Raw genomic sequence first — 56,906 nt, forward strand, 5'->3', positions numbered from 1 at the left:
CGCCCTGACCCTTTCCGCGACCGGCAGGCTGGATAACACGGGCGCCCTGCTCAGCCAGAACCTGTTCACGCTGACGGCGGCGCAGCTGTTCAGCGACGGCCAGCTGGCCGGGAAGGCGCTGACGGTGAAGGCCGCGCAGCTGACCAACACCGGGATTCTTCAGGGCAACGACACGCTGGCGCTGACCACCCGCGCGCTGAGCAACGGCGCCACCGGGCAGCTGATTAGCGGCAGTTCTCTGGACCTGTCCCTCGACACGCTCGATAACGCCGGCCTGCTGCTGGTGAACGGCGGGTTTACCCTGCGGGGCAGCGACCTGACCAACCGGGGCGATATTCAGGCGCAGGACCTGGATTTGGGCCTGAGCAGTGCCCTGACCAGCACGGGGAACATCGTTGCCACCGGAGATGCCGCGCTTCACGCGACGACGCTGACCAGCAGCGGCACGGTGGCGGGCAAAACGCTGACAGCTGGCGCGACGGAGCTGCGCAACAGCGGCCTGATGCAGGGCAGCAGCGCGGTTAACGCCGCCGCTGACCGCTTTATCAACGAGCAGAACGGCAAATGGCTCTCCGGCGGCGGCTTCACGCTGACGGGCGGAGAGCTGACGAACGCCGGTACGCTGCAGGGCGCGACGCTGGGCACGACCGGCACCACCCTCACCAACAGCGGCACGGTGAACGGGCAGACGGGACTCAGCGGCACGCTCGGCGGGGCGTTAACCAATACCGGGCTGCTGCAGAGCGGCGGCGCGACCGCCTTCACCGCGGATACCCTGGCGAACCCGGGGCGCATCACGGGCGGTACGCTGTCCCTCACCGCCCGCGATATGAACAACGGCGGGCTGATGCAGGGAACGAACGGCCTGGCGCTCACCGGGACCACGCTGACCACGGGCGCGGCCTCGCGCACCCTCTCCGGCGGCATGCTGACGCTGGATGCAGGCCAGCTGACCACGCAGGGCACGCTGCAGGGGAACGGCGCGGACATCCGCGCCAGCGACTGGACGCACGGCGGGTCTCTGCTCAGCCAGGGACCGCTGACGGCCACGACCGGCGGCACGCTGACCTCTGCCGGCTCGCTGATGAGCCAGGGCCGGGCGGATATCACCGCACAAACGCTGGATAACCGCGGGCAGCTCCTCAGCGAGGGCGATGTGACGCTCGGCGGCAGCACGCTTAAAAACAGCGGCACCGTGCAGGGGAACACCCTCGCGCTGCATCAGAACAGCATTAACAACCAGGGCACCTTAACCGGTCTGCAGAGCCTGACCGTTCAGGGGCAGCAGCGGCTGATGGCGCGCATGGCGATGGCCGCGCCGCAGCAGGAGCTGATTAACGGCGCAGGCGGTAAGCTTCTCACCCAGGGTACTCTGACGATTGCGTCCGGCGCGGTGACCAACGCCGGCAGCTGGCAGGCACAGAATATTCTGCTTAACGCCCGGTCGCTCACCAACAGCGGCGCGGTGCAGAGCGCCGACGCGTTGCAGATGACGCTGGCCGATACGCTCACCGGAACCGCAGGCAGCAGGATCACCGCGCTGGGTGCGGCGACGCTGCAGGCCGCGACGCTGGCGAACCAGGGCCAGTGGGCGGCGAAAAACCTGACGCTGACAGGCGGCACGCTCAGCAACAGCGGCGCCATCAGCGGCGTGAATGGCCTGACACTCAGCCAGACCGGCGCGGTCAGCCAGCAGTCTGGCGGCACCCTGCTGTCCGGCGGGGCGCTGAACGTCACGGCGGCCTCCGTCACCAGCGACGGCAAAATGCAGGGGGGCACGCTCGGCATCACCACCGGGGCGCTCACCAACAACGGACGTCTGCAGGGCGATAACGGCGCGACGCTGGCCCTCAGCGGGACGCTGACCAACAACAGCGGAGGCGAAATCGTCAGCCGCGATGCGCTGACGCTGACCACGCCCGCGCTGTTTAACTACGGCCTGATCCAGGGCGGCGGCGAGACGCGCGTGACCGCCTCCTCGCAGGCGCGTAACGACGGCAGGCTGCTCTCCGGCGCGCGCCTGACGCTCGGCACGCCGCAGTTCACCGGCACCGGCTGGCTGCAGGCCACCGACCTGATACTCAATGCGGCAAACGCCACCAACGGCGGTACGTGGGTGGCCGACCGGGCCACGCTGACCGGCACCAGTTTCGCCAGCCAGGGCACCACCCAGGCGGGGCAGCTGACGGTTAACTACGGCCAGCTGAACAACAGCGGCACGCTGCTCGGCAACGCGCAGCTGAACATCAATGCCGACCAGGTGACCCAGAGCGCGGGCGGCAGGCTCCTGAGCGGCGGCAACCTGTGGCTGCAGAGCCGTGGGCTGGACCTGACCGGCCAGCTGGTGTCCCTGGGGGACTTAACGCTGCAGCTGACGAACGCGTTTACCAGCCGGACCGCCGTGGCGGCAGGCCGAACCCTGACCATCAGCAGCGGCGGCGACATCGATAACCGCAGCGTGCTGCAGGGGCAGGCGGTCAACCTGAATGCGGGCGGGCAGCTCAGCAACAACGGACAAATCACCACCGGCGGCGGCACCAGCACGCTCTCCGGCAGCAGCGTGGCGCTGAACGCCGCGGGCACGGTGCAGGGCGGAGGTGACATCACCGTGGCCAGCCGGAGCAACATTACCGTCGACGGCTTCACCGGCACGCGCGGCTCGCTGACCCTGAGCGCGCCGGGGTCCATCGTCAACACCGCGCTGCTGTACGCGGCGAATAACCTGGCGCTGTTTGCCGACAGCATCACTAACCAGCGCGGCGACATCATGGCGGGGAATCACCTGTGGATGCAGCGGGATGCAGCGGGGAATGCGAACAGCCAGGTGGTGAACACGTCGGGGAATATTGAGACGCAGAATGGTGATATTGCGATCAGAACGGGGCATTTGCTGAATGAACGAGATGATATGGAGTCGAGCGGTAATACGCAAACTTTGACCAATCCTGTTTACGTCGGAACGGCATCATATCAGATATCTCTGGATGACATGCCAAAACTCAATTACGACATAGTTTATACCCGTACTGACGTATGGGTTGGCAGTTGCGGGCCTACGGGCGCATGTACTATGGATGAACCTTTTTACAGGAAATCCTACAAACTTACCGACACAGGAAAAACTCAGCGTTTTGCTATCTCCCGTACAACGATGGACATTTCAGGGAATAGTGCGGCAGGTCGTATTGCTTCAGGTAAAAACCTGAACATAAACGCCGCTACGCTAGATAACAATGCAAGTAACATTCTGGCAAATAGTAATGTCTCGTTAAGTGGAAACGTGCTTAATAACAATAGCTATCAGTCTGGTGGTTATACAGACTATCTGGTTTACTCATCCTCTTATGTTGGCGCGGGTGGTGCACTCTACACGTTGACTGGTCAGGAGCGGGTGCAGGATGAAGGAGGCGCTATTATTCGCGCCGTCATCCAGGCAGGCGGTAACGTCACCGCAAACTTTACCAGTAACATCAGCAACACCAATACCACTGCGAACGCGGGCGGCGTTAGTAACGTTATCTCCACGCCGTCGCTGAACACCCTCAGCAACCAGAGCGTCGGCAGCGGCGTGCAAAAACAGGGGCTGAACACGACCGGCACCGTGGCGGTGAACTCGCCGCAGTGGAACGATCGGCTCCAGGGTGCGCTGCAGCAGCTTAACGGCGGCGGCGCGCTGGAAAACGGCGGCGCGTCCGGCACGCCTCTCAGCAACATTGGCACCACGCAGAAAGGCAACGCGAACCTCGGCCAGCTGGGCGCGCTGGCGAACGCCGGGGTCACCACCGCCGATCTCCGAACCGCTCAGGGCGGTGCCGTCGGGCATTATCAGGGCCAGCGCGTCGATACCAGCGCTTACCCGCTGCCGTCGGGCAACAACGGCTATTTTGTCTTCTCCGACAACCCGAAAAGCCCGTACCTGATCGGCATCAACCCGAAACTGAACGGTCTCGGACAGCTTGATCCCGCCCTGTTTGCCGACCTGAACGCAATGCTCGGGGTCAAACCGTCGTCCACTGCGCCGCAGGAGACGCGGCTGGCGTTTACCGACGAGAAGCAGTTCCTCGGCTCGTCTTACATGCTCGGCCGTCTCAACCTGAACCCGGATTACGATTACCGCTTCCTCGGTGATGCGGCGTTCGATACCCGCTACGTTTCCAACGTGGTGCTCAACCAGACCGGTAACCGCTACCTGAACGGCATCGGCTCCGATCTGGATCAGATGCGCTACCTGATGGACAACGCCGCGGCGGCGCAGCAGTCGCTGGGCCTGCAGTTTGGCGTCTCGCTGACCGCCGATCAGATTGCCGCGCTCGACCACAGCCTGCTGTGGTGGGAGAAAGCCACCGTCAACGGCGAAACGGTGATGGTGCCGAAACTCTACCTGTCGCCGAAGGACGTCACCGTCAACAACGGCAGCGTGATCGCGGGCAACAACGTCACCCTGAAGGGCGGCAGCATCACCAACGGCGGCAGCTCGCTGCTGGCGCAAAACAGCCTGACGCTCGACAGCCAGAACAGCATCAGTAACCTCAGTAACGGCCTGATGAAAGCGGGCGGCGACCTGAACCTGAGCGCCATCGGCGATATCAATAACATCAGCTCCACCATCAGCGGCAAAACGGTCGCGCTGGAGAGCCTGAACGGCAGCATCAACAACCTGACCCAGGTTGAGCAGATTGATATCAACGCCGGCGGGAAGTACGGCAACATCGGCCTGAAGGACACCCTGCTGGGCAACACGGCGTCTATTACCGCACAGGATGGCCTGTCGCTTGAGGCGGGGAAAAACATCACCGTTACCGGGGCGAACCTGGCCTCCGGCGGCGATATGCTGCTGAACGCGTGGGGCGATATTGCCGTCAACGCGAATCAGATCAACGACGCATTCAGCTCCAGCCGGGCGAAAACCAGCCGTTCGTCCGTCACGTATCAGGGCAGTAACGTCACCGCGGGCGGCAACCTGCTGGTGAATGCCGGGCACAACCTTGACGTGACCGCCAGCGACCTGAAGGCGGGCGGCAGCGCGGGGCTGAGCGCGGGCAACGACCTGAACCTGAACGCAGAGCAAACCAGCGAAAGCAGCCGGAAAGGGAAAAGCGAGTCCCACAGCACCGGGCTCGACCGCACCACGATTTCCGCAGGCGATAACCTGGTTCTGAAGGCCGGACAGGATATCAACGCCCAGGCCGCCGCGCTGGCGGCGGAGAAAAGCGTCGGGCTGCAGGCGGGTCACGACGTGAATCTGGCTGCGGAAGAGACCACGCAGGGCGACAGCTATAGGTCAGGCAAGAAAACCGTCATCAACGAGTCCGTACGTCAGCAGGGAACCGAGATCGCCAGCGGGGCGAATACCCAAATCCTCGCCGGGCGCGATGTCACCACCGAAGCCGCGCAGGTAACGGCGAAGGGCGATATCGGCGTGGCGGCGGGCCGCGACGTCAATCTCAATACCGCAACCGAAAGCGATTATCACTACAAAGAGCAGACCAAAACCAAAAAAGGGTTCCTGAGCAAGAAAACCACCCACACCATCGAGGAGAACAGCGCGACGCGTGAATCCGGCTCATTGTTGAGCGGCGATAACGTGCAGGTCGTTGCGGGCAATAACCTGCTGGTGAACGGATCCGCCGTGGCGGGCGATGGCGACGTGAAGCTTAAGGCGGGCAACAACGTCGATATCGTGGCGGCCACGAACAGCGATACCTCCTGGCGCTTTAAGGAGGAGAAAAAATCCGGCCTGATGGGCTCGGGCGGGATTGGTTTCACCATCGGCAGCAGCAAAAGCACGCACGATCTCCGTGAGAAAGGCACCACCCAGAGTCAGAGCTTCAGTACGGTGGGCTCGACGGGGGGTAACGTCGCGATTTCTGCAGGAAACCAGGCCCACATCGGCGGCGCGGATCTTATCGCCGGGAAAGATTTAAGCCTCAGCGGCGACAGCGTCATCATCGAGCCGGGGCACGACAAGCGCACCCGGGATGAAACCTTCGAGCAGAAGAAAAGCGGACTCACCGTGGCGCTCTCCGGCACCGTCGGTAGCGCTATTAACAATGCCGTGAGCGCGGCGCAGGAGACCAAAGAGCAAAGTGATGGCCGTCTGAAAGCCCTTCAGGCCACCAAAACGGTGCTGTCCGGCGTGCAGGCCGGGCAGGCAGCGGATATGGCGGCAACCACCGGTGACCCGAACGCAATGGGTGTGAGCCTCTCGCTGACGACCCAGAAGTCGAAATCACAGCAGCATGCTGAGAGTGATGCGGTGGCAGGCAGCACGCTGAACGCAGGCAACAATCTTGCCATCACCGCGAACGGTAAAAACAAAGGCGCGAACAGCGGCGACATCGTGATTGCGGGCAGCCAGCTGAAAGCCGGGGGCGACACCACGCTGGATGCACAGAACGACATTCTGCTGTCCGGCGCGGCGAATACCCAAAAAACCAGCGGCAAGAACAGCAGCAGCGGTGGAGGCATTGGCGTGAGCATCGGTGCCGGCGGCAACGGTGCGGGTATCAGCGTGTTTGCCAACGTCAACGCCGCGCATGGCAAGGATAAAGGCAACGGTACCGACTGGACCGAAACCACCATCGACAGCGGCAAAAACGTCATCCTAAAAAGCGGGCACGACACCGTGCTTGATGGCGCTCAGGTTAACGGCAATAAAATCGTGGCAGATGTTGGTCACGACCTGCTGATGCGCAGCCAGCAGAACAACAGCGACTACGACAGCAAGCAGACCAGCGTTGCTGCGGGGGGCAGCTTCACCTTCGGCACCATGTCCGGTTCAGGCTATATCAACGCCAGCCAGGACAAGATGAAGAGCCGCTTTGATTCCGTGGCCGAACAAACCGGGCTGTATGCCGGGGACGGCGGCTTCGATATCACCGTGGGGCATCACACCCAGCTTGATGGCGCGGTTATCGCCTCTACCGCCACACCGGACAAAAACAGCCTCGATACCGGGACGCTGGGCTTCAGCGATATCCACAACGAAGCGGACTTTAAAACCTCGCACTCCGGTATCAGCCTGAGCGGCGGCGGCAGCTTCGGGGATAAATTCCAGGGCAACCTGCCGGGCGGCATGATCTCCGCTGCGGGTAATAAAGGCCATAAGGAGGGCACCACGCAGGCCGCTGTGGCGGAGGGCTCCCTCACCATCCGCGACAAGGCAAACCAGAAGCAGGACGTGGCCGATCTGAGCCGCGACACCGAGCATGCCAACGACAGCATCAGCCCGATCTTCGACAAGGAGAAAGAGCAGAACCGTCTGAACGCAGTTGGGATGATCAGCGATATTGGCAGTCAGGTGGCGGATATTGCCAGGACGCAGGGTGATCTTAACGGGCTGAAGGCGGCCCAGAAAGAAACCGGCGCAACACTCCCCGCAAATGCGACAGAAAAAGAGCGCCAGAACTATCTTGCGAAACTGCGTGATACCCAGGCATACAAAAACGTGATGGTGACCTACGGAACCGGCAGCGCCATGCAGCGCGGCATCCAGGCGGCCACAGCAGCACTGCAGGGACTGGCGGGCGGCAATATCGGAGGGGCGCTGGCGGGCGCGTCAGCACCGGAGCTGGCGAACATCATCGGCCATCATGCAGGCATTGATGACGATACGGCGGCAAAAGCGATTGCCCATGCCATCCTCGGCGGCGTAACCGCAGCCCTTCAGGGCAACAGTGCCGCAGCGGGCGCTGTGGGAGCCGCATCCGGCGAACTGATTGCGACAGCTATCGCCAGACAGTTCTATCCGGACACAGACCCGTCGAAGCTGACGGAAGAGCAGAAGCAGACCGTGAGTACGCTGGCATCTGTTTCAGCGGGCATAGCTGGCGGGATTGCCGGGGGAAATACGGCTGGTGCGGCGACTGGGGCCAGTGCAGGGAAGAATGCGGTGGAGAATAACTATCTTAGCGTGTCTGAAAAGACAGAGCTTGAGATAGCAAAACAGACGCTTAAAAACAGTAAAGATCCGGCAGAGCGCGAAAAGGCGCAGCAGAAATATGATGCGTTGATTGAAAAAGATATTTCCAGCGATAAAGACGTTATTGATGCCTGCGGTAATGGTAATGCGGGTAGCTCAGCGTGTGCAGGTGCAAGACTAAAAGTCATTGCGACAAAAGAGGGATATGAAGATGGCCCTTATAACTCGAAATATAGCCAACAGTACGCTGATGCGTATGGGCAGATAGTCAATCTCCTTGATATCACTAGTGTTGATGCACAGAATCAGCAGCAGGTGAAAGATGCCATGATTAACTATTTCATGGTCACCAAAGGGGTTGATCGTCAGACCGCAGAAAGCTACACCGAAACGAAGCAGGGTCTGGAGATCATTGCGGCTTCGGTAACACCAATTTTGGGTTCTGCTGCGGCAAAACAATTAAGTAAAGTTGTTGATGCCAATCTAAAAGTCGTAGCCAGGGGAAATGTGGATGGAGTGAAGTTTTCTGACACCAACCAAGGTATAAGACCTTCACAGTTAGCTGATTTCAATAAACCGACGCTTATCAATGATGTTGTGCAGGCCAAGATAGACAAGCGGCCGGATAAAAACCTTCCCAATGGGAATATGGGAACAGCTCATGCAGAGGTAGGTGTAATTCAGCAAGCTTATGAAAAAGGAATGACTAACGGCAAAGATATGCTTATGTCGGTAAGTGGGGAGAAAGTTTGTTCATACTGTCTTAGCGATATAAAAATTATGGCTGAAAGATCAGGGCTTAAGTCGTTAACATTATTTGAAGAAACTACTGGTAGGACCTTATATTGGCAGTCAGGAACAAAGGGCTTCCGCGTAAAAGGAGCTAATGATGAATAGGTTGCTTGTTTCATGGTCGATAACACAAAAAGGTGGTACGAAGAAGCCTGATTGCTGGGAAGATATTGTTAACTTATTAGCCAAAGTTCGTTTTTTTAGTGGTTGTGTAACCGTCGACAGATTAGACTGCGAAGGTTATTTAATCTCAGAAGTACAAGTAAGAATGGAAAAAGGTTTCTATCTGGTTACGTTTTTGAACGAAGATGATGAGGTTATGTCAATTACTGATTTAACACAACCAGATGAAAAAGTGTTAATTTTCGGAGATTACTGGCCAGCAAGTCAGCTTACAAAAAATTATGATCTTGTTGTCAGGATCTTTAGGGAGTTCTTCGATACTGGCAATGTATCAAAGGAACTTCTTAATTGAAATATAAATCCAAGATTTCGGCGTCCGCAGTGATGCTGTAGTTTGCTTATATGATGGTGGCGCGATAGACCTTGTGTCACGGCAGGGCGGTAGCGTCTGTGGCCCCAAAAACGCTTAACAGCGCAAAAATCCTGGGCATAAAATACAACAGGGATAAGAAGCTGTAACTAACTGAAAGAAAAGGGAAAAGTGGTTGCGGTGGCTGAGTTCGCACCGGAAAGAGTTGTTGTTGAGAATAACAACCTTGCCAGCGTTCTGGCAGCTGCAAATGCTGTAAAATCGGGAACGACAGAAAAATGGCAGGCAGAGCAGCAGGCCGCGATTAAAGAAGCCGGCAGCGGAGGCACACCGGTATCCTGCCAGATGGCGATGGCGGCTATGGGAACAGTGTTGTACGGAGGCATTCTTCCTGAAGCAATAGTGATTTCTGGTGTAATCAGCGCCGGAGCTGTGTGTGGTGTTGATTATGTGATGAATGGTTCCGTTGATCCTAAAAACGTTATTGCTGCCTACTGGAGCGGTGCTTTAACCCGTTATACTGGATTTGAATCAACAGTTCTTATCAATGCTGGTAGCAGCGCCATCGTAAGCTACCTGGATGGAAAAAATCCATTCCTTTACGGAACTATCGGTGGTTTGGGTGGAGCAATTGGTTATGGAGTAGGTAATAAATTAATAGAACCGATATTGGGTGAGGTTGTTAATCCCATGTGGAAATCTTTACAGTGGGAGGATATTGGATATGGTATATCTCAGCCTTATCGATTGAGTCCAGTGCCTGGGATTGTTGGAGCTGCAGGCGGCGGCGTTGCAGGTGAAGTATTTAATGTGGTGGTAGACCCATCTACTCCTGCTAATAACAAGAATGGAGCAGCAAAATGAACGAAAAAAGATGGCTAATATCTATTATTTTGATTTTGTTGACGCTGATCTTAACAATGGATATTATTGCTTTGCTAACTTATTTTTTTGCAAAGGCCTATCTCTATTTCATTCGTAATATCCCTGTTGAGATAAGTCTTTTTGAGTTAGTGAGGATTATTAAGGGCGCATCGTTGGGTGGGGTTATTGTTGGTGTAGGTTGCTGGTATATTTCTTTTAAAAAATATTAGTTGTTGCTGAGAGTAAGTTTTTAAGCTGAAATGAGAAAAAACTTTCGATAAAGAAATGGCAGTCTGTCTTGAATCTGGCGAGGGATAGTCGCGGTATCCAGTGCTTATAATCGGCTAAAATTACATATTAATGTTAGCGCGAATCTTCTGAAGAACTCTGTCCGAGAAATATAATTGGAATATTTTCGGTGGGCTCAGCGCGGCGAGTCGATTATGATCCTGTAAAAGGTATCCATATGAATAATAGAGATTATACAAAGGGGCAGGAAATGGTGTTAAGCAAGTAATACTATTTGAGGTAATGGAAAAACCATTAAGGCTTAAATAAATGAACAGGTAGATCTCATGAGTTTATTCGAAGAGTGTAAACAGGCTCTTAGTGCTGATTTCACTATCATTGATAAAGAAGAAGAGCGAGTAACTACTATTCTGGAAGGGTATCCCTTTGTTAGCGGAAACATATCTTGGTCTGAAATAAGCTTTAGAGACTTTGAAACAAGTGATGAGTTACTCTGTCAATCCTGGCTAAAAAATGAAAATGTTTATGTCATTGCAGATGATGCAAATATACCTATATTCAGAACAAATTTGAGATTAGTGCTTGAAAATATTTATGATGTCGCGGCATTGTCACCAAAAATATTCATTTTTAATGAAAGTATGATTTTGCAACCACTATTTCCAACCGATGCACTTCGGCTCGGGACTAGATAGCGGTGTGGTACCGTAAACCAATTACCAGTAATAGCAGGTGTTACAGTAGGTGGCTATCTATCTGAGAGAGCAGGAAAAGCAGGCGAAGATTTTGCCAGGGGAAAACTGAAATGAAAAAAATACTTTTTTCCTTTCTTCTTTTTTTACTTATCGGCTTCTGAGCAAAAACAATCGCTTAATTGATTTTGGTTAGTATAAAATATCGCACTAAGCAGGATTGAAGAAAGTTTTTACAGTATTTGCTGAGTCATTTCTCTCTAAACCTAACGGCTCTAACAGTCCCGACCTCATATCCAGGCCCTTCAAAAAGGACTAATTAAATGATTTATCTGCTATTAGGAGTTGCACTTTTCGCATTTTTCATCGGAACTGTCGTGTTTGTCCGTTTTAGTAAAATGACGGGAAGAAGCGTTCAGTCACCTCTTACCACGATGTTTTTCTTTGATGCGCTTTTTTTTGGTCTGGGTAGTAAGCGAGACATGAACATCGCAGCATCTTCATTTATCGTCTTTCTAGTCAGTATCTGGGGATTAACCTATTTAAAATTAAGCACCCATTTTTGGGGAAGTCGCGAAAGTTATATTGGTTTTGCGATCGCCGGAATTTTATTTCTGATTATGCATTGCCGCTATTGTGCAAAAAATGTCGTTATCAAAAATGATGGCCTGGCCCCCATGAGAGAGTTGATTAATATCCGGCGCTCCGGCCTTACCAGCCCCTTTATATGGTTAAGCAGGGCCGGGTATCTGGGGTTCTTTATTGGCATGCTTCACTGAAGCGAGATGCGAAAAAACAGCCTCCGTGCCCATTGAGACTACCCCAGCCTCTCCACCCGCGTCTCCCCCTCCGTCATCGACAGCTGATACAGCGAAAACGATCGCTGCTTCTCAATCAACGTCGCCAGCTCCGGCGAGTGGCTGGTGAGCCAGATCTGCGAGTAGCGGCTGGCCTCGGCGATTAAGCTCGCCAGGGCTGGCAGCATCTGCGGGTGCAGGCTATTTTCCGGTTCGTTCAACGCGATAAACGCCGGTGGGCGCGGGCTGAGCAGCGCCACAGCCAGGCACAGAAAGCGCAGGGTGCCGTCGGAGAACTCCGCTGGTTCCAGCGGTCTGCTCAGCCCCTCGCGCTGCATCATCATGCGAAAATGCCCGCCGGTGTTGTCGCTGTAAAACACGCAGCCGGGAAAGGCCTGGTCAAGAATGCGCATCAGCAGCAGCTCGTCGCCGATCTCCACGATGGTCTGAAACGCGGCCGCCAGGTTGGCACCGTCGCTGGCCAGCACCGGGGAGCGGAAACCGACCTGCGGGGCGCGCATCGCCGAGCCTATTGATACAGAAAACTCATGATAAAAGCGCCAGTTACGCAGGGACTCGCGCATCTGCGACACTTCCGGGTAAAGATGCGGCTCGCCGAGCTGTCCGAATACCGATTCGTTCTCGTACAGCGTTCCGCTGTGGGTGACTTTCTCGTGATGCACGTTATTCAGAAACACCGCCTGGTTCTTACGCTTCATCAACTGTGACGAAGGACGACGGTGCTGGCCGCTCAGCCAGATGGACTCCTCTTTGATAACCGGGTCGAGCTGAAACTGCGAGGGATAGGGCAGCTTCTCCACAAACCCGACCTGCAGCTCGTATTCGTAGGACTCTGTTTCCACGGCCAGATTCATCCGGCGCAGCTGATCGCTGCGGGTTTTGCCTGCCCAGAATACCTTCAGAATGCCGCCCTCATTCGCAAGCGCCTGGGAAAATTGCCCCTGAGCGGCGCTGTGCATCAGATGTATCGCCTTGTAAATATTGGATTTCCCGGTGCCGTTCGGCCCGAAGACGATATTGAGCTGCTCCAGCTCCAGCGACATCTCGCGGATGGAGCGGTAGTTTTGAATGTGCAGGGTGTGGATCACAGGCAGGCCCCTTTCGCAGAATAAGCCTGTATATAATCACAGTCTTTGAGATGAAATGCAAAAAAGAGACGACAGTGAGGATGTCGTCTAAACGGGGTACTGCTTTGGGCCTCTATGGGTCAATGGGGCCTTCGCATTTTTTTCATCACTTGACTGCCAGACGCAGACCCAAATCATCAGGATAGGGATCAAAGTAGTTTTGCGTCATCAGATACCGGTCGGGGTATTCGGCCAGGTAGTGCTTCAGCAGCGTGATCGGGGCGAGGATTGGCAACTGTCCGTTGCGATAGTGCAGGATCACGTCGCGCAGCTCGCCGCGCTGGCGGGTGTTCAGCTGGTTACGAAAATAGCCCTGAATATGCATCAGCACGTTGGTGTGATTCTTACGCGAAGCGGGTTTTTTCAGGATGGTCATCAGCTTTTCCCGGTACGCCACAAAGAAGGCGTCCAGGTCTTCCCACTCGTGCAGCGAGGCAACGAACGGGCCGATTTCTCTGTAACCCGCCTGATGGTGCGCCAGCAGCTGGAGCTTATAGCGGCTGTGGAAATCCAGCAGCGCGCGGCGCGTGAGGCCATTTTTACGCAGCGTGTTCAGTTCGTGCAGGGCAAAAACACGTTCGACGAAATTTTCCCGCAGCACCGGGTCGTGCAGGCGTCCGTCCTCTTCCACGGGCAGCCACGGCCAGGTTTCAAGGAGGGCGGCGGTGAACAGCCCGACCCCCTCCTTGCGGCCCCGGTTGCCGTTTTCATCGTACAGCCGCACGCGTTCCAGGCCGCAGCTTGGGGATTTTGCACAGACGATAAATCCCGACAGATCGCCGATTTTTGGCAGATAGTCCGCCGTAAAGTCGGCCATTTTCTGCGTGAGGTCATCATGAGGCGGCTTGCTAAAACGGAGCTGCGTTTCGCCGCTTTCCGTCAGCGTCAGGCGTATGGCCGGGCGAGGCGTCGGCAGGCCGATGGCCATCTCCGGGCAGACGGGCCTGAAATTTACCCACTGGGCCAGCTCATCCATGACGAAGCCCATACGCTTGTGTCCGCCGTCAAAGCGGACGGCGGATCCGGTCAAACATCCGCTAATACCCAGCACTGGTTTCGTCGTCATGGTGTAGTCCTCCCGTTCATATAATTAAAACTTACACAACATGACTAATTTGTCCAAGTATTCGCGGAACTATTTTTTTTATTCCTTTAGAATCAATGCGCCTTAGCTGCCTTTATAGGTCGAATAACCGTACTGGCTCAGCAGAAGCGGGATGTGCAGCTTCTCGTTGGTGCGGGTCACGGTAAACAGCACCGGGATCTCCGGGAAGAAGGAGTCCAGTTTTTTGCCGTGGAAGTACTCTGCGGTTTTGAAGGTCACTTTATACACGCCAGGCTGCATGTCCTGGTCCTGCGGATAGAGTGATTTGATGCGGCCGTCGTGGTCGGTTTTGCCGCTGGCGATCGGGGTCCATTTGTCCTGCTGCTGCTTTTCCAGCGTGACGGTGACGCCCGGTGGAGGCGTGCCGGTTTGCTGGTCGAGGATGTGTACGCTCAGGGTGCCGGCCGGGGCGGCGCTAAAGGCGGCAGGGGTAAAGGCCATCGCGGCCAGCATCAGCAGAGGGGCAGTTTTTTTCATGGTATTTTCCTGTGGAGTTATACGTCACAGGAAAACGTTAGCATCTGCGGCGCGGGAAAATATTCAACTTTTCGTGAAGATTCCCGCAGGAGAAAATGATCAGAGGATAATTACTTCAAGCGATACCTGCTGCTGCCACTGCTCCACCTGCTTTTTCCGCGCGGCGGTGAGCTTGCCGCTGGTGACCAGAAGCCATTTACGCTCCGGGAAAATTTCCGGCGCCAGCGCGTCAGGCGGAACCGGCAGGATGTCGATGCGGTGGCCCTGGCCGGTGCGCGTTAGGGCTTCGAGCCAGATCTCGCACGGGTCGTTCAGGTGCCAGCCGCTGAGCAGAATATTATCGCCCGGCGCTTTTTTATCGCCTTCGAGGCAAAACGAGGTGTAGGCCATGATGATGCCGTCGAGGATCGCGCGCAGGGTCATGGCGGCGGCGACGTTGGCCGAGACCTGGCTGCGCAGCGGGCGCAGCACGTTCGCGACCAGCTCTGGCCTTGGGTACTCGCGTCCGGCGTCGTAAATCATCTGGCGCAGAGACTCAACTTTGCCGTCCTGCAGGCGTTGCAGCATGTTCTGCTGCAGGGTTTGCCAGTTGTTGGTCCGCCCGGGCGTCGGGCGTTCCAGCAGCGGTTTGACCTGGCCGATCGGGACGCCTTTTTTTACCCAGTCGAGGATTTTGAGCGCCTGCTGGACGTCCTCATCGCTGTACTGGCGGTGGCCGCCTTCCGTGCGCTGTGGCTTGAGTAAACCGTAGCGACGCTGCCACGCCCGCAGGGTGGTGGCGGTGATGCCGCTGAGTCTGGCGAATTCGCCGATGGAGTAAGCCATGTCCGTGTCCAGAGTGGAGGAATACTCTCAATATACTACGAATTTTCCCGAACGGGATGAAGCGCCGAAACGGTGCACTACACTTAACATCCAACCGTGCAAATGAAAGGAATTCTCATGAAGCTATGGCCTGTTGTGACCGGTGTTGCGATTGCTTTGACGCTGGTCGCCTGTAAATCCCCCACGCCACCGAAAGGCGTGCAGCCTATCACCAACTTCGAAGCCAGCCGCTATCTTGGCAAATGGTACGAAGTCGCCCGTCTGGAAAACCGCTTTGAGCGCGGGCTGGAGCAGGTAACCGCTACCTACGGCAAGCGCAGCGACGGCGGCATTAGCGTGCTCAACCGGGGCTACGATCCGGTGAAGAACAAGTGGAACGAGAGCGAAGGCAAAGCGTACTTCACCGGCGAGCCAACCACGGCCGCGCTGAAGGTGTCGTTCTTCGGCCCGTTCTACGGCGGCTACAACGTGATCAGGCTGGACGATAAGTACCAGTACGCGCTGGTCAGCGGCCCGAACCGCGATTACCTGTGGATCCTGTCGCGCACCCCGACCATCCCGGATGCGGTGAAGCAGGATTACCTGAACACCGCGCGCAGTCTGGGCTTCCGGGTTGACCAGCTGGTGTGGGTGAAGCAATAGCCCCTACTGGTAGGAAAACGTAATGCTGGCCAGCGCGTTGGCCGAGCCGGGGACCAGTTCGCCGGTTCGGATGTACTGCGCCTGGAACGGTAACGTGAGCGTCTGCGCCGCCGTGGTGCTCTGGATAAAGAACTGTCCGGTCGCACCCGCGGCCGAGCTGTCCGGCCCCATCGTCAGCGGCCCGCTGCCGTTGTAGAAAAACTGCACCCCAACGCCGGACGCCGTGGAGTCTCCGGTCAGCGTCACCACCGACGAGGTGTTCGACGGCGTGGTCTGATCGGTCATCACGGCGTGAACCGCCACGTTCGCGTCGCAGGTCAGGCCGACGGTAAACGTTCCCGATGGCGACGTGCTTCCCACCGTGGGCAGAGTGCGAATATCAATGGTGCCCAGCGCCACGCTGGCGTTTTTGCTACCGACCGTACACCCGCTGGCGGTCACCGTGATGGTGGTCGGGCTGATGATGACCTGCGCCGTTTTCGTTTCGTTGTTATAGGCGGTGAGCACCGCGGCGTTGATGGTCGGGATGTTATAGACGCCCGATTTCAGGGCGGCACCGGTTTTAATAAAGGTGACCTTTGCTGACCATCCCAGATCCTGGGCAAACCCACTGGTGCCCTCTGCCGGGTAGCTTTGCGTGATACCGGTTTGCAGGGGAATATATTTTGTACTCTTAAAATCCTTCAGCCCGATGATATACCCCACGCCCGGTACGCCGGTCTCAAAAATGGTGTAGTTTACGCCGTCGACGGTGACCGTCGCACCGCTTGAGATGGCGCTGCTGCTGGGCTGCAGCGTGCCTTTGCTGCAGGTAAAAATAAGCCCGCACCAGAACACCTGCTGCACGCTGGCGGTGGCGCTCCAGGTCGATCCGATAATGCTGCCCGGCACCACGGAATCCGCTGGCCCGCTGTAGGTCATCGGCTGAGGGGAGAGCGTAATGTCCGATTTCCAGTCCAGCGCCTGCACGCTGGCGCAGAAAAGTAATCCGCCGAGAAGAAACGCTAAACGCATCATAGATACTCCGTTGTCCAGGTGGCGAGGGCTGACACATCACCGGCGCTCACCGGCGTAGCGGTGGCAACCAGCTGCGCGTAGAAGGTCATCTGTACGCTGTCATCCCCCGCGGTTCCGTAGGCTGCGGTCTTTGTATTCAGGGGAATGAGTACGCTCTCTTTATCGAGGATCTGCACCGCCACGCCGGTAGCGCCACCGTCGGCAATTTTCAGCAGCTGCGGGTTGGCATCATCCGGCGTACCGCTGAAGCGAATTTTTACGCCAGCAAAGGTTGGCCCGCACGCTTCAAGCCTGAGCGTGAAGGGCGTTTTGATATTGCTCACGGCCCCGGCACGGCTGAACTGTTTAATACCAATGGTGCCCAGCGGCACGTTTTGCTCCCCGGAGTCCTGCGCTACCACGCAGGTGTTGCCGGTCAAATTGCCGGTGACGGAGACCAGCACGTCGTAGCCGCGAACGGGGAGCGTGAAAACCAGCAGCAGCGCAATGCAGCCGATCCTGAGCGTTACTGACATACCACCTCCTGAGAATAAAGACCGGTGCGGGCGCTATAGTGCTGCTTGTTTAAGGCGTAGGTAATGGCGCAGCGCTGGCGGCTGCCGCGGCCCCACACGGCGTTCAGCGTGCCCTTCTCGGGCAAACCGGAGAGATACAGGCTGCCGCCATCGCCGACGATGCCGCTGGTTTTGTCATCATCGAGCGAGACCAGCGTGCCGAAGGGGAGGACGTCGTTGCCTTGACGCACGATAAACATCGCTTTTGCCCCCTGGTGCGTGGTGAAGGTGGCGCGAACCAGGGCACCGTCGGTAGGCGTTTTGTTGGCGATGGCGTTTTCCAGCTCGACGTCGTTGCCGGCGGTCGTCACGTCCAGCGCGACCTGGTTAACGCGATACGGCGTGGCGTACGGGATCACCGCGTAGCCCCGGCCGTCCGTTTTGATGCCCTTATGGTTAAGCACGGCGACGCTGCTGGCTCCCGGCGCTTTCACCAGAATGTTGGTATTTCCGAGCGGCTGGCTCAGCGTCAGGCCATCTTCATGCACTACCGCGCCGCCGCTGATGCCGTAGCTGAGGTTGCGGGAGTCGCTGGCGTAGCTGTAGCCCAGGTTGTAGTCTCCCCACGCGCCTTCGTACTGCAGAGTGGCATCGCCGCCGTAGTGCTGTCGGGAGCTGTAGCGCTGGTTGACGCTATAGAACAGGTTTTCCTGGCCCGGCAGGTAGCCGCTCACGCCCGTGCTGGTGGTGGTGCCGGTGGAGTCCGCATGGGTCGTGGTAAAGCGCGCGCGGGTCGACAGCGTCGGGTTGCCCAGCGGGACCGAAATCGACATCGACAGGATGTTATCTTTCTTGTCGTCATACAGGCTCGAGCTTCGCTGGACGCTGACGCCAAGCGACACGTTGCGAAACGTGGCGTTCCACGCAAACTGCAGGCTTTGCGTGGTATTTGACGTGTTCCAGTAGGTCTGCTGATCCCACGACAGTGACAGTGAGCCGTATTGTCCCATCGGCTGCGACAGCAGCAGCTGGTTTTTTGCCTTGCGCGACATGCGCAGGTTGTACACGGTGTCGTATTGGGTGGTGACGGTGCCATCGTCTTCCACCGTCTGCTTTGGCGATCCGCCCGTCATCCCTTTGTACGTGGTGTCGCTGAGGGTATAAAACCCTTTCGTGGAGTAGCGCAGGGAGAAGAAGTTAACCCGCGTGCCAATGTCGTTCAGCAGCTTGCTGTAGCGCAGGCGCACCGAATCACCGGTATAGTGCCGATCGTCCGCCAGCTGGCTGCGGGCGTGGGTCAGGTCGATGGAGTAGGCGCCAAAGCGGCCGAGGTTTTGCCCAAACCCGAGGGCCAGGCCGTTATAGCGATCGGCAAACTGCGCCCCGCCGTAAAACGTCAGGCCGTATCGCCAGCCGTAGAACAGCTCGCCCTGCGCGAAAGAGGGCGCATCCTGATTGCCCGTCGGGCGGTACTTCCCGGCGCCCAGGGCATATTTCACCTGTCCGTTACGCACCAGGTTCGGCACGCTGGCAAAGGGGAGCGTGTATTGCGTTTTGCTGCCGTCGTTCTCCTGAATGGTGACCGCCAGATCGCCGCCCGAGGAGGTCGGATAGAGATCTTTCAGCACGAACGCCCCCGGCGGAACGGAGGTTTGATAGATGATGTTGCCGTTCTGGCGAACCGTGACCGTGGCGTTGCTGCGCGCAATGCCCCGGACTTCAGGAGCATAGCCGCTGAGGCTGGCGGGCAGCATGTTGTCATCGGTTTTCAGGGCGATACCGCGCAGGCCCACGGAGTCGAAAACCTGCGCCGAGGTGTACGTTTCCCCGGCGTACACCTGCGCGCGCAGGGCGTGAATATCGCGCTGCAGCCAGGTCTGCACGTGGGCAAGTTCATTGCTGTCTTTGGTCCACGTGGTGAAATCACGCAGCCGCCACGCGCCCAGGTTGACGCCGCTGTTGAGGCTTGCAAATAGCTGCTGTTCCCGCGTGCGCGTCTCGCCGCGATATTCATTATTCGAACCATTGACCACGTAATTCAGCCACGCGGCAGGAATGCCCGCCTCCCAGCTTTCCGGGCTGACATATCCGCGCGGCAAATTGCGCATCGCACTTTGCGGTACGGTGAAGCTCAGGGTGAGCGTCTTCTGGTCCAGATCAAACTGCGTATCCGCAAACGCCTTCGTTAAGACGATGCAGCGTTGCGCCAGCGGCAGCACTCCGCCCTTCGCCTGATGGCTATCGATGCCCAGCGCGTCGAATTGCTCGGGCGTGAGGCAGGGCAGTGCTTCACCCGTACTGTCTTCAGCAAGGCGGAACGTGACGTTACCTGTGAACGCGTAGTTGGTATTGATATACACGTTGAGGTTGTAATCACCCGGCGGCAACGCGCTCCCGGCGTTGACCCAGGCGAGATCGGCGCTGTTCGCGCTCTCGCCGTTGAGGAATGCGGGGTTAAATTGCAGCTCGCTTTCAGCAGCCACGGCTTGCCGAATCACCAGGGAGATCACCGTGGCGCACAGGATTTTTATTTTCACGTGGTCACGCCTTACTTTTTTTATTGGGATAACGACGCGCGCGTGGCGGGAGTCCATGCCCCGTAATCGTTAATGGTCTGATAGCTCATGCTGCCCGCATGGCTGAAGGTTTCGGCCAGCGTCACGCTGCCTTTCGGGGGCACCATCACCGGCTGCACCGGCATGCCGTCAATTTTCACGTTGATGGTGGTGAGGTAGTACGGCGTGGGGTTGCTGAGCGTAACCTTTCCGGCACGGTAGACACCGGCCAGTTTTTTCCATGCCTCTGCCGGGCTCTCACTGAGTCCTTCTGGGCGATAAAAGACCTTGATGCGGTTAGCCGACGCAAACTGCAGCGTGTTCCCGGAGCCGCTTTTAGCCTGCTGGGGGATGGCTTTGACGGTCATCCAGTAGAGCGTCTCCCGATCCTCTGGCAGGGCTTTGCCGTTAAACATGATTTTTACCGCGCTTTCGCTGGCCGGTTTCATGACGTACAGCGGTGGCGTGATCACGAAGTCGTTGGTGCGTTCGCCTTTCTCATTCTCCATCCAGGACTTGATGAGGAACGTGGCCTCGGGATGGGTGTTTCTCACCTGCATCATGGCCTGGCTGGTGGCGCTGGAGTAGACCATTCGCGTTGCGCCCAATCCCACGCCACCGGCATAGACGGCGGATGAACATAACGCGCCCGCCAGGCAAATCCATGTATTTACGCGCATAGTGTTTCTCCTGAAAGCTAAGACAGGCCCGGCTCGCAGACCGGGCCTGAAGATTACGAATAGGTCACGGTGTAAGTCGCGACGGCGCTGGCATCGCCCGCGGTGGCGCCGCCCTTCGGCGAGTAATATTTCGCGCTGAAGTTCAGTGTGTTGGCACCCTTACGCAGAGGGATGGCCGATGCCGGTTCACCCAGCTTCACCACGTTGCCTTGCTCGTCATAAAGGCGAATAGCCACGTTTTGCGCAGAGTTGGCGCTGCCGTTTGCACCGACGGACAAGCTATTGACATCGGAACCGTCCGGCGTACCGGTGAAGGTGACGGCCACTGTGGTCGCAGCAATCGGGTTCTCTGCCGTTGAGGCTGAGGTATCGGCGATTTCACAATCTTCCAGGGTGATGGCAAACGCTTTTGCCGTGCTGGCTTCACTGCCTGCCGTCTTCAGCGTTGCGGTCCGCACTTCACCCATATCCACGTCAATGTTGGCGCTTCCTGCGCTGATGGCGCAGGCGGAGGTCACCACTTTGCCGCTAAAGTTCACCGTGCCGCCGCTGGTGCCGGCAGCCAGCACCGAGCCCACTGGCAGTACTGCCGCAATAGCGATCGCAAGCAGCGTTTTATTATTGAATTGAGCTTTCATTGTCCTGATTCCATTATGGTGTTATGTCGAGATTTGCTCTGAAAGCAGCAGGTCTAACTGGTTAAAAAGACCAGCAAATCTGTCTTGTTCCTGAGCCCTAGTTTTCTTATCGCTGAGCTTTTTAACGCGCTGACACGACGGTAAGAAAGCTGCTCTGTTTCGGCGATGTAACGCATATCCAGACCCTTTCGTAGTTCCTTCAATACCCTCCATTCACCCGGCGTCAGCGATAACGCCGTGGGTTTTTTTATTGGGCGATAACGGCTATCGACCATTTTTAATACGCTGGCTCGCCAGTGATAAAGCGGGTCCTGTAGCGAGATATAGGCGTCTATTTCACCGCGTATCCACAGCCAGGAATTTGCCGGTGCGGAATACATGCAAATAAGTACGTCGGGATAGAGGACTTTCATCTTCCTGATATATTTCAGGCAATCATATCCCGCGTGATATTTCTCCGTACCGGATAAAAAAATTAAGTCTACCGGTGCGGCCGCGAGTATTGTTTCGATCTCCGCATAATTATCGAACGATGCTGTTATCTGCATGGTCGGGGTGATATTTTTTAATAACGCGGCGATCCCCTGACGCGCAAAGTGATCTCCACCCAATAGCGCGATATTTAAATGACGTGTGTTGTTGAGCTTATTCGCCATGTCATTCCCTCGATTTATAATTGTAATGAGACTCTTCTGTCGGGCAGAACGATGCCTGTATTTTCGAAGCAATTAAGCATTGCACGGTGTGAGCCCACTATACTCAGGGCGTTAAATAGGTAACCTGAATTAATCTTAATTTGTTTTAAGTACAGTTTAGGTGTAGCGTCAATTTCTCCTCGCTAAACCGGCTTTTGCTTATCTGCCTGTAAATAATCATACCGGTAGTTTTTATTGAAAAGTTGGCTTTAATAAATGTTTTGTAAGGAAATAGTCTGCGGACGTCATGTGATGCGGGTAGTTACTGACTGTGGCTAACAGTTTCGCGCCGAAATTGTTAATTAAGACGACAGCTTTCGAATTAGTTGTAATTTCGAAACCCGCTGGCAGAGCGCGTCCTCTCTGCTTTTTATCAAAAAAACAAATTAAGCGCGCTGAATAATTCAGACAACGATGGCTAAAGCGTTCAACGGGCGCCTTTGTCGAGTTTTGTCAGTGTCAAGTCGGCTTTAAATGGCGGTTAAGAAAACTTCAGACCAGTCAGATAAAGAGAAAGGAAAAATAAGATTTTTCGCCAGGCGCCAGGATATACAGTTGCGCAATTATCCGTCACATTAATCCTTACACAGGCGAGGGATACGCAGGTTAACCGTGAAGGGAGTCTACTGGAGCAACAGGCGTTGACCGGAGGTATTTAGCCCATTCTATGCATAAGCATTACATTATTAATGGCCTGGTAGAGTTTCACCCAGCCGCCAGCACATTACGCGATCTCAACAATCCTGACCGGGTGGTGGTATTAAATTCCCCGGCGGGCCGCTGTTTGTTGTTATTAATAGAAAGAGTCGGAAGTATTGTGACTCAACAGGAGTGCATGGATATTGTCTGGCAGCGCCGCGGGATGCTGGTTTCGCCTAATACCTATTACCAGAACATTTCTATTCTGCGCAAAGGTCTGAAGAAGGTGGGTTTCGAAACCGATCCAATTGTCACTATCCCGCGCATTGGACTCACGCTCGCAAGCGATACGCAAATCACCATTAAAGAGACGCAGCCGCAGGCTGAAGAGGAAGAACGTGCTGCTCCGGATGTCTGCGAAGAGGCTGTCGCCCCGACGGTCTCGAGACGCCGCTTCTGGCTGCCGGGCGCGCTGGTGCTATTGCTGATGCTGGCTGGCGTGAGCGTTATCAGCCATAACCTGCTGCATGACAGCTATTTCGTAGACGGGTACCGCTTTGCGATGAAGATGGGCGAGTGTCAGCTCTATTTTTCTCGCGATATTGAAACGCAACGCGATAGGGATAAAGCCCTGGCCTATGCCACCCCGTTTAAAGACCAGTGCGCGAACTATCCTTGGGTGTACGTCAGCGGATACATCCTGCTGCCTCGCGCGTCGGTCATTCGCTGTGACAGACCGATGACGGAACCCAACCGCTGTATGTCCGATTATTTTATAGAGGATCGCTAGTATGGTTCGCTACCGTCAAACGCTAGTTGCGCTCTGCCTGTGCCTGTTGATGGGGGCTGTCGTGGCGGCGTATTACCTCTGGCATCGCCATTACATCCAGCCCTTTTCCTGCCAGGCGAACTTTATTCAGCATCACCGTGATGAAACGCTCTCTCTGTGGCTGAATTACACCGTGGAAGGCAACAGTGGAATACTCAGTATGAATGGCCGGTTGAAAAGCGATCCCACGAAGACCCTGAATCGCAAAGTTTTCTTTCAGATTGAGCGCAAAGACAGCGTCTATAATCTGACGTCTATACGCAATATGAAATTTCCGGACGACAACATCGCCGACAGCTGGCTGGAGAAGTACGAACCCTTATTTTTTATCTATCCGAATAAGAATATTTATATGCGAATTAAGAAACAGCAGAATGAGAATTATTTATTTATTCTGGGAACGCTGCCGACCTATGTGTGCCACACGTCAAAAAACGGATAGCGACAGGGAAAAATATTTTTAAGTTTTTGCGACCATCATTTATGCTTGATTTAACAGCCAGGACCTATCTTAGGAAAATATAACAGCAACAATAATGTTGCGATAATGTAATACTCTTCGGCAAGTTAATGAAAAATTTAATTGATGATAGCGTCAGAATGACGCCTGCGCGGAAAAAATCCCTGCATATGGGGTTACTCCTGTGGCCTCATTTCTCGCTTTTCGCATATTCAGGATTGATAGAGGCGTTACGTATTGCTTCCAGCGTCCAGAAGCGTAGCCAGAAAATACGCTTTAAACTCAGTCTGATAAGCACTTACCCCGACTTACCGGTAGTGAGCAGCTCTGGGCTCAGCGTGCGGCCCGAGGCCGCCCATGCACCGCCCGGCGACTTCGACTATATTGCGGCGATCGGCGGAAGTCTTGATCATCTTCACCTGGGACACCGTGGCGACAGAGCGTTTCTCACGGATGCTCATCACAACAACGTTCCCCTGATTGGTATTGGTACCGGCAGCTTTATTCTGGCGGAGGAAGGCTTACTGAACGAGCGCCGCGCCTCGATTCATCCGCATCACCATGACGTTTTCACGCAACGTTTTCCGCAGGTTTATGCTGAGCAAAGCCTCGATTTTATCGACGAAGGCGATGTGCTGACCTGCCCGGGGGGGATCTCAACGCTCACCCTGATAACGGCACTGATCCGCGCCCACGGGGGAGACGACATTGCGGCCACCACCTCCCGGCGGCTGTCCCTTCCTCCGCATGATGCCGCCACGCCGCGGCCCGCGAATATAGCCATGATCCCTGATTCGCGCCTGCGCAGGGCGGTGACGATCGTCGAACAGTATCTGACTCACCCGCTCAGCGCCGCCAGGCTCGCTCAGGACGTTAAGCTGAGCGAACGTCAGCTTAATCGCCTGTTTCACGCCGAGTTTGGCAAAACTGCGCGGGAGTTTATTCGCAGCGCCAGGCTGCGCTATGCCTGCTGGCTGCTGAAAAACTCTCAGCAAAGCGTTACGGATATCGCGCGACGGATGCGGTTTAGCGACTGCGCCCACTTTATTCGTCATTTTCAGAGCGAGTACGGCTGCACGCCGGGGGTATGGCGCATGTCGCAGAACTGATGCACCTATTTCGTGCTTTCTTCGTAGGGTTTTACTGGCTCGCCTGGATAGACTTCCGTTAAAAGCCTAACGGAGGGAAGACGACATGAACTGGCAGCCTTTTCGCGGCGATGCACCGGAAAATATGACGATTTTCAGCGCGTCATTTCCCGACGTCAGCGACCAGTGGCCGATGAAAGACGACGCTGCCCGCGAGATCGCCTCCCTTGACCGCGCCCTGAAAGCCGAGCCAGCGCTCCGGCCCCCGAGGGTGGAATACGACGAAGGGGGGCAGGCCGTGCTGGTTCCCCAGAACCGCTATTCCGAACAGGCCTTCCGTAACCGTCCGGCGCTCACTGCGTGGCGAACCCGGCTGGTGCCCTCCGCGCTGGCGCTGTTTGTGGTGCAAAATCCGCTGGAGGACCGCCTGCCCGACGGCACGAAAATGGACAGCGACAGCCGCCAGTGGTTTATCCACGCTAACGATGCGATTGGCGTGCGTTCCCGCGCCCGGGTGCTGGCCGCGCTGGTGGATAAGTACATTCATAATGAAAGCGAGAATAACTGGGTCAGCCTGGCGAGCGGTGCCGCCATCCCGGTGCTGGAGGCGCTGCGCGAAGCAAAGCTCGACGGCCAGCGGGTGTATCTCACGCTGGTGGACAAAGATCCGGTGGCGCTCAGCTGGGCGGAAACCATGGCGGCGCAGGAAGGGATTGTGGTGGGCGAACAGCTGACGCTTCTCAGGCGCAACCTGCTCCATACGCTGGTACGTAACGAGGACCTGCTGCTGGAGCTGGGCGAGCATCAGGCCGAACTGGTCGACGCGCTGGGGATATTTGAATACTTCAACGACGTCGATGCGGTGACTTTCCTCCAGCGCGCGCTGCGGCTGGTCAAGCCAGGCGGGGCGGTAATTGTGTCGAACATGCTGACCAGCAGCCCGCAAATTGACTTTGTGCTGCGGGGGATCGGCTGGGAAGATATTTACCCGAGGTCGTTACAGCAGCTGCAGGATATCCACCTCGCGGCAGGCGTGCCGGTGGAAAACGTCACCGTGGTGGTGCCGAAGGACGGGGTGTACGCGGTGATGGAGATTAGAGTAGGGGATGAAAAACCGCACAGTCAGTTCCCTCTCCCTGAGGGAGAGGGTTAGGGTGAGGGGGGGACAGGGCGCTACAATATTTACCGTTCCTCAGCTGTTCGGTTTAACCGAACAACTGCCATGAAGGATTAGCTGGTTTCTTTATTCTCACTGTCTGCTGGGGATTCTTGCTTTTCATGCTCTATCTGCTGACCCGTCTCCTGAACCAACTTCCGGGCCATTTCCCTGATTCGCACTCGACTTTCACAGGTACGAGAGTTTATAACTTCATTTAAGGTCTTCAGTTTATTGCCTCCATGCTTCTGGATACTTGATTTAATCGCCGCGCTCTATAATGATCCCCCCATGAAAATAGAAACCGCACTCCCCTCACACTTCGAACGTCTGGTCGCGATCTGGGAATCCTCCGTCCGCGCCACCCATCACTTTTTACAGGAAAGCGATATTGCGGCGCTGCGCCCGCTATTGCTCAACGCCTATCTGCCAAACCTTAAGGTCGTGATCGCTCGCGATGACGCAGGCGTTATTCACGGCTTTTTAGGCGTGGATGAAAACCGCATTGAAATGCTGTTTGCTGACGACGCGAGCCGCGGGAAGGGCGTCGGGAAATTGCTGTTGCAACACGCCATCGAAGAGTTTGGCGCGAACGAGGTGGACGTGAATGAGCAGAACCCGCAGGGCGTGGGATTTTATCGCCATATGGGGTTTGAGCAGGTCGGACGCTCGGAAGTGGACGGGCAGGGGAATCCGTTTCCGTTGCTGCATATGCGGTTGGGTGGGCAGGTTTAACGCCCTCTCCCTCTGGAGAGGGAGTCTGCAAGCTAGTTACTGGTAATTTGCCCGATGATTACGCCACGCACTTTTTCGCCATCGAAGTAATAAGAGACCGTATTACTCTGGATGAATCCATTCTGTACTGGCGTCTCCTGATAAAAAAGCATCGCTTTCTTTTTGGCGATCTCTTTCTTGCCAAACAATGCGACTAAATTGCCATGCGTCGCATTTAATAATGGAACATTAGCGACCGAGACTCTGACAGGTTCCGTTGTTTTAGCACACTCGTTATGGATGCCATCTTTGGCTATAATTAGCGCAGTTAACAATCCTGCACCCATTTCGTTATCCGAGATGAACCAGTAATTTGTGCCATCGTTGTCATGAAGGCAGACCCAACGAGCGGAACTGTCTTTGTTGACTGGTGTGCTGGTGATATCTGACAGGTGAGTAACCTCCATTTGCACGGTTTTCTTACCGATGGTGATGATTGGAGTAAGGGGCATCGTTGTTGAAATTTCCGTCAGCGAGCCGCCGTCTTCATCGTAATATCGGGTCGCGAAGCCGGTCATTTCCGTCGCTGAGACGTGCGAACTGACTGCAACGAGTAATGGCAATAAACAAAATAAATGCTTCATTTGACAATCAATACCGTATCGTTGCTTTTCCAGATACTTCTTCTTGCACTCAGGGGAGCAATGATGCAGCCCTCTGAAGAGTCGTCGGGGTGCAAACTGCTTTTACCATGTATTTTAAATGAGTCTCTACCACACATATCATTTGTCGAGTAGGGCGTGAGGCTGAGAGTATATTTCCCAGTATGGGCTGAATTATGAGGGGACCCAATAGTGTAGGTACCTCGTGGCAGCGGTCCGCTGTTTTTTACACATTCTTGTGACGGATCGTTTTTGTAACCACTTGCTCCTGCGTAATCTGCATCAAATTGGTAGACACCATCCAGATAAAACTTATGCTCTTTTACATCATATTCCCAGGACATACTTTCTCCTTAAGCGCGCACTTTCCAGGTATCAGAGTGAATGATGTTTCCATCAATGTAGTGCCATATGATTTTTTCATATGTCAGATCTACATATTCATGGTGTGTATAGTGTTCGTTTTGCGGGTGTTTAATGTCAAACATGATAGGTTCAATTTGAACAACTCTTGCGTTTTCTAAAGTTGTCTTAAAGTAAGCCTCTTCAAGTCCGTTATAGTTGATCCTGTAAAATATAAACTCTGCTTTTTTTAGTGTTTGTCCAGTGCACAAGGCTTTGTATAGATAAGAGGATGATGAATCAATCTCTTTCATGAATGCATAGGTACTACAAATGCGTTTTGCTGTGATTTTTCCGGAGGATTTATCTATAGGTTGTTCTATTGAATGCATAAATTCAATCACTTCTATTGAACCCTCGCGATCTTTAATATCGACAGATCCATTAATCCTACGGCCTGAATCATCCTCGAGCCATAAGTAAACAGGTATAGCCATCTCAATCTCCTTTTATAGACTGAGGGAAACTACTCTTTATTATGGATTTAAATTGTGACTTTCATTTCAAAATAGAAAAACAAATGAAATTTGTGGATTAACTGAATATTGCTCTTTGCGAAGTATTAGTTTCGCGGATAGATGTTTAAAAGATATAGCGTTGAGTTATGGCTTCATTACCATCATAATAAAAATGATAAATTAAAATAGTATAACTTATTGAAATGATGAATGTCATCAAATGTTGAACTTGTAAGTCAGCATTACATGTTGGGTTCGATTGCTTTTTGGATGTTATGTAAGAAATCTGGCATTCCATATTTTTTATGTTGGCTGCATGCTCAGCAGCCAACTAGATAACAGCTGGAACGGTTATGATAATTGCAGGCTCGCCAGCGTGCTCTCGATCTGGCATAACTTTGCTTTAGTGCGTTTGTAATCGTCCAGAATCCTTTGCTCCTGCTCGTTATACGCCACCAGAACGATGCACCCTTTCATCACCTTTACCGTGACCTGCTGTCCAGTGTCAAAACCTGCTGCGCGCAGCCACTTGCCGGAAAGAATGATTTTCGGCGTGGATTTGTCGAAAACATTCGGGCGGTATCCCACAATTAACGAACGCTCGGTTCCGGATTGGTCGGTGTCTGGGGTAGAATGCGAATCAGCCATAATCAACTCCTTGATAGTTGGTGAGGTTAGCTCTCGTCCGGTATTGCGAGTACCTGGCGAGGGCGTTTCAATTTGAGGATTTCGTATGCTAAGGTACGTACCTCATTGGAGATATCTTGCTCTTGTAGGTACGTACATGTCAACAGCTAAACGCGACCCTAACAAATCTAAATCCGGAAAAGCACCGACTTTTCAGATTCGTATTACGCCTGAGTTGAAGGCGCAGTTTGAGGCTGCGGCTAAGATGGAAGGGATGAGTTTAGGGAATTGGTTGAAGTCCTTGGGAAGGAATGAGCTAATAAGGCTTGGAATAAATATTAGTGAGAAAGCTGAATAAAAGGCCCAAACAATTAGGGCCTAAAAATTATTGTTCTTTAGTAATTTTTGGGTTTATCCAATTCCATTTTATGTTCGTGATTTCTTCTTTTTTTGCAACCTGTGCATCTAGGAATTCAGATAAGCTTTTCATATTAAATTTTAATAAATCAATTTCTGTTTGGTTAAGACTGAAACTAAATGTGTTTCCTTCAAAACTGAATCTATCAGGAGATTTAGCTTGGAGACTAACAGTATACTTTCCTTTCTTCCACCAGAAAAAATTCTCTCTATAAGCTATGATGTTATGTAGTTGAGGTGAAGCAAGGGCTTCCGCAGTGATGTTGCTGGTGTTTCGATTAGCCAAAAAACTTACATGTGCATTTAATTCATTGAGTAATATTGTATCTTGAGCATGGTATTTTGGTTCTTGAAATTTTATGAACTTTTCTGTAAGTAAATCTTGGAAAAGCTTTAGCGCAATTGGTGGCTGATCTTTAGATATGACTTGTTTGTTTCCATTTTGGTCGCTAATTTCGCTATGGATCTCAGTTATTCCAGCCCATTTTAAATGGTGAACATCCCCGTCCGAATGCTTAATTTGGAGAGAAATCTCTTCTAGCAAGAGGGATTTTTTCTCTGTCAACATACCCATTCGAATATTAAGTATCGGGCCGAAAGAAGTATAACTAATTTCAGCGGTATTATTGAAAAATACCCTAAGCTTTGGTTTTGTAATGTATTTGTAGAAAATGTTAAGAAGTTGAGGAAGCCATGCCGCTGCACCTATGTATGCAGCAATCTCTCCAGGTGTCATACATCCTCTCTTTTTTCATTGGAAATTAGAATTTTACTCATCTTTATTTTTACCTAAATATTCTAGTTAGGTAAAAATAATAATGGGAAAAGAATGAAAAAATATAGGTTCAAATTACCCTAACTAGTGCGGTTTTTGAAGAACTTTTGGCGGAAGATCACAGGAGTCGAACCTGCCCGGGAACGCTGGCGTCCCCAACTGGATTTGAAGTCCAGCCACCTCACCGGAGATGACGATCTTCCGCGCCTCGATTGCTACATGGAGGCGGGGCGCATTATAGCTACTTTCAGGCATTTACCACATACCCCACACCACTTTTTTCACCTCTCTTTTGACCTGTCCCCCCCTGTTTCAGCTAATTCCTAAGAAAATCCTCAGGTTAGCCTTTTGTGCTCTTCGACATTTACCGCGATCACAAAAAACAAGAAACGTAATCTGCTAACCAGAAAACGCAATACCCGCTCCTGAAACAATGGTTTAAAACTCTGTAACCGGTCTCAGCGCCCCCTACAGCGTGAAGGATAAAAAAAGATGAGCGAAGTATTGTCAGTAAAAGAGAAGATTGGCTACGGCATGGGAGACGCCGCCAGCCACATCATTTTTGATAACGTCATGTTGTACATGATGTTTTTCTATACCGATATTTTCGGCATTCCCGCCGGGTTTGTCGGCACCATGTTCCTGCTGGCGCGCGCGCTGGATGCGATCTCCGACCCGTGCATGGGGCTGATTGCCGACCGCACCCGCAGCCGCTGGGGCAAGTTCCGTCCGTGGATTTTGTTTGGCGCGATCCCGTTCGGCATCGTCTGCGTGCTGGCCTACACCACTCCGGACCTCAGCCTCAACGGCAAAATGGTTTACGCCGCCGTTACCTACACCCTGCTGACCCTGCTCTATACCGTAGTGAACATCCCGTACTGCGCGCTGGGCGGCGTGATCACCAACGACCCGACGCAGCGTATCTCCCTTCAGTCCTGGCGCTTTGTGCTGGCGACCGCGGGCGGCATGCTCTCCACGGTGCTGATGATGCCGCTGGTGAAGCTGATTGGCGGCGACGATAAGGCGTTCGGCTTCCAGGGCGGGATCGCCGTGCTGTCGGTGGTCGCGTTCCTGATGCTGGCGTTCTGCTTCTTCACCACCAAAGAGCGCATCCAGGTGCCGCCGAGCACTACCTCCATGCGGGAAGACCTGCGCGACATCTGGCACAACGACCAGTGGCGCATCGTGGGCGTGCTGACCATCCTCAACATCCTTGCCGTCTGCGTGCGCGGCGGCGCGATGATGTACTACTGCACCTGGATCATGGGCTCGCCGGAGGTGTTCGTCGCCTTCCTCACCACCTACTGCGTCGGCAACCTGATCGGCTCCGCGCTGGCGAAACCGCTCACCGACTGGAAGTGCAAGGTCAGCATCTTCTGGTGGACCAACGCCGCGCTGGCGGTGGTCAGCGCGGCGATGTTCTTCGTGCCGATGTACGCCACGGTGCTGATGTTCGCCTTTATCTTCGTCATCGGCGTGCTGCACCAGCTGGTGACGCCGATTCAGTGGGTGATGATGTCCGATACCGTCGACTACGGCGAGTGGACCAACGGCAAACGCCTGACCGGCATCAGCTTTGCGGGCACCCTGTTCGTGCTGAAGCTCGGCCTGGCGCTGGGCGGAGCGATGATCGGCTGGATGCTGGCTGGCGGCGGCTACGACGCGGCAGCCAAAACCCAGAACAGCGCGACCATCAGCATCATTATCGGCCTGTTTACCCTGGCCCCGGCGGTCTGCTACGTGCTGAGCGCCATCATCGCCAAACGCTACTACACGCTGAAAACCCCCTTCCTGACCAAAATCCTGGGCGAGCTGGCGCAGGGCGCGCGCCGCAACCAGCAGGAGTTTGAAAACCTGCCGGTCAGTAAAGAATTACAGAACTAAGAGGACGAAAGCATGAAAATCAGTGATGGAAACTGGCTTATTCAACCGGGCCTGAACGTGACGTATCCGGTTCAGGTGTTCGACGTGGAGCAGCAGGGCAACGACCTGGTGGTGTTTGTTGCGCCGCGCGACGTGCGCGAGCGTACCTGGCAGCTCGACACGTTGATGTTCACGGTGCGCCTGTTTGCCCCGCAGGAAGGGATTATCGGGGTGCGCATCGAACATTTCCAGGGCGCGCTGAACAACGGCCCGCACTATCCGCTGAACGTTCTGAAAGACGTGAAGGTAGAGATTGAAAACAACGCCGATTTTGCCGAGCTTAAAAGCGGAAGCGTCAGCGCGCGCGTCACCAAAGGTGAGTTCTGGGCGCTGGATTTCCTGCGCAACGGCCAGCGCATTACCGGCAGCCAGCTGAAAAACAACGGCTACGTGCAGGACAGCAACACCGATCGCAATTACGTGTTCGAACGTCTGGATCTGGGCGTGGGCGAAACGGTCTACGGCCTGGGCGAGCGCTTTACCGCGCTGGTGCGCAACGGCCAGACGGTCGAAACCTGGAACCGCGACGGCGGCACCAGCACCGAGCAGTCCTACAAAAATATCCCGTTCTACCTGACCAACCGCGGCTACGGCGTGCTGGTGAATCATCCCGAGAACGTCTCGTTTGAAGTTGGCTCCGAGAAGGTCTCCAAAGTGCAGTTCAGCGTGGAGGGGGAATATCTCGAGTACTTCGTGATCGACGGCCCGACGCCAAAAGAGGTATTAAACCGCTATACGCAGTTCACCGGGCGTCCGGCGCTGCCGCCTGCGTGGTCGTTCGGCCTGTGGCTGACCACCTCGTTCACCACCAACTACGACGAAGCGACGGTGAACAGCTTTATCGACGGCATGGCCGAGCGCGATCTGCCGCTGCACGTGTTCCACTTCGACTGCTTCTGGATGAAGGCCTTCCAGTGGTGCGACTTCGAGTGGGACCCGGTGACCTTCCCGGATCCGGAAGGGATGATCCGCCGCCTGAAAGAGAAAGGGCTGAAGGTCTGCGTGTGGATCAACCCGTACATCGGCCAGAAATCCCCCATCTTCCGGGAGCTGAAAGAGAAGGGCTACCTGCTCAGGCGCCCGGACGGCTCCCTGTGGCAGTGGGACAAATGGCAGCCGGGGCTGGCGATTTATGACTTCACCAATCCGGACGCGTGCCGGTGGTATGCCGACAGGCTGAAAGGCCTGGTGGAGATCGGCGTCGACTGCTTCAAGACCGACTTCGGCGAGCGTATCCCGACCGACGTGCAGTGGTTCGACGGGTCCGATCCGCAGAAGATGCACAACCACTACGCCTACATCTACAACGAACTGGTGTGGAACGTGTTGAAAGAGACGGTGAGTGAAGAAGAGGCGGTGCTGTTTGCACGCTCCGCGTCCGTGGGTGCGCAACAGTTCCCGGTTCACTGGGGCGGCGACTGCTACGCCAACTATGAGTCGATGGCCGAAAGCCTGCGCGGCGGGCTGTCGATTGGTCTGTCCGGCTTTGGGTTCTGGAGCCACGATATCGGCGGGTTCGAAAACACCGCCCCGGCGCACGTCTACAAGCGCTGGTGCGCGTTCGGGCTGTTCTCCAGCCACAGCCGCCTGCACGGCAGCAAATCCTACCGCGTGCCGTGGGCATACGATGACGAGTCCTGCGACGTGGTGCGCCACTTCACCCAGCTGAAGTGCCAGCTGATGCCGTACCTGTATCGTCAGGCGGCGCTGGCCCGCGAGTTCGGCACGCCGATGCTGCGCGCGATGATGCTGGAATTTCCGGACGATCCGGCGTGCGATTACCTCGACCGCCAGTACATGCTGGGGGATTCGGTGATGGTCGCGCCGGTGTTCTCCGAGGCGGGCGACGTGCAGTTCTACCTGCCGGAAGGACGCTGGACGCACCTGTGGCACAACGACGAAATTCAGGGCAGCCGCTGGCATAAGCAGCAGCACGGTTTCATGAGCCTGCCGGTCTACGTGCGCGACAACACGCTGCTTGCGCTAGGCAACAATAACCAGAAGCCGGACTATGCGTGGCACGAGGGAACGGCCTTCCAGCTGTTTAACCTGGACGATGGCGCAACGGCGGTGAGCGAAGTGCCTGTGGCGGACGGCTCCGTGGCGTTTACGCTGAAGGCGTCACGTCGGGGCGACATCGTGACCTTTACCGGCGCGGGAGACGCGCAAAACTGGTCGGTGTGCTTGCGCAACGTGCAGAAGGTGAGCGGCGTGAAGGGCGGTTCGCATGCGGGCAGCGAGTGGGGCGTGGTGGTGAAAGCGGAGGGCGATGAGGTGGTTGTTCACCTTTAATTCCCCTCACCCTAACCCTCTCCCCAAAGGGGCGAGGGAATGGTTTGCTCCCTCTCCCTTTCAGGGAGAGGGCTGGGGTGAGGGTGGTGTTGAAACCACCCCGCCCGTCATCGTCTGCTGCACCTGCTGCTTATCCATATTAACCGCGCTCAGCTTCCCATTCACCGTCGGCTTCAGCGGGGCATTCGCCTGCACGCTGCCGCTGGCGGTGAGCTGAATATTGCCGTCGCCCGTAATCGGCAGAGCAGGCCAGCCCCACTGCTGCAGTACGTTGAGCGGTACGCCGCGCCCGTTCAGGCTTACCGTGGTCTGCCGCTGCGGGAGTTGTGAAACGGTCGCCGTGGCTTCCAGAATGCCTTTTTCGGTAAACGCGCTCAGGTCGGTAATGTTCACCGTGGCGGCGTTGGCATTCAGCGCCAGCGACGGGCGGCGCACGTCGACGCGGTTAAAGGTCGCCGCCGCGCCGTTCAGGGTTGCGCTCCCGCCCCAGACGCCCCACTGGCGATCTTTCACCAGCTGCAGGTTTGCGCCATAGCCGTCCAGAGAGGTGATCTGCCAGGGGAAGGCGGGATCGATGTCGATCACCAGGTTACGGCTCAGGCCGAATTTTTGCAGCGTGACGCTGTTCAGCCATTCCGGCAGAGGCTCCATCCACAATGTTTTCCAGTTCTGCGGCAGGGTGTACTCCAGTCCAGCGATGGCAACATCGTCCAGAACCAGCGCTTTACCGTCGCGTAGCCAGTTGCCCGAGGTGCGTACCATGCCGCCCTCCCAGCGGGAGGTGAACTGACGCAGCGCCATGCCCTGCGGGGAAAACTCCGCATTCAGGATCGGGTCGAAAAGATGCAGCGAGCCGTAGATAAACTCGCTGGCGTTCATGGACAGACGACCTTCCTGGCTCTGCCAGTCACCTTTGCTCAGAGTCAGGTTGCGCAGGCTTAAGTCGAGATCGGTCACAGCCCAGTCCGGGCCCTGAAGCCGGGCGTCGGTCACGTCCAGACGACCAATCTGCAAAGAGGGAATGGTGCCCAGCGGCGCGAAGAACGCCGTCAGCGTTTTATCGCTCTGCAGGCGGATCTCGTTGAGGCGCATGGTGTCGATAATCCAGCTCCCGTCGGCGTTGCGCAGGGCGGAGCCGGTGAGTGAGCCACGAGCCATGTCGGCGCCAATCGTTTTCAGCACCACCTCCTTGCCGTTAAGCTGGCCCTCGATTAGCACGTTGGTGGCCGGTACGCCGTTCAGGGTCAGCGAGCCCGCGCTCATCTGAATCTGCGCGTTGTTCCCCAGCACGTTGCCCGCTTCCGGCTGCCACGGGCTGACGCCGCCCGTGACCTTCTGCGCGCTCAAATCCCATTCGGTATTCGGGCTGTTAAACGCCATGTTGTTAAGCTGCAGGCGATCCGCCTGGAAAGGCAGCGGCGCCGTCTGCGGCGAGAGATTCAGCGTGCCGTCGAAGAGGGTGATGGTGTCCATGTGCAGCGGATCGGTTATCTGACGGCTGCTCAGGCCAATATCGACTTTTTTGGCTACCAGCGTGGCGGGTTTACCGTCCCGACCGAAGGTGACGTTTTCCAGAATAATGTGGGAAGGCGACGAAAAGCGGTGATTCATCTTGTCGAAACTGAGTTCGTAGTCGGTATTCACCGTTACCCAGCTGCTGACCTGAGACGCGCCCCAGCGGGTCTGGAGCAGAATGTAGAACGCCAGCAGCACAATGAGCAGGGCTACAAGAAGATAGATGAGGAGCTTTCCAATAAATTTCATGGTCTTCCATCCCGCAAAACGCACATAAGGGAGTTATGCACGATTTATGCGCAATCCTCAAGGCGGGAATGGTGTAATTCGATGTCACGGCAGGCATTGACTGCCTGCCGTGAGAGAAATCAATTTTTCTCAGGCGGGAAAACGAGGTTCAGCACGATAGCGGTGATACCGCCCGCAGCAATGCCGGAAGAGAGCAGGTTTTTCACCCAGTCAGGGGCGAACTGCAGGATCAGCGGCTGCTGGGAAACGCCCAGACCAACGGCCAGCGACAGCGCGATAATCATGATCGCGCGGCGGTTCAGTGGTTCGCGGGAGACGATACGCACGCCGGAAGCTGCGATAGTCCCGAACATTACCAGCGTTGCGCCGCCCAGCACCGGCTCAGGGATGTGCTGCACAAAGCCGCTTACCGCCGGGAACAGGCCGAGGACGATCAGCATCAGCGCTACTACAAAACCGACGTAGCGGCTGGCCACGCCGGTCAGCTGGATGACGCCGTTGTTTTGACCGAAGCAGGAGTTCGGGAAGGTGTTGAATACCGCAGAGACAAACGAGTTCAGACCGTTCGCCAGAACGCCGCCTTTCAGTCGCTTCATGTACAGCGGGCCGGACACCGGCTGCTCGGAGACGTCTGAGGTAGCGGTGATGTCGCCGATGGTTTCCAGAGAGGTGATCATAAAGACCAGCATCAGCGGCAGGAGCAGACCCCAGTCAATGCCCAGACCGTAGTACAAAGGCGTGGGGACGACGATCAGCGCGCTGTTGGTCGGCGCGGTGTTCTCCGGCAGCATGCCCAGCGCCCACGCCAGCAGATAACCCGCCGCCATGGCGATCACCAGGGAGGCGACGCGCAGGTAAGGGTTACGCTGACGGTTAAGCAGAATAATGATCGCCAGCACGACGCCTGCCAGCAGCAGGTTTTTCGGCGCGCCGAAGGTATGGTCGCTCATCGCGGCATAGCCGCCGCCGATGGAGGTAAGGCCCACCTGAATCAGCGACAGGCCGATAATCATCACGACGACGCCGGAAACCAGCGGGGTGATAACGCGGCGAGCCAGATGCAGAACGCGGGAGATCACCATCTCCGTACAGCTGGCCAGCATCAGCGTGCCGAACAGCGCCGCCATCATGGTCGGAACATCCGCACCGCCGGTTTTCAGGGCCGTACCGCCCATGATCAGCGGTGCCACGAAGTTAAAGCTTGTGCCCTGAATCGACAACAAACCCGACCCCACCGGACCCCACGCTTTAATTTGAATAATCGAGGCCACGCCGGAGGCGAAAAGAGACATGCTGATAATGTGCTGCGTGTCCTGCGCCGGTAAGCCGAGCGCCTGGCAAATCAGCAGCGCCGGAGTGATCACCGCAACAAACATAGCCAGAAGATGCTGGCAGGCAGCGAAAAGCGTTTGCGGCAGCGGCGGGCGGTCTTCAAGGCGGTAAATCAGTTCGCTATTTTGCTTCGGCGCAATCGGTTGCGCATCAGGCGACTCTATGGTGTTAACGGACATCGGCGGCAATCCCACGGTGGAAAAGCGGGCATTTTATCTGACCACCTGGTAAAAGCAAACGATTGCCAGCAAAAAAAGGCAAGAAATTCTGCCGCTGTGAGCAGGTTTTCTACAACGCATCGGGAAAAAAAATTACACTTTTTGCGCCGGGGGCTCATGAAGAGCGCAAACCGGCCCAGGATAACGCCGCGTGTGTATGGAACACGCGCAAAAAAGGAGCCTTCTATGATTCATCTCGATACGTTGTCGACCCTTGTTGCCGCAACGCTGGTCTTACTGCTTGGTCGTAAGCTGGTACATAGCGTTTCCCTTCTGAAAAAGTACACCATTCCTGAACCCGTCGCCGGCGGCCTGCTGGTAGCGCTGGCCCTGCTGGTGCTGAAAAAAAGCCTGGGCTGGGAAATCGATTTTGATATGTCCCTGAAAGACCCGCTGATGCTGGCCTTCTTTGCCACCATTGGCCTGAATGCCAACCTGGCGAGCCTGCGCTCGGGCGGTAAGGTGCTCGGCGTATTCCTGATTGTGGTGGTGGGGCTGCTGCTGATGCAAAACGCCATTGGCATCGGCATGGCGACGCTGCTGGGGCTGGATCCGCTGATGGGGCTGCTGGCGGGGTCGATTACCCTTTCGGGCGGTCACGGAACCGGGGCCGCGTGGAGCAAGCTATTCATCGAACGCTACGGCTTTGAAAACGCGACGGAAGTAGCGATGGCCTGTGCCACCTTTGGCCTGGTGCTGGGTGGCCTGATTGGCGGCCCGGTGGCGCGTTATCTTGTGAAGCACTCTACCACGCCGGACGGCAGGCCGGACGATGAGCTGGTGCCTACCGCCTTTGAAAAGCCGGACGTTGGGCGCAGTATCACCTCGCTGGTGCTGATTGAAACCATCGCGACGATCGCCATCTGCCTGACCGTGGGCAAAGTGGTTGCGCAATGGCTGGCGGGCTCAGCGTTTGAGCTGCCGACGTTTGTTTGCGTGCTGTTTATCGGGGTGATCCTGAGCAACGGTCTGGCGCTGATGGGCTTCTACCGCGTGTTTGAAAGGGCGGTGTCGGTGCTCGGCAACGTCTGCCTGTCGCTGTTCCTGGCGATGGCGCTAATGAGCCTCAAGCTGTGGGAGCTGGCCTCGCTGGCGCTGCCGATGGTGGCGATTCTGGCAGTGCAAACCCTGTTTATGGCGCTGTACGCTATGTTCGTCACCTGGCGCATGATGGGCAAAAACTACGATGCGGCGGTGCTGGCGGCGGGTCACTGCGGGTTTGGTCTGGGGGCAACCCCAACGGCTATCGCTAACATGCAGGCGATCACAGAACGGTTCGGGCCATCGCACATGGCGTTTCTGGTGGTCCCGATGGTCGGGGCGTTCTTTATTGATATCGTCAACGCGCTGGTGATCAAGCTATACCTGATGCTGCCGATGTTTGCGTGAAATCAGGCGTTGGAATACCGCTCGGTTTCCGGCATCCAGCGCTCAATTAACGCTGCCGCCTGTTCGGGGTAGCGTTCATGAATGTGGCGCGCAAGGCGCTGAACTTCCGGGATCATAGCCTGATCGCGCAGCAAATCCGCCACTTTGAATTCCGCGTTCCCCGTCTGGCGCGTGCCCAGCAGTTCGCCCGGGCCGCGGATCTCCAGGTCTTTTTGCGCAATCACAAAACCGTCGTTGCTGTCGCGCAGCACCTGCAACCGCATCTGGGCGGTTTTCGAGAGCGGGGCTTTGTAGAGCAGGACGCAGTGGGAGGCTACCGCGCCGCGGCCAACGCGCCCGCGCAGTTGGTGGAGCTGGGCAAGGCCCAGGCGCTCCGGGTTTTCGATAATCATCAGGCTGGAGTTCGGGACGTCCACGCCCACTTCAATGACCGTCGTGGCGACCAGCAAATGCAGCTCGCCCTGCTTAAACGACTGCATCACCGACTGTTTTTCAGCGGGCTTCATGCGTCCGTGAACCAGACCCACGTTCAGCTCCGGCAGCGCCAGCTTGAGTTCTTCCCACGTGGCTTCGGCAGCCTGCGCTTCCAGCAGTTCAGACTCCTCGATCAGCGTACAGACCCAGTAGGCCTGACGTCCTTCGTGGGTGCAGGCGTTGCGCACGCGGTCAATAATATCGCTGCGACGCGTGTCAGGAATCGCGACCGTCGTCACCGGCGTCCGCCCCGGCGGCAGTTCGTCGATAGTGGAGGTATCCAGATCGGCGTAGGCGGTCATTGCCAGGGTGCGCGGGATCGGCGTAGCGGTCATGATCAGCTGATGCGGGTGGAAGCCCTGTTGAAGGCCTTTTTCCCACAGCGCCAGACGCTGATGGACGCCAAAGCGGTGTTGTTCATCGATAATCACCAGCGCAAGGCCGCTGAACTGCACCTGCTCCTGGAAGATAGCGTGCGTGCCGACAATCATCTGCACCTGCCCGCTGGCGATGGCTTCCTGCTGCGCAAGTCGCGCTTTGCCTTTTTGCTTCCCGGCAAGCCAGCCCACTTCAATCCCCAGCGGCGCGAACCAGGCGCGGAAATTGTTGGCGTGCTGTTCAGCCAGCAGCTCGGTCGGCGCCATAAGCGCGACCTGTTTACCGTGGGCAATCGCGCGCAGGGCTGCCAGCGCGGCAACCAGCGTTTTACCGGACCCTACATCGCCCTGCACCAGGCGCATCATCGGCACGTCGAGCGCCATATCGCGTTCAATCTCAGCGGTGACGCGCGCCTGCGCGCCGGTGGGTTTAAACGGCAGAGAGGCCAGCAGCTTATCTTTGAGCGCATCATTCTGGCTTAAGGGCTGAGCGTGGAAGCGCTGCGCGCCCGCACGAAGCGCCAGCATGCTCAGGTTATGCGCCAGTAATTCCTCAAGGATAAGACGCTGTTGGGCGGGGTGTTTGCCGCTTTCTAAATCGCTGAGCTGCAGCGTTGGCGGCGGACGGTGCAGGGTTCGCAGCGCCTCGGGCAGGCTCATCATGCCCTGCGCCAGCTCGGGCGGCAGCAGCTCGGTAATGGCGCAGGTATCCAGCAGCTCCAGCGCCTGATCGGTGAGCTTACGCAGCGTCGCCTGCTTGATGCCTTCGGTCGTCGGGTAAACCGGGGTGAGCGTCTCCTGCAGCTCCGGCGTGCTGAGATCGCCCTGCACGCGGTACTCCGGGTGGATCATCTCTGCGCCGTATTTCCCGCGTTTGGCTTCACCATAGGCCAGCACCCTGCGGCCCGTCGCCAGGCTGTTTTTCATCGCCGCGCTGAAGTTGAAAAAACGCATGGTAAGAATGCCGGTGCCGTCGCTGATCTGGCAGGTCATCATCCGGCGTCCGCCGAAGGTGATATTGCAATTCAGTACTTCGCCTTCAACGGTGGCGTAAATGGCGGGAAGGAGATCGCCAATCTTATAGAGCTGGGTGCGGTCTTCGTAACGCAGGGGGAGGTGAAGCAGGAGATCCTGCACGGTGTGCAGGCCAATTTTCGCCAGCTTATTGCTTTGCGCCGCGCCCACGCCCGTCAGGCTGTTAAGCGGGATGGCATCCAGCAGGCGGCCTTTCATCGCTTACCCGGCGTACTGCATGGTGGCCCACCACTCGGCATCGGCTTCAATTTCGCCCTGCGCGTTGACGTGGGGGTAAGGCAATTTTTTCTGCTTCGCAACGCGAGCCAGCACCGGATAACCACCTTCAAACAGCAGGCGCTGCTGTTCATCTTCCGGCAGCATGCTGTTGCTGCGCTCGTACATCCCCGCGTTCTGACGCTGGCGCTGCGCTTCATAAAGAATGAGCGCGGACGCCACGGAGACGTTGAGAGACTGGACCATGCCGATCATCGGAATGATGATGTCCCGATCCGCCAGATCCAGCGCTTCCTGGGAGATCCCGGTTTTCTCCTGACCCATTAAAATGCAGGTCGGGCGGGTGTAGTCGATCTCGCGGAAATCTACGGCTTTAGCGGACAGGTTAGTGGCAAGGATCTGCATCCCGCGCCCTTTCAGGTGCGATACGGCTTCGCCAATGGTGTGATGATTTTTGACGGACACCCAGCTGTTGCTGCCTGCCGCCGCTGAGACCGTATTTCGCATACGGCCGTCCGGCCAGACGGTGTGCACTTCATGCACACCGACAGCATCTGCGGTACGGACGATGGCAGAGACGTTATGAGGTTTATGCACCTGCTCCATGCAGACCGTCAGGTCAGGCTGACGCCTGGCGAGCATTTCGCAGATACGTGCATAACGTTGTGAATTCATAAACCTAGTTTCGGTTTCGGGTGACTTTAATCACGTCCGGCATGACGCGGATCTTGCGCATAATATTCGCCAGATGTACGCGGTCGCGGGCGGTCAGACGAATAAAGGCGCTATAAACGCGGCCATCTTTTTCTTCCGTATTCAGACTCTGAATGTTGGAAGAGGCCGTGTTGATCGCTGCCGTCAGGTTCGCCAGGGCACCCTGGTGGTTGAACATATCCACCTTAATTTCGGTGATAAATTCCTGCGCGGTCTCTTTATCCCACTCGACCGCCATAAACTTCTCGGCTTCTTTCTGGTAGCCGCGAATGTTACGACAGGATTCATGGTGGATAACCAGCCCTTTGCCCGGGCTGACGTGCGCAATAATCGGGTCGCCAGGAATTGGGCGGCAACATTTTGCGAAGGTGATCAGTACCCCGTCCGCGCCTTTAATCGGCAAATGAGCATGGCCAGATGCGCCTGGAGCAGAAGGTGTCGCTTCGCCCTGCTGCAAGTTTTTCGCTACTACGACGCTCATGGCGTTGCCCAGACCAATTTCCGCCAGCAGATCGTCCAGAGACGTGAGCTTCATTCGGTCGAGTTCGCGCTGGATATGCTCCGGTGGGATCTCAGCCAGCTTACGGCTACCGCCCAACGCGTGGTTGAGCAGCCGACGTCCCAGACTGACGGAATCATCACGCTTGAGGTTTTTCAGCAGCTGGCGAATTTTGGCGCGTGCTTTGGAGCTTACGACAAAGTTCAACCAGGCCGCGTTCGGACGTGCGCCCGGCGCGGTAATAATTTCTACCGTCTGGCCGCTGGAGAGCGGCTGAGACAGCGGATAAGGCTGTCTGTCGACGCGCGCGCCGACGCAGGCATGCCCGATATCGGTATGCACGGCGTAAGCGAAGTCGACCGGCGTTGCGCCCGCAGGCAGTTCGACAATGCGACCTTCTGGGGTGAAAACGTAAATCTCATCCGGGAAGAGATCGGATTTAACGCTCTCGATAAATTCAAACGAGCTGCCCGCACTCTGCTGAAGTTCCAGCAGGCTCTGCATCCAGCGCTGGGCGCGGATTTGTGCGGTCGTACTGCTTTCGCCGCCGTGCTCTTTATAGGCCCAGTGTGCGGCTACACCCATCTCTGCCATCTGGTCCATGTCTTCGGTGCGAATTTGCACCTCAACAGGCACGCCGTGCGGCCCGATCATCGAGGTGTGCAAAGATTGATAGCCGTTCGCTTTTGGAATGGCGATATAATCTTTCATGCGCCCCGGACGCGGCTTGTAGAGGCTGTGCATCTGCCCCAGCACGCGATAACAGGTGTCCGAGTCATGGACGATCACGCGGAAGGCGTAGATATCCATGATCGAGTGAAAACGCTGCTCTTTGAGCACCATTTTGCAGTAGATGGAGTACAGGTGTTTCTCGCGACCGCTAACGCGGCACGGAATTCCCGCTTCCTGCAAGCGCCCTTCGATTTCAGAGAGGATTTTTTGAATCATCTCTTTACGGTTACCGCGTGCGGCTTTCACCACCTCTTTAATCACGCGATAGCGGTTCGGGTACAACGCTTCAAAACCCAGCTCTTCCAGCTCGGTTTTAATGTGGTGAATACCTAAACGGTGCGCCAGCGGGCTGTAAATTTCGAGGGTTTCACGGGCAATGCGGCGACGTTTATCCGGACGAAGTGAGCCCAGCGTGCGCATGTTGTGGGTACGGTCAGCGAGTTTGATGAGAATGACGCGGATATCCTGCACCATCGCCATAATCATCTTGCGGAAGTTTTCGGCTTGCGCCTCTTTCTTGTCGCGGAAATTCAGCTTATCAAGCTTAGAGACCCCTTCCACCAGTTCGGCAACGCTTTTGCCAAACAGCTGTTCCATGTCCTGATAAGTGGCAGGGGTATCTTCGATCACGTCATGCAGCAGAGCGGCCATCAGCGTTTCGTAGTCGAGTTTCATCTCGGCCAGAATACAGGCCACCGCTACCGGGTGCGTGATATAGGGTTCACCGCTTGAACGTGTCTGGCCCTCGTGAGCGTCACGTGCAACGAGATACGCCTGCTGAAGACGCTTAATCTGGTCTTCAGGCAGGTAGGTTTGAATCAGTTGATTCAGGCTTTCAAACAGATACAAGGGCGACCCGCAGGTTTAATTAACGACGACCTTCAGCAATAGCGGTTACGGCCTGCAGTTCTGCGGCTTCCTGCTCTTGCTGCTCCTGGCGCTCACGCACGTCGAGGATCTGGTTGTTGATCAGACCTTCTTCGATTTCGCGAAGTGCAATAACGGTGGTTTTATCGTTTTCTTCCGGTACCAGCGGATCTTTACCGCCTACCTGCATCTGACGAGCGCGACGCGCGGCGACCAGCACCAGGTCAAAACGGTTACCAATTTTCTCTACAGCGTCCTGAACAGTTACGCGTGCCATACTTAAAATGCTCCACAGGTGAAGAAATGACTGGGCATGATACTGAAAGTGGGTTCAGTCTGCCAACAGTTTGGTGATTAATGCGTCATGTCGCTGCTTCTGGCGGCTCATACGCAGACGTTCTGCACGAAGAATGGTTTTGAGATCGCTCAGCGCGGCATCAAAATCATCATTCACAATTAGGTAATCATATTCCGCGTAATGGCTCATTTCTGCAACAGCCTGTTCCATACGCTTTGCGATCACTTCTTCGCTGTCCTGGCCGCGCCCACGCAGGCGGCGATCCAGCTCATCTTTCGATGGCGGTAAAATAAAGATACTGCGGGAGTCAGGCATTTTCTTGCGAATTTGCTGCGCGCCCTGCCAGTCGATATCCAGGAACACATTCACGCCCGTGGCCAGAACCTGCTCAATGGTTTCACGCGAGGTACCGTAGTAATTACCAAATACTTCAGCGTGTTCAAGAAACGCGTCTCTGCCGATCATCGCTCTGAATTCGTCGTGATCCACAAAGAAATAGTGTTCACCGTGCACTTCACCCGGACGCGGCGCTCGCGTGGTATGAGAAACAGAAACCTGTGTGTCGTACAACGGTTGGGTTTTTAACAGTGCCTGAATAAGGCTGGATTTACCCGCGCCGCTAGGGGCAGAAACAATATAAAGCGTGCCTTGAGCCATGAGAGTCTTTTGTATGTGTTAACGAAGAAGTCCTACATACGGGCTTATTATACACGTCACCGCCGTGTGACGTAGCCTTTGTCACACTTTTTCCCCTGGATTATTGAATTTTGCGTGCCGTTTTCAGGTTTTATCTGGGGTTTTCAGCCACCAAAAGAAATACCGGATAGCGTCTCGCATTGTGAAACGTTGCCGTTAGCGTTGCTTCAGGCACCAGGGTATACCTCCTGCAATGCAAAGGAGGGGTAGCGATGTGGCGATGGATAAGCGGGGTAATGTTGTTGTGGTGTGGCTATGGCGCGGCGGTTTGCCCAGTGTGGTCGCAGGCAAAAGCAGAGAAAGAGATGGCGTCGTTAAACGCGCAAATCAAACGCTGGGGTAACGCTTACTGGAAGGAGGGTGTGAGCGAGGTCAACGACGAAGTTTACGACCAGCTTCACGGGCGATTAACGAAGTGGCAGCACTGTTTCGGCAGCGAGCCTTCAGAAGAGAAACTCCCTAATCTGACGGGGAGCGTAAAACATCCTGTCGCCCATACGGGCGTACATAAGGTGGCCAGCAAAGAGGAGCTGAAACAATGGATGCGTGCGCGGCAACATCTGTGGATGCAGCCCAAAGTTGACGGTGTGGCGGTAACGCTGGTCTATCGTGACGGAAAGTTGACCCAGGCCATCAGTCGAGGTGATGGCCTGAAAGGAGAAGACTGGACCGATAAGGTACGTTTAATCCCGTCTGTTCCGCAAAAGCTCACCGGCAAGTTGGCAAATAGCGTCTTACAGGGCGAGCTTTTCTGGTTAAGCGACAATCACGTTCAGCGGCAGATGGGCGGGATGAATGCTCGCGCAAAAGTTGCGGGTGCGATGATGCGGCAAAAGGATAACGCGCTATCGAATAAGCTCGGCGTATTCATCTGGGCCTGGCCGGACGGACCGAAAGAGATGCATACATCTCTAGCTGAACTGTCTCAGGCTGGTTTTACGCTGTCGGCACGGTATACGTTACCCGCCGATTCTGTTGATGCCGTCGAGAAACAGCGCGCGGCCTGGCACGTAACCGCATTACCCTTTGCCACGGATGGCATTGTGGTGCGTTCGGAGAATGAACCCGCGGGCGAAGATTGGTTACCGGGAGAAGGCAGCTGGGTCGTCGCGTGGAAATATCCTCCTGCAGCCCAGGTCGCCGAGGTGAGTGATATTCATTTTTCCGTGGGACGAACGGGCAAAATTTCCGTTGTAGCAGCGCTGGAACCCGTGCAACTGGATGATAAACAGGTGCAGCGGGTGAGTCTGGGCTCGGTTGAGCGCTGGCAGGGGCTGGATATTGCCCCGGGGGATCAGATCCAGATCAGCCTGGCCGGGCAAGGTATCCCCCGGTTTGATAAGGTGCTCTGGCGCGGGAGTGACAGACATAAACCAGAGCCTCCGGCCCCACGTTATCATTCTCTTAGCTGTTTCTATGCTTCACCGGAGTGTATGGAACAGTTCTTTGCCCGACTGACCTGGCTTAGTTCAAAGCAGGTACTTGATATTGATGGATTAGGCGAGTCAGGCTGGCGAACCCTCTGGCAGGCGCATCATTTTGAACATCTCTTTTCGTGGCTGTTATTAACGCAGGCGCAGCTGCAGGCTGTACCGGGATTTTCCTCTGCGCGCGGGCTGGCGCTCTGGCACCGATTTAATCTGGTGCGCGAGAAGCCTTTTATCCGCTGGCTCATGGCATTGGGTGTGCCAATGTCGCAGTCTTCGCTGAAGGCAATGGGAGACATATCGTGGAAGAAGATGAGCGGGCGCAACGCAAAGGACTGGCAGACCCTGCCGGGAACGGGAGAGGAGAAAGCGCGACAAATCATTAACTGGCTGCACGCGCCTCAAATTGATGTGCTGGCGAAATGGCTCGCTGAACAGCACATCAATGGGTTCTGAAGCTAGTGTGCGCTGTGTTTGTAATGAAAAACGGGCAGCCCGAGCTTCAGACGCAGCGCCAGCATGCGGGCCGTAAAGCCAAATAGCAGCGTCGAGATGACCACCACGTCATGGTTAGAAACATAATGCTGCAGAGCGATATAAAGCACCGCTGCCGCAAAGGAAATGCCAGCATACAGCTCTTTTTGAAAGACCAGGGGGATGCGTTTGCAGAACATATCTCGCAGCACGCCGCCGAATACGCCCGTGACCACGGCAGCAATGGTGGCGATTACCGGGCCTTCCCCCATATCGAGCGCGATTTGCGCACCGATGATCGAAAAAACGATCAGCCCCAGCGCATCAAGCACCAGGAACAGGCGGCGAAGATGGGGCATAACGGGCGCCACGATGGTGGTTAACACGGCGGCCGTTGCCACGATAATCACGTACTCTGGGTGTTTAACCCAGCCGAGCGGGTAATGGCCAAGCAGAATATCGCGGACGGAACCGCCGCCCAGTGCGGTCGCTGTAGCAATAATGATTACGCCGAAGGTGTCCATACGGCGACGTCCGGCGGCAAGTGCGCCGGTCATGGCTTCTGCGGTGATGCCAATGAGATAAAGGATGTGAAGCAGCATATACCCTCCGGTGTGAACGCGTGGGAGGTTAGCGATTTGTGCGCAAGATCACGATTGAGATTTTCTAAGGCGAGCTGGTTTGCCCTATAAATTTTTATCAGGATAGGTTGAATGGGCTTGATGAGCAGCGGTAAAAAACAAAAATAGGCGCTGAGATGGATTAGAAATAGTAATGGGTGGCACCATCGACACCACCCGAAATCCATTACTCGATATTCTGGATCTGCTCGCGCATCTGCTCAATCAGCACTTTCAGCTCAATCGCTGAATTCGTCACTTCTGCATTGATTGACTTAGACGCCAGGGTGTTCGACTCGCGGTTGAACTCCTGCATCATAAAGTCCAGACGGCGGCCCACAGCTTCTTTCTTCTTCAGAATGTTGTAGGTTTCTTTAACGTGCGCTTCCAGACGGTCCAGCTCTTCAGCGACATCGATACGCTGCGCCATCAGCACCAGCTCTTGTTCCAGACGGGTGTTTTCCAGCTGAACTTCCGCTTCTTCCAGTTTGGCGACAAGACGCTCGCGCTGCCATTGCAGCACTTCTGGCATATGGGCGCGGACTTTGGCTACTTCGGTGCTCACGCCTTCAAGGCGCTGCTCAATCATCGCTTTCAGCGCCTGGCCTTCGGTTTCACGGGCAACGATAAAGTCGTCCAGCGTGCCGTCGAGGGCTGCCAGGATTTCAGCGGCAATGGCATCCAGGTCCTGTTCACCGGCGGCCATGACGCCAGGCCAGCGCAGAATATCAACCGGGTTGATTTCGCCTTCATCGCTCTGCATTTTGACCCAGTTCGCCGCATTCACGAGCTGTTTCGCCAGTTTTTCGTTGAGGATCAGTTCGCCCTGAGCGCTGGCATCAGGCTCAAAGCGCAGGTTACATTCCACTTTCCCGCGCGTCAGACGCGTACGGATACGTTCACGTACGACAGGCTCAAGGCTGCGGAACTGCTCCGGCATACGGAAATACGTTTCCAGGTAACGCTGGTTTACCGAGCGCATTTCCCATGTGGCGCTACCCCAGCTACCCTTGATTTCACGCCGGGCGTAGGCGGTCATACTGCGGATCATAGACATTCCCGTTTTTAAAGGAGAGATGGGGGGATTATAGCTTTCGGGGGCTTCTCAGGATAGGAATAAGCGTCCTTTATCCGTATAATGCGCAGCCACATTCGTTTCAAGCCGGAGAATCCATCATGCGTCCATCAGGTCGTAGCGCCAATCAGGTGCGTCCCGTCACCCTGACCCGTAACTATACAAAACACGCTGAAGGCTCCGTGCTGGTTGAGTTTGGTGACACGAAGGTTCTCTGCACCGCGTCCATTGAAGAAGGCGTTCCGCGTTTCCTGAAAGGTCAGGGCCAGGGCTGGATCACCGCAGAGTACGGCATGCTGCCGCGTGCGACCCATACCCGAAACGCCCGCGAAGCGGCAAAGGGCAAGCAGGGCGGTCGTACCATGGAAATTCAGCGTCTGATCGCGCGTGCGCTGCGTGCAGCCGTTGATCTGAAAATCCTCGGCGAATTCACCATTACGCTGGACTGCGACGTTATTCAGGCAGACGGTGGTACGCGTACGGCGTCCATTACTGGCGCATGCGTGGCGCTGGCGGATGCCCTCAACAAGCTGGTTGCGGCCGGTAAGCTGAAAACCAACCCAATGAAAGGTATGGTTGCGGCGGTGTCCGTGGGTATCGTTAACGGTGAAGCGCTTTGCGATCTGGAATACGTTGAAGATTCTGCCGCCGAGACCGACATGAACGTGGTGATGACCGAAGACGGTCGCATCATTGAAGTACAGGGCACGGCGGAAGGCGAGCCGTTCACCCACGACGAGCTTCTCTCCCTGCTGGCGTTGGCCCGAGGGGGAATCGAATCCATTGTAACGACGCAGAAAGCGGCGTTAGAAAATTGATTTAAAAGGCGACCAATGAGTCGCCTTTTTTTTGCCTGTAAGACAGAAAAACCAAAGGAGCAAATCCATGAAATCGTATCAGCGCCAGTTTATTGAGTTTGCGCTTAACAAGCAGGTACTTAAGTTTGGCGAGTTTACGCTGAAATCCGGGCGTAAGAGTCCCTATTTCTTCAACGCCGGGCTGTTTAATACCGGGCGCGATCTGGCACTGTTAGGCCGTTTCTATGCCGAAGCGCTGGTGGATTCCGGGATTGATTTTGACCTGCTTTTTGGCCCGGCCTATAAAGGCATTCCGATTGCGACCACCACCGCGGTGGCGCTGGCGGAACACCATGACCGCGACGTGCCGTACTGCTTTAACCGCAAAGAGGCTAAAACCCACGGTGAAGGCGGAAATCTGGTCGGCAGCACACTGCAGGGCCGCGTCATGCTGGTCGATGACGTGATCACCGCGGGTACGGCGATCCGCGAATCGATGGAGATTATCCAGGCCAACGGTGCGACGCTTGCTGGCGTGCTAATTTCTCTGGATCGTCAGGAGCGTGGTCGCGGTGAAATTTCCGCTATTCAGGAAGTTGAGCGCGATTACAGCTGTAAAGTGACGTCGATTATCACCCTGAAAGAGCTGATTGCGTATCTGGAAGAGAAGCCTGAGATGGCGGACCATCTGGCGGCGGTACGTGCGTACCGGGAAGAGTTCGGGGTGTAGTTAAATTGCCCGGTGGCGCGACGCTTACCGGGCTTACGGATTACTGCAGCTGAGCAGCCACTAACGGCCAGCGGGCTTCAAAATCGTCCGTTGGACGGTATTTGAATTCGCTACGCACAAAGCGGGAGAGCATGCCTTCACAAAACGCCAGAATCTGGCTCGCCAGCAGCGTTTCATCAATGCTGTAACCTTCGCCCTCACGCATTTTCTTTTCGCGCAGTACCTGGCGCAGCTGCGCTTCAATTCGCTCGAAAAGCTGGTTAATGCGGCCCTGCAGTCTGTCCTGTTCAAACATCAGCGCGTGGCCGGTGAGGATACGGGTTAAGCCCGGATTGCGTTCACCGAAGCCCAGGATTAACAGCACAATCAGACGCAGACGCGCGGTCGTGTCTTTTTCATCTTTCAGAATCAGGTTGATGCGCGTGATCAGGCTGTCTTCAATGAATTCGATCAGGCTGTCGAACATCCGGGTTTTGCTCGGAAAATGACGGTACAGCGCCGCCTCAGACACGCCCACAGAGGCGGCCAGTTTAGCGGTGGTGATGCGTTGACTGCCATCGCTGGATTCAAGCATCAGAGCCAGAGATTGAAGTATTTCTTCGCGACGATTCCTTTTCGCGGTTTGTTTTTCTGCCATGTTACAAAATACCCCTGAAAATAAGCACTTGCCAGGCTGGCATCCACACAGCGACCGCAAACTGGCGTTTGCGGTTTGTTATTGCATTATGACGCTGTGAGATACGTGTCTTTCGGGCCGTTATTTGCGCCCGGAATGGCCGAAGCCGCCTTCGCCACGGTCGGTGGCGTCAAAGTCTGCCACCAGGTTAAATTCTGCCTGTACCACCGGTACAAAGACCATCTGTGCGATACGCTCGCCTGGTTCAATGGTGAAGCTGTCCTGACCACGGTTCCAGACGGAGACCATCAGTTGACCCTGATAGTCGGAGTCAATCAGACCCACCAGGTTACCCAGCACAACGCCGTGCTTATGGCCCAGACCAGAACGCGGCAGGATCACCGCTGCCAGAGACGGGTCAGCAATGTGAATCGCCAGGCCAGTTGGAACCAGGGTAGTGGCACCCGGAGCCAGTTCTACGGCGTCATCGAGACAGGCGCGCAGGTCAAGACCGGCAGAGCCGGAGGTGGCATAGGTTGGCAGCGGGAATAGCTCGCCAACACGCGGGTCCAGAATCTTAACGTCGATTTTTTTCATCATAACGGGTAACGATCTCGTCCAGTAATTGTTGGCCCAGGAGTTCCTTGCGCTCAAGCGGTAAGACTTTATCTCCATCCTGCCAGAAAAGGTGCAGTGCGTTGCTGTCGCTGTTAAATCCCTGTGTGGCCAGCGATACGTCGTTCGCGCAAATCAAATCGAGGTTTTTGCGGGTACGTTTTTGCCGGGCATATTCTTCCACATTATTCGTTTCTGCGGCAAACCCAACAACGTATGGACGATGGCTTTTTAGTGCGGCGACACCGGCAACAATGTCCGGGTTTTTCACCATTTTTATTGTTAATTCATCGCCTTGCTTTTTAATTTTAGCCTCGGCGATCGTCTCGGCACGATAGTCTGCAACGGCTGCACAGCCGATAAAAATCTGCTGGCTTTGAGCATGAGCCTGCACGGCGGCTTCCATCTCCAGCGCGGTGGTAACGTCAATTCGCTTCACAAACGCAGGGGTAGGCAGCGATACCGGGCCGCTCACCAGCGTGACGTTCGCGCCGCGCTTCGCCGCTGCGGCGGCAATGGCAAAACCCATCTTACCGGAGCTGTGATTGGTGATATAGCGCACCGGGTCCAGCGGCTCGCGCGTAGGGCCCGCGGTAATCATGATGTTGAGATGTTGCAGATCGTTGACAGGCGAAAAATGGGCGGCGGCCATATCAACAATCGTCAGCGGATCAAGCATGCGACCCGGGCCAACGTCGCCGCAGGCCTGGCTGCCGCTGTCCGGTCCCCAGATAAGCAGTCCGCGTGAGGCCAGCGTCTCAAGATTGTGCTGGGTGGCCGCATTACGGTACATCTGCTGGTTCATAGCAGGAACGACGGCAACAGGCGCAGGCGTGGCCAGACAAATGGTGGAAACCAGGTCGTTTGCCATACCGGCCGCCACCCGAGCGATTAAATCGGCCGTGGCGGGGGCGAGGATAACCAGGTCTGCCCATTTACCCAGTTCAATATGGCCCATCGCGGCTTCGGCGGCCGGATCGAGCAGGCTGTCAGAAACCGGGTATCCTGAAACGGCCTGCAGGCTCAGGGGAGTGATAAAGGCTTTACCGCCTTCGGTTATCGCGACCCGCACATCAGCCCCTCGCTCGCGCAGGCGACGCACGAGGTCCGGCGCTTTATAAGCAGCAATGCCGCCGCTCACGCCAAGAACGATTTTTTTACCGGCCAGGCTCATCATGATTCTTTCCTGTTGGGTTTCACCAGAGAGCAGGCATTTTATCACAATCCCCAAAGCGGGGTGATTTTGTCCTTCGGCCACTTTGCGAGGCGCCACGCAAGAACGCAATGTGGTCGTCGAGCGACGGATTGGCCTGTGGCAGCATGAGGTTAAAAAATGGAGAAAGAGCATGGAAGAAGAGGACGAGGAGCTGCTACCGCGCGAAAAACTGCTGCGCTATGGCGTCACCCTGTTAAAAGACGATGAACTGCTGGCGCTCTTTTTACGTACCGGAACGCCCGGAAAAACGGTATTTACGCTGGCTAAAGAGCTGATAGCACATTTCGGTTCGCTGTACGGTTTATTGACCGCCGATCTGGCGCAGTTTAAGCACGTTGAGGGAATTGGCGTGGCGAAATATGCCCAGCTGAGGGGCATAGCTGAACTTGCCCGCCGTTTTTATAATGTCCGCATGGAGAAGGAAGATCCGATCCTGACGCCAGAAATGACGCGTGAATTCCTGCAAAGTCAGTTAACCGATATTGAACGCGAGATCTTTATGGTGATCTTTGTCGATAACAGAAATCGAGTGCTTAAACATAGCTGTCTCTTTGCGGGTACATTGAGCCACGTTGAGGTGCATCCGCGTGAAATTGTGCGGGAAGCGATAAAAGTGAATGCAGCGGGCGTGATCCTCGCGCATAATCACCCCTCTGGCTGTGCAGAACCGAGCAGAGCTGACAAAGAAATCACCGAACGCATTATCAAATGCTGTCAATTCATGGACATTCGTGTGCTGGACCATCTGATAATTGGCCGCGGTGAGTACATTTCTTTCGCAGAACGTGGCTGGATTTAGGCTATTTCTCGCGATCCATCGGGATCTTTGTCTGTTCGGGACTTGAGCACACCGCCGAGTCAGCGTATACTACGCCACCTTTGAGAATCTCGGGTTTGGCATTTGGGCCTGGCAATCGAGAGTTCACTTAGAACTATGCGATGACCGGGCTGTAAAGCCTGACGAGGCGCCGATACCCCATACGAAGCTCGAGCTAATTTGATTTTTGGAGAATAGACATGTCCCGAGTCTGCCAAGTTACTGGCAAGCGTCCGGTGACCGGTAACAACCGTTCCCACGCACTGAACGCGACTAAACGCCGTTTCCTGCCGAACCTGCACTCTCACCGTTTCTGGGTTGAGAGCGAGAAGCGTTTTGTCACCCTGCGCGTATCTGCTAAAGGTATGCGTGTAATCGATAAGAAAGGCATCGATACAGTTCTGTCCGAACTGCGTGCCCGTGGCGAAAAGTACTAAGTACTTAAAGAGGAAATAAATCATGGCTAAAGGTATTCGCGAGAAAATCAAGCTGGTTTCTTCTGCTGGTACAGGTCACTTCTACACCACCACGAAGAACAAACGTACTAAGCCGGAAAAACTGGAATTGAAAAAATTCGATCCAGTTGTACGCCAGCACGTACTGTACAAAGAAGCTAAAATCAAATAATTTTAGTCTCCTTGTAACGAAAAACCCCGCAACTGCGGGGTTTTTTGCATTCTGTATCTCAACGGAGGAACCATGCCTGAATTACCTGAGGTAGAAACCAGCCGCCGCGGTATTGAGCCCCATCTGGTCGGCGCGACGATTCTTCACGCGGTGATCCGCAATGGACGTCTGCGCTGGCCGGTGTCCGATGAGATCCACGCGTTAAGTGACAAACCCGTCCTGAGCGTACAGCGTCGCGCGAAATACCTGCTGCTGGAGCTGCCCGACGGCTGGATCATTATCCACCTGGGGATGTCCGGAAGCCTGCGCATTCTTACCGAAGAACTGCCTGCGGAAAAGCACGACCACGTCGATCTGGTGATGAGCAACGGCAAAGTGCTCCGTTATACCGACCCACGGCGCTTTGGCGCGTGGCTGTGGACGAAAGAGCTGGAAGGGCATAACGTGCTCGCGCATCTGGGCCCTGAGCCGCTCTCAGACGCGTTTAACGCGGAATACCTGAAAGCGAAGTGCGCGAAAAAGAAAAGCCCGATTAAGCCGTGGCTGATGGATAACAAGCTGGTGGTCGGCGTGGGGAATATCTATGCCAGCGAATCGCTATTTGCCGCCGGGATCCATCCCGATCGGCTGGCCTCTTCGCTGTCTGCGGAGGAGTGCGAGCTACTGGTCCGGGTGATTAAAGCCGTATTGCTGCGCTCGATTGAACAGGGGGGAACAACGCTGAAGGACTTCCTGCAAAGTGACGGCAAGCCGGGCTATTTTGCCCAGGAGCTGCAGGTCTATGGCCGTAAAGGCGAACCGTGCAGAGTCTGCGGCACGCCAGTGATTGCCACGAAGCACGCCCAGCGCGCCACGTTCTACTGCCGTCAGTGCCAGAAATAGGGCTACTTGAGCTTTTCCATCAACGCCTGGTGGACGTTAACCGGCAGGAAATGGGTAACGTCCCCATGATGGCGAGCCACCTCTTTTACCAGCGTGGACGAGATAAACGACCACTCTTTGGAGGGCATCAGGAACACGCTTTCCAGCTCCGGCATCAGGTGGCTGTTCATGTGCGCCAGCTGCATCTCATACTCGAAGTCTGCCACCGCGCGTAAGCCGCGGATCAGAATATTGGCCTGCTGAGCGCGGGCGAAGTTAGCCATCAGATCGCTAAACCCGACCACCTCAACATTCGGTAGGTGCGAAATGGCATCGGTGGCGAGCTGCACGCGCTCGTTGAGATCAAACATCGGCTTTTTGCTGGGGCTGGCGGCAATGGCCAGGATCACCTTATCGAACATGCTCGCCGCACGGGTGATGATATCAAGATGACCGTTGGTGATCGGATCGAAGGTACCCGGATAAATCGCTTTTGTGCTCATGGCTCACGTTTTCTCTGAGTAGCCGCGGCAGAGCGCCCACAGCTCGGTGTATTTGTTGAAAGTATACTGGGCATTTACTACCGCGAGTAACCAGCCTTGCTTACCGTCCAGCACGCCACCACGCAGCAGCAGCGTTTTCAGAAACGCGCCCAGCGTATGGGTGAAGATACCCGTCAGCGAGGCTTTCTTGCCGCGCTGGTGACGCTCCTGCGCCCATGCGGTGGCATAGTTGAGCTGTTTACGCTGGAAGCTCGCGAAATCACGGCAGGTCAGATGCAGCAAATCGCCCCTCAGGGGGATGACCTGGGCGCTATCGCAGCTCAGGGATTCATGAACCAGATTGTCATTGTACTGATATCGCTCGCGCTCGTAGAGGCGCATGACGCGATCGGGATACCAGCCGCTGTGGCGCATAAAACGACCAAGGAAGTAGTTGCGGCGGGCAATGCTGTATACGGCGCCAGGCTGGGGCGAAGAAAGCACCGCCTGAATGGCCTGCTGAAGCTCCGACGTGATGCGCTCGTCAGTGTCGAGCATCAATACATAATCACCGGTGGCATACCCCTGCGCGCGCTGGCGCTGGATGCCATAGCCTTGCCAGTCCGTATCGGTAAAGACTTTTGCGCCCGCAGCCCGGGCAACATCTACCGTATCATCCGTACTTCCGGAGTCGAGCACGACAATCTCGTCAGCCCAGGCAACCGACGCCAGGCAGTCCGGAAGCAGGTCGGCGGCGTTTTTGGTGATCATCACGACCGACAGACGCGTTGACATTAGTGGCTCCGCTGAGGCAGATAAGGTTGCAGAAGCTGCAGCAGACGGGTCAGTGCGCCCTGGTTCTGGTGCAGCACTTCGACGGCATGGCGGCCGTACCACAGGCGATAATCTTCGTCAGTCAGAAGGGTCGATACCTCTTTGACCACCGAATCCGCATCGGTCACGGTAATTAAACCATCGGCCTGCTGTAATTTCGCGCAGATGTCTTTGAAGTTAAACGTGTGCGGTCCCATCAGCACCGGAATGGCGTGGGCTGCCGGCTCCAGCGGGTTATGACCGCCGCGCTCGACCAGGCTACCACCGACAAACGCGAGGTCAGCAATGCCGTACAGCAGCATCAGCTCGCCCATCGTATCGCCAATCACCACCTGGGTGCTGCCGGAAGGGATTTCACCGCTGCTGCGCAGCGTGAAGCTGAAGCCGCCTTTCTGGACCATTTCACGGGCATCTTTAAAACGCTCCGGATGGCGAGGCACGAGGATCAGCAGTAAATCAGGGAATTTTTCCAGCAGCTTGCGGTGAGCCTGCAGGATGATCTCTTCTTCGCCATCATGGGTACTGGTTGCAATCCAGACCTGACGACGTGGAGCCCACTGGCGACGCAGCGTGATGGC

General features: G+C 55.6%; 53 protein-coding genes and 1 tRNA gene (2 of these 54 only partly in view). 23 read left to right on the top strand and 31 right to left on the bottom strand.

The features are described from left to right. The 6 genes from cdiA to AC4IBF_RS00290 form a co-directional block, all read left to right on the top strand. Positions 1–8,818: the 3' portion of a contact-dependent inhibition toxin CdiA gene (gene cdiA, locus AC4IBF_RS00265; RefSeq protein WP_491463099.1), read on the top strand. The gene continues 3,587 nt to the left of window position 1, outside the view; the window shows 8,818 of its 12,405 coding nt (coding positions 3,588–12,405); its start codon lies beyond the left edge, outside the window; it ends in the stop codon at positions 8,816–8,818. Next, the gene (locus AC4IBF_RS00270; RefSeq protein ID WP_232057359.1) at positions 8,808–9,188 is read left to right on the top strand and encodes a DUF6911 family protein; all 381 of its coding nucleotides are present in this window, start codon (positions 8,808–8,810) and stop codon (positions 9,186–9,188) included. The genes cdiA and AC4IBF_RS00270 overlap by 11 nt, the downstream gene beginning before the upstream one ends. 198 nt (positions 9,189–9,386) lie before the next feature. Then, entirely contained in the window at positions 9,387–10,070 is a 684-nt protein-coding gene (locus tag AC4IBF_RS00275; protein ID WP_074168312.1) for a hypothetical protein, read from the top strand. After that, complete coding sequence (locus tag AC4IBF_RS00280; RefSeq protein WP_133293482.1) at positions 10,067–10,300, top strand: hypothetical protein; 234 nt, start codon at positions 10,067–10,069, stop codon at positions 10,298–10,300. Before AC4IBF_RS00275 ends, AC4IBF_RS00280 begins: the two co-directional genes overlap by 4 nt. Positions 10,301–10,645: 345 nt before the next feature. Further along, the gene (locus AC4IBF_RS00285; protein ID WP_045907936.1) at positions 10,646–11,014 is read left to right on the top strand and encodes a CDI toxin immunity protein; all 369 of its coding nucleotides are present in this window, start codon (positions 10,646–10,648) and stop codon (positions 11,012–11,014) included. A gap of 320 nt (positions 11,015–11,334) precedes the next feature. Continuing rightward, positions 11,335–11,790 (top strand): hypothetical protein, encoded by a 456-nt coding sequence (locus AC4IBF_RS00290; protein WP_023326413.1) that lies wholly within the window; start codon positions 11,335–11,337, stop codon positions 11,788–11,790. 38 nt (positions 11,791–11,828) lie between these two features. On the opposite strand, the gene AC4IBF_RS00295 is transcribed toward AC4IBF_RS00290, so the two are convergent. The 4 genes from AC4IBF_RS00295 to AC4IBF_RS00310 all read right to left on the bottom strand — a co-directional run bounded on the left by AC4IBF_RS00295 (position 11,829) and on the right by AC4IBF_RS00310 (position 15,363). Next, positions 11,829–12,917 (bottom strand): AAA family ATPase, encoded by a 1,089-nt coding sequence (locus tag AC4IBF_RS00295; RefSeq protein ID WP_133293483.1) that lies wholly within the window; start codon positions 12,915–12,917, stop codon positions 11,829–11,831. Positions 12,918–13,062: 145 nt separating this feature from the next. Further along, the gene (locus AC4IBF_RS00300) at positions 13,063–14,022 is read right to left on the bottom strand and encodes a YbgA family protein (RefSeq protein WP_111964276.1); all 960 of its coding nucleotides are present in this window, start codon (positions 14,020–14,022) and stop codon (positions 13,063–13,065) included. Positions 14,023–14,124: 102 nt separating this feature from the next. Beyond that, positions 14,125–14,538, bottom strand: coding sequence for a hydroxyisourate hydrolase (uraH, locus tag AC4IBF_RS00305; protein WP_133293484.1), 414 nt, complete (start codon positions 14,536–14,538; stop codon positions 14,125–14,127). Positions 14,539–14,637: 99 nt separating this feature from the next. Next, entirely contained in the window at positions 14,638–15,363 is a 726-nt protein-coding gene (locus AC4IBF_RS00310; protein WP_111964278.1) for a MerR family transcriptional regulator, read from the bottom strand. A 117-nt stretch (positions 15,364–15,480) separates the two neighbouring features. Here AC4IBF_RS00310 and AC4IBF_RS00315 point away from each other — a divergent pair, with 117 nt between their 5' ends. After that, positions 15,481–16,005, top strand: coding sequence for a lipocalin family protein (locus tag AC4IBF_RS00315; RefSeq protein WP_008500115.1), 525 nt, complete (start codon positions 15,481–15,483; stop codon positions 16,003–16,005). 3 nt (positions 16,006–16,008) lie between these two features. On the opposite strand, the gene AC4IBF_RS00320 is transcribed toward AC4IBF_RS00315, so the two are convergent. From AC4IBF_RS00320 to AC4IBF_RS00345, 6 genes are read right to left on the bottom strand one after another with little or no spacing between them, the layout of a single operon-like run. Next, complete coding sequence (locus AC4IBF_RS00320) at positions 16,009–17,019, bottom strand: fimbrial protein (protein ID WP_126330545.1); 1,011 nt, start codon at positions 17,017–17,019, stop codon at positions 16,009–16,011. Further along, positions 17,019–17,537 (bottom strand): fimbrial protein, encoded by a 519-nt coding sequence (locus tag AC4IBF_RS00325; RefSeq protein WP_133293486.1) that lies wholly within the window; start codon positions 17,535–17,537, stop codon positions 17,019–17,021. Before AC4IBF_RS00325 ends, AC4IBF_RS00320 begins: the two co-directional genes overlap by 1 nt. Then, on the bottom strand, positions 17,528–20,053 hold the full coding sequence (locus tag AC4IBF_RS00330; RefSeq protein WP_133293487.1) for a fimbria/pilus outer membrane usher protein: 2,526 nt from the start codon (positions 20,051–20,053) through the stop codon (positions 17,528–17,530). The genes AC4IBF_RS00325 and AC4IBF_RS00330 overlap by 10 nt, the downstream gene beginning before the upstream one ends. A 20-nt stretch (positions 20,054–20,073) precedes the next feature. Next, positions 20,074–20,751: a fimbrial biogenesis chaperone gene (locus AC4IBF_RS00335; RefSeq protein WP_491463100.1), complete on the bottom strand. Its 678-nt coding sequence runs from the start codon at positions 20,749–20,751 to the stop codon at positions 20,074–20,076. Positions 20,752–20,804: 53 nt separating this feature from the next. After that, the gene (locus tag AC4IBF_RS00340) at positions 20,805–21,389 is read right to left on the bottom strand and encodes a fimbrial protein (RefSeq protein ID WP_115876728.1); all 585 of its coding nucleotides are present in this window, start codon (positions 21,387–21,389) and stop codon (positions 20,805–20,807) included. A gap of 53 nt (positions 21,390–21,442) precedes the next feature. Beyond that, positions 21,443–22,045 carry a helix-turn-helix transcriptional regulator gene (locus AC4IBF_RS00345; RefSeq protein WP_143344467.1) on the bottom strand — a complete coding sequence of 201 codons (603 nt, stop codon included), beginning with the start codon at positions 22,043–22,045 and terminating at the stop codon, positions 21,443–21,445. Positions 22,046–22,751: 706 nt separating this feature from the next. Here AC4IBF_RS00345 and AC4IBF_RS00350 point away from each other — a divergent pair. From AC4IBF_RS00350 to AC4IBF_RS00370, 5 genes are all read left to right on the top strand, one after another. Continuing rightward, the gene (locus tag AC4IBF_RS00350) at positions 22,752–23,513 is read left to right on the top strand and encodes a winged helix-turn-helix domain-containing protein (RefSeq protein ID WP_252093526.1); all 762 of its coding nucleotides are present in this window, start codon (positions 22,752–22,754) and stop codon (positions 23,511–23,513) included. A gap of 1 nt (position 23,514) precedes the next feature. Then, positions 23,515–23,994: a YqeJ family protein gene (locus AC4IBF_RS00355; protein WP_136195878.1), complete on the top strand. Its 480-nt coding sequence runs from the start codon at positions 23,515–23,517 to the stop codon at positions 23,992–23,994. A gap of 188 nt (positions 23,995–24,182) precedes the next feature. Continuing rightward, the gene (locus AC4IBF_RS00360) at positions 24,183–25,121 is read left to right on the top strand and encodes a GlxA family transcriptional regulator (protein ID WP_252093564.1); all 939 of its coding nucleotides are present in this window, start codon (positions 24,183–24,185) and stop codon (positions 25,119–25,121) included. Positions 25,122–25,206: 85 nt separating this feature from the next. Next, complete coding sequence (locus tag AC4IBF_RS00365) at positions 25,207–26,253, top strand: class I SAM-dependent methyltransferase (protein ID WP_348942519.1); 1,047 nt, start codon at positions 25,207–25,209, stop codon at positions 26,251–26,253. Between the two features lie 294 nt (positions 26,254–26,547). Then, entirely contained in the window at positions 26,548–26,991 is a 444-nt protein-coding gene (locus tag AC4IBF_RS00370) for an acetyltransferase (protein ID WP_288460580.1), read from the top strand. A 32-nt stretch (positions 26,992–27,023) separates the two neighbouring features. Here the strand turns inward: AC4IBF_RS00370 and AC4IBF_RS00375 are convergent, their stop codons facing one another. The 4 genes from AC4IBF_RS00375 to AC4IBF_RS00390 form a co-directional block, all read right to left on the bottom strand. Beyond that, positions 27,024–27,614 (bottom strand): hypothetical protein, encoded by a 591-nt coding sequence (locus AC4IBF_RS00375; protein WP_231106848.1) that lies wholly within the window; start codon positions 27,612–27,614, stop codon positions 27,024–27,026. Then, a complete protein-coding gene (locus AC4IBF_RS00380) occupies positions 27,611–27,976 on the bottom strand; it encodes a tlde1 domain-containing protein (RefSeq protein WP_072051083.1) in 366 nt (121 codons plus the stop codon). The genes AC4IBF_RS00375 and AC4IBF_RS00380 overlap by 4 nt, the downstream gene beginning before the upstream one ends. A gap of 9 nt (positions 27,977–27,985) precedes the next feature. After that, positions 27,986–28,471: an Hcp family type VI secretion system effector gene (locus AC4IBF_RS00385; RefSeq protein ID WP_288460576.1), complete on the bottom strand. Its 486-nt coding sequence runs from the start codon at positions 28,469–28,471 to the stop codon at positions 27,986–27,988. A 372-nt stretch (positions 28,472–28,843) separates the two neighbouring features. Continuing rightward, on the bottom strand, positions 28,844–29,140 hold the full coding sequence (locus AC4IBF_RS00390; protein WP_069733369.1) for a SymE family type I addiction module toxin: 297 nt from the start codon (positions 29,138–29,140) through the stop codon (positions 28,844–28,846). Between the two features lie 136 nt (positions 29,141–29,276). Between AC4IBF_RS00390 and AC4IBF_RS00395 the strand changes: the two genes are divergently transcribed. Further along, positions 29,277–29,477 carry a toxin-antitoxin system HicB family antitoxin gene (locus tag AC4IBF_RS00395; protein ID WP_288460572.1) on the top strand — a complete coding sequence of 67 codons (201 nt, stop codon included), beginning with the start codon at positions 29,277–29,279 and terminating at the stop codon, positions 29,475–29,477. 27 nt (positions 29,478–29,504) lie between these two features. On the opposite strand, the gene AC4IBF_RS00400 is transcribed toward AC4IBF_RS00395, so the two are convergent. Together AC4IBF_RS00400 and AC4IBF_RS00405 are read right to left on the bottom strand one after the other, a co-directional pair. Then, positions 29,505–30,272, bottom strand: a complete 768-nt coding sequence (locus AC4IBF_RS00400) for a hypothetical protein (RefSeq protein WP_348939926.1) — start codon at positions 30,270–30,272, stop codon at positions 29,505–29,507. A 147-nt stretch (positions 30,273–30,419) separates the two neighbouring features. Next, positions 30,420–30,514, bottom strand: a tRNA-Sec gene (locus AC4IBF_RS00405). 289 nt (positions 30,515–30,803) lie between these two features. On the opposite strand from AC4IBF_RS00405, the gene AC4IBF_RS00410 reads away from it, so the two are divergent. Both AC4IBF_RS00410 and yicI read left to right on the top strand, forming a co-directional pair. Then, on the top strand, positions 30,804–32,195 hold the full coding sequence (locus AC4IBF_RS00410) for a glycoside-pentoside-hexuronide family transporter (RefSeq protein WP_348942520.1): 1,392 nt from the start codon (positions 30,804–30,806) through the stop codon (positions 32,193–32,195). Between the two features lie 12 nt (positions 32,196–32,207). After that, positions 32,208–34,526: an alpha-xylosidase gene (yicI, locus tag AC4IBF_RS00415; RefSeq protein ID WP_350587641.1), complete on the top strand. Its 2,319-nt coding sequence runs from the start codon at positions 32,208–32,210 to the stop codon at positions 34,524–34,526. 60 nt (positions 34,527–34,586) lie between these two features. Here the strand turns inward: yicI and AC4IBF_RS00420 are convergent, their stop codons facing one another. Together AC4IBF_RS00420 and xanP are read right to left on the bottom strand one after the other, a co-directional pair. Next, the gene (locus AC4IBF_RS00420; protein WP_348942522.1) at positions 34,587–36,290 is read right to left on the bottom strand and encodes an AsmA family protein; all 1,704 of its coding nucleotides are present in this window, start codon (positions 36,288–36,290) and stop codon (positions 34,587–34,589) included. 119 nt (positions 36,291–36,409) lie between these two features. Beyond that, complete coding sequence (gene xanP / locus AC4IBF_RS00425) at positions 36,410–37,801, bottom strand: xanthine/proton symporter XanP (RefSeq protein ID WP_127729084.1); 1,392 nt, start codon at positions 37,799–37,801, stop codon at positions 36,410–36,412. Positions 37,802–38,026: 225 nt separating this feature from the next. Here xanP and gltS point away from each other — a divergent pair, with 225 nt between their 5' ends. Then, a complete protein-coding gene (gene gltS, locus AC4IBF_RS00430; RefSeq protein ID WP_133293503.1) occupies positions 38,027–39,229 on the top strand; it encodes a sodium/glutamate symporter in 1,203 nt (400 codons plus the stop codon). A gap of 2 nt (positions 39,230–39,231) precedes the next feature. Here gltS and recG read toward each other — a convergent pair whose 3' ends face one another. From recG to gmk, 5 genes are read right to left on the bottom strand one after another with little or no spacing between them, the layout of a single operon-like run. Further along, positions 39,232–41,313, bottom strand: a complete 2,082-nt coding sequence (recG, locus tag AC4IBF_RS00435; protein WP_252093535.1) for an ATP-dependent DNA helicase RecG — start codon at positions 41,311–41,313, stop codon at positions 39,232–39,234. A gap of 3 nt (positions 41,314–41,316) precedes the next feature. Beyond that, positions 41,317–42,006: a tRNA (guanosine(18)-2'-O)-methyltransferase TrmH gene (trmH, locus tag AC4IBF_RS00440; RefSeq protein WP_252093536.1), complete on the bottom strand. Its 690-nt coding sequence runs from the start codon at positions 42,004–42,006 to the stop codon at positions 41,317–41,319. Between the two features lie 4 nt (positions 42,007–42,010). Next, positions 42,011–44,125 (bottom strand): bifunctional GTP diphosphokinase/guanosine-3',5'-bis pyrophosphate 3'-pyrophosphohydrolase, encoded by a 2,115-nt coding sequence (gene spoT / locus AC4IBF_RS00445; protein ID WP_111964293.1) that lies wholly within the window; start codon positions 44,123–44,125, stop codon positions 42,011–42,013. A 19-nt stretch (positions 44,126–44,144) separates the two neighbouring features. Next, positions 44,145–44,420, bottom strand: coding sequence for a DNA-directed RNA polymerase subunit omega (rpoZ, locus tag AC4IBF_RS00450; RefSeq protein WP_000135058.1), 276 nt, complete (start codon positions 44,418–44,420; stop codon positions 44,145–44,147). 54 nt (positions 44,421–44,474) lie between these two features. Next, the gene (gmk, locus tag AC4IBF_RS00455; RefSeq protein ID WP_010426438.1) at positions 44,475–45,098 is read right to left on the bottom strand and encodes a guanylate kinase; all 624 of its coding nucleotides are present in this window, start codon (positions 45,096–45,098) and stop codon (positions 44,475–44,477) included. Positions 45,099–45,349: 251 nt separating this feature from the next. On the opposite strand from gmk, the gene ligB reads away from it, so the two are divergent. Beyond that, positions 45,350–47,020, top strand: a complete 1,671-nt coding sequence (gene ligB / locus AC4IBF_RS00460; RefSeq protein WP_491463101.1) for an NAD-dependent DNA ligase LigB — start codon at positions 45,350–45,352, stop codon at positions 47,018–47,020. A 2-nt stretch (positions 47,021–47,022) separates the two neighbouring features. Here the strand turns inward: ligB and AC4IBF_RS00465 are convergent, their stop codons facing one another. Both AC4IBF_RS00465 and AC4IBF_RS00470 read right to left on the bottom strand, forming a co-directional pair. Beyond that, positions 47,023–47,640, bottom strand: coding sequence for a trimeric intracellular cation channel family protein (locus AC4IBF_RS00465; RefSeq protein ID WP_023334014.1), 618 nt, complete (start codon positions 47,638–47,640; stop codon positions 47,023–47,025). Between the two features lie 205 nt (positions 47,641–47,845). Next, positions 47,846–48,709 carry a YicC/YloC family endoribonuclease gene (locus AC4IBF_RS00470; RefSeq protein ID WP_090420358.1) on the bottom strand — a complete coding sequence of 288 codons (864 nt, stop codon included), beginning with the start codon at positions 48,707–48,709 and terminating at the stop codon, positions 47,846–47,848. Between the two features lie 125 nt (positions 48,710–48,834). Here AC4IBF_RS00470 and rph point away from each other — a divergent pair, with 125 nt between their 5' ends. Together rph and pyrE are read left to right on the top strand one after the other, a co-directional pair. Further along, positions 48,835–49,551, top strand: coding sequence for a ribonuclease PH (gene rph, locus AC4IBF_RS00475; RefSeq protein WP_048975619.1), 717 nt, complete (start codon positions 48,835–48,837; stop codon positions 49,549–49,551). Positions 49,552–49,618: 67 nt separating this feature from the next. Beyond that, the gene (gene pyrE / locus AC4IBF_RS00480; RefSeq protein ID WP_111964296.1) at positions 49,619–50,260 is read left to right on the top strand and encodes an orotate phosphoribosyltransferase; all 642 of its coding nucleotides are present in this window, start codon (positions 49,619–49,621) and stop codon (positions 50,258–50,260) included. A gap of 40 nt (positions 50,261–50,300) precedes the next feature. Here pyrE and slmA read toward each other — a convergent pair whose 3' ends face one another. The 3 genes from slmA to coaBC all read right to left on the bottom strand — a co-directional run bounded on the left by slmA (position 50,301) and on the right by coaBC (position 52,665). Then, on the bottom strand, positions 50,301–50,897 hold the full coding sequence (gene slmA / locus AC4IBF_RS00485) for a nucleoid occlusion factor SlmA (protein ID WP_133293508.1): 597 nt from the start codon (positions 50,895–50,897) through the stop codon (positions 50,301–50,303). A 120-nt stretch (positions 50,898–51,017) separates the two neighbouring features. Next, a complete protein-coding gene (dut, locus tag AC4IBF_RS00490; protein ID WP_133293509.1) occupies positions 51,018–51,476 on the bottom strand; it encodes a dUTP diphosphatase in 459 nt (152 codons plus the stop codon). After that, positions 51,454–52,665, bottom strand: a complete 1,212-nt coding sequence (gene coaBC, locus AC4IBF_RS00495) for a bifunctional phosphopantothenoylcysteine decarboxylase/phosphopantothenate--cysteine ligase CoaBC (RefSeq protein WP_127732708.1) — start codon at positions 52,663–52,665, stop codon at positions 51,454–51,456. The genes dut and coaBC overlap by 23 nt, the downstream gene beginning before the upstream one ends. A 172-nt stretch (positions 52,666–52,837) precedes the next feature. Here coaBC and radC point away from each other — a divergent pair, with 172 nt between their 5' ends. The 4 genes from radC to mutM all read left to right on the top strand — a co-directional run bounded on the left by radC (position 52,838) and on the right by mutM (position 55,033). After that, positions 52,838–53,506 (top strand): RadC family protein, encoded by a 669-nt coding sequence (gene radC / locus AC4IBF_RS00500; RefSeq protein ID WP_115876713.1) that lies wholly within the window; start codon positions 52,838–52,840, stop codon positions 53,504–53,506. Between the two features lie 218 nt (positions 53,507–53,724). Beyond that, on the top strand, positions 53,725–53,961 hold the full coding sequence (gene rpmB, locus AC4IBF_RS00505) for a 50S ribosomal protein L28 (protein WP_002436699.1): 237 nt from the start codon (positions 53,725–53,727) through the stop codon (positions 53,959–53,961). A gap of 22 nt (positions 53,962–53,983) precedes the next feature. After that, the gene (rpmG, locus tag AC4IBF_RS00510; protein WP_003024094.1) at positions 53,984–54,151 is read left to right on the top strand and encodes a 50S ribosomal protein L33; all 168 of its coding nucleotides are present in this window, start codon (positions 53,984–53,986) and stop codon (positions 54,149–54,151) included. 72 nt (positions 54,152–54,223) lie between these two features. After that, positions 54,224–55,033, top strand: coding sequence for a bifunctional DNA-formamidopyrimidine glycosylase/DNA-(apurinic or apyrimidinic site) lyase (gene mutM, locus AC4IBF_RS00515; RefSeq protein ID WP_111964297.1), 810 nt, complete (start codon positions 54,224–54,226; stop codon positions 55,031–55,033). A 2-nt stretch (positions 55,034–55,035) separates the two neighbouring features. On the opposite strand, the gene coaD is transcribed toward mutM, so the two are convergent. The 3 genes in view from coaD to waaA are tightly spaced (at most 3 nt apart) and all read right to left on the bottom strand, a layout consistent with a single transcriptional unit that may run on beyond the window. Beyond that, positions 55,036–55,515, bottom strand: coding sequence for a pantetheine-phosphate adenylyltransferase (gene coaD, locus AC4IBF_RS00520; protein ID WP_491463102.1), 480 nt, complete (start codon positions 55,513–55,515; stop codon positions 55,036–55,038). Between the two features lie 3 nt (positions 55,516–55,518). Next, a complete protein-coding gene (locus tag AC4IBF_RS00525) occupies positions 55,519–56,289 on the bottom strand; it encodes a glycosyltransferase family 2 protein (RefSeq protein WP_491463103.1) in 771 nt (256 codons plus the stop codon). Beyond that, on the bottom strand, positions 56,289–56,906 hold the 3' portion of the coding sequence (waaA, locus tag AC4IBF_RS00530; protein ID WP_029740803.1) for a lipid IV(A) 3-deoxy-D-manno-octulosonic acid transferase. The gene runs 657 nt beyond the window's last position; 618 of the gene's 1,275 nt are visible here — the last part of the coding sequence; its start codon lies beyond the right edge, outside the window — the gene reads right to left on this strand; it ends in the stop codon at positions 56,289–56,291. Before waaA ends, AC4IBF_RS00525 begins: the two co-directional genes overlap by 1 nt.

It is taken from the genome of Enterobacter sp. Taxon_8, assembly GCF_058354585.1.

Bases quoted from the DNA above. Each gene is read 5' to 3' on its own strand.
- coaBC (WP_127732708.1), bottom strand. From the start codon at position 52,665: ATGAGCCTGGCCGGTAAAAAAATCGTTCTTGGCGTGAGCGGCGGCATT.
- rph (WP_048975619.1), top strand. From the start codon at position 48,835: ATGCGTCCATCAGGTCGTAGCGCCAATCAGGTGCGTCCCGTCACCCTG.
- trmH (WP_252093536.1), bottom strand. From the start codon at position 42,006: ATGAATTCACAACGTTATGCACGTATCTGCGAAATGCTCGCCAGGCGT.
- AC4IBF_RS00350 (WP_252093526.1), top strand. From the start codon at position 22,752: ATGCATAAGCATTACATTATTAATGGCCTGGTAGAGTTTCACCCAGCC.
- AC4IBF_RS00420 (WP_348942522.1), bottom strand. From the start codon at position 36,290: ATGAAATTTATTGGAAAGCTCCTCATCTATCTTCTTGTAGCCCTGCTC.
- dut (WP_133293509.1), bottom strand. From the start codon at position 51,476: ATGATGAAAAAAATCGACGTTAAGATTCTGGACCCGCGTGTTGGCGAG.
- AC4IBF_RS00365 (WP_348942519.1), top strand. From the start codon at position 25,207: ATGAACTGGCAGCCTTTTCGCGGCGATGCACCGGAAAATATGACGATT.
- AC4IBF_RS00325 (WP_133293486.1), bottom strand. From the start codon at position 17,537: ATGTCAGTAACGCTCAGGATCGGCTGCATTGCGCTGCTGCTGGTTTTC.
- AC4IBF_RS00370 (WP_288460580.1), top strand. From the start codon at position 26,548: ATGAAAATAGAAACCGCACTCCCCTCACACTTCGAACGTCTGGTCGCG.
- AC4IBF_RS00280 (WP_133293482.1), top strand. From the start codon at position 10,067: ATGAACGAAAAAAGATGGCTAATATCTATTATTTTGATTTTGTTGACG.
- pyrE (WP_111964296.1), top strand. From the start codon at position 49,619: ATGAAATCGTATCAGCGCCAGTTTATTGAGTTTGCGCTTAACAAGCAG.
- gltS (WP_133293503.1), top strand. From the start codon at position 38,027: ATGATTCATCTCGATACGTTGTCGACCCTTGTTGCCGCAACGCTGGTC.
- AC4IBF_RS00470 (WP_090420358.1), bottom strand. From the start codon at position 48,709: ATGATCCGCAGTATGACCGCCTACGCCCGGCGTGAAATCAAGGGTAGC.
- AC4IBF_RS00315 (WP_008500115.1), top strand. From the start codon at position 15,481: ATGAAGCTATGGCCTGTTGTGACCGGTGTTGCGATTGCTTTGACGCTG.
- AC4IBF_RS00345 (WP_143344467.1), bottom strand. From the start codon at position 22,045: ATGGCGAATAAGCTCAACAACACACGTCATTTAAATATCGCGCTATTG.
- radC (WP_115876713.1), top strand. From the start codon at position 52,838: ATGGAAGAAGAGGACGAGGAGCTGCTACCGCGCGAAAAACTGCTGCGC.
- AC4IBF_RS00285 (WP_045907936.1), top strand. From the start codon at position 10,646: ATGAGTTTATTCGAAGAGTGTAAACAGGCTCTTAGTGCTGATTTCACT.
- AC4IBF_RS00375 (WP_231106848.1), bottom strand. From the start codon at position 27,614: ATGAAGCATTTATTTTGTTTATTGCCATTACTCGTTGCAGTCAGTTCG.
- yicI (WP_350587641.1), top strand. From the start codon at position 32,208: ATGAAAATCAGTGATGGAAACTGGCTTATTCAACCGGGCCTGAACGTG.
- AC4IBF_RS00335 (WP_491463100.1), bottom strand. From the start codon at position 20,751: ATGCGCGTAAATACATGGATTTGCCTGGCGGGCGCGTTATGTTCATCC.
- coaD (WP_491463102.1), bottom strand. From the start codon at position 55,515: ATGAGCACAAAAGCGATTTATCCGGGTACCTTCGATCCGATCACCAAC.
- rpoZ (WP_000135058.1), bottom strand. From the start codon at position 44,420: ATGGCACGCGTAACTGTTCAGGACGCTGTAGAGAAAATTGGTAACCGT.
- AC4IBF_RS00525 (WP_491463103.1), bottom strand. From the start codon at position 56,289: ATGTCAACGCGTCTGTCGGTCGTGATGATCACCAAAAACGCCGCCGAC.
- AC4IBF_RS00290 (WP_023326413.1), top strand. From the start codon at position 11,335: ATGATTTATCTGCTATTAGGAGTTGCACTTTTCGCATTTTTCATCGGA.
- rpmB (WP_002436699.1), top strand. From the start codon at position 53,725: ATGTCCCGAGTCTGCCAAGTTACTGGCAAGCGTCCGGTGACCGGTAAC.
- recG (WP_252093535.1), bottom strand. From the start codon at position 41,313: ATGAAAGGCCGCCTGCTGGATGCCATCCCGCTTAACAGCCTGACGGGC.
- AC4IBF_RS00310 (WP_111964278.1), bottom strand. From the start codon at position 15,363: ATGGCTTACTCCATCGGCGAATTCGCCAGACTCAGCGGCATCACCGCC.
- AC4IBF_RS00400 (WP_348939926.1), bottom strand. From the start codon at position 30,272: ATGACACCTGGAGAGATTGCTGCATACATAGGTGCAGCGGCATGGCTT.
- AC4IBF_RS00360 (WP_252093564.1), top strand. From the start codon at position 24,183: ATGGGGTTACTCCTGTGGCCTCATTTCTCGCTTTTCGCATATTCAGGA.
- AC4IBF_RS00385 (WP_288460576.1), bottom strand. From the start codon at position 28,471: ATGGCTATACCTGTTTACTTATGGCTCGAGGATGATTCAGGCCGTAGG.
- AC4IBF_RS00390 (WP_069733369.1), bottom strand. From the start codon at position 29,140: ATGGCTGATTCGCATTCTACCCCAGACACCGACCAATCCGGAACCGAG.
- AC4IBF_RS00270 (WP_232057359.1), top strand. From the start codon at position 8,808: ATGATGAATAGGTTGCTTGTTTCATGGTCGATAACACAAAAAGGTGGT.
- AC4IBF_RS00355 (WP_136195878.1), top strand. From the start codon at position 23,515: ATGGTTCGCTACCGTCAAACGCTAGTTGCGCTCTGCCTGTGCCTGTTG.
- AC4IBF_RS00380 (WP_072051083.1), bottom strand. From the start codon at position 27,976: ATGTCCTGGGAATATGATGTAAAAGAGCATAAGTTTTATCTGGATGGT.
- AC4IBF_RS00320 (WP_126330545.1), bottom strand. From the start codon at position 17,019: ATGCGTTTAGCGTTTCTTCTCGGCGGATTACTTTTCTGCGCCAGCGTG.
- mutM (WP_111964297.1), top strand. From the start codon at position 54,224: ATGCCTGAATTACCTGAGGTAGAAACCAGCCGCCGCGGTATTGAGCCC.
- AC4IBF_RS00300 (WP_111964276.1), bottom strand. From the start codon at position 14,022: ATGACGACGAAACCAGTGCTGGGTATTAGCGGATGTTTGACCGGATCC.
- AC4IBF_RS00410 (WP_348942520.1), top strand. From the start codon at position 30,804: ATGAGCGAAGTATTGTCAGTAAAAGAGAAGATTGGCTACGGCATGGGA.
- xanP (WP_127729084.1), bottom strand. From the start codon at position 37,801: ATGTCCGTTAACACCATAGAGTCGCCTGATGCGCAACCGATTGCGCCG.
- AC4IBF_RS00340 (WP_115876728.1), bottom strand. From the start codon at position 21,389: ATGAAAGCTCAATTCAATAATAAAACGCTGCTTGCGATCGCTATTGCG.
- slmA (WP_133293508.1), bottom strand. From the start codon at position 50,897: ATGGCAGAAAAACAAACCGCGAAAAGGAATCGTCGCGAAGAAATACTT.
- AC4IBF_RS00465 (WP_023334014.1), bottom strand. From the start codon at position 47,640: ATGCTGCTTCACATCCTTTATCTCATTGGCATCACCGCAGAAGCCATG.
- rpmG (WP_003024094.1), top strand. From the start codon at position 53,984: ATGGCTAAAGGTATTCGCGAGAAAATCAAGCTGGTTTCTTCTGCTGGT.
- ligB (WP_491463101.1), top strand. From the start codon at position 45,350: ATGTGGCGATGGATAAGCGGGGTAATGTTGTTGTGGTGTGGCTATGGC.
- gmk (WP_010426438.1), bottom strand. From the start codon at position 45,098: ATGGCTCAAGGCACGCTTTATATTGTTTCTGCCCCTAGCGGCGCGGGT.
- AC4IBF_RS00395 (WP_288460572.1), top strand. From the start codon at position 29,277: ATGTCAACAGCTAAACGCGACCCTAACAAATCTAAATCCGGAAAAGCA.
- uraH (WP_133293484.1), bottom strand. From the start codon at position 14,538: ATGAAAAAAACTGCCCCTCTGCTGATGCTGGCCGCGATGGCCTTTACC.